The organism is Devosia sp. XK-2 (genome assembly GCF_037113415.1).
Lineage (GTDB): Bacteria > Pseudomonadota > Alphaproteobacteria > Rhizobiales > Devosiaceae > Devosia.
Genome location: NZ_CP146608.1, coordinates 1130881 through 1188393, shown reverse-complemented (window position 1 = coordinate 1188393; position 57513 = coordinate 1130881). Strand labels below are relative to the sequence as shown.

Annotated in this window: 48 protein-coding genes, 2 pseudogenes and 1 riboswitch (2 of these 51 cut by a window edge); of the genes and pseudogenes, 27 read left to right on the top strand and 23 right to left on the bottom strand. The window is 61.0% G+C overall.

Features of this window, described 5'->3' with window-relative positions; translation table 11 throughout:
- The 6 genes in view from V8Z65_RS05685 to V8Z65_RS05660 are tightly spaced (at most 15 nt apart) and all read left to right on the top strand, a layout consistent with a single transcriptional unit that may run on beyond the window.
- Positions 1-1104 carry the 3' portion of an ABC transporter substrate-binding protein gene (locus V8Z65_RS05685; RefSeq protein WP_338723107.1) on the top strand. The gene continues 438 nt to the left of window position 1, outside the view, so 1104 of the gene's 1542 nt are visible here — the last part of the coding sequence; its start codon lies off the left edge, out of view; it ends in the stop codon at positions 1102-1104.
- 12 nt (positions 1105-1116) lie between these two features.
- Positions 1117-2064 (top strand): ABC transporter permease, encoded by a 948-nt coding sequence (locus V8Z65_RS05680; RefSeq protein ID WP_338723105.1) that lies wholly within the window; start codon positions 1117-1119, stop codon positions 2062-2064.
- Between the two features lie 15 nt (positions 2065-2079).
- Positions 2080-2967, top strand: a complete 888-nt coding sequence (locus V8Z65_RS05675; protein WP_338723103.1) for an ABC transporter permease — start codon at positions 2080-2082, stop codon at positions 2965-2967.
- 15 nt (positions 2968-2982) lie between these two features.
- Complete coding sequence (locus V8Z65_RS05670; RefSeq protein ID WP_338723102.1) at positions 2983-4941, top strand: ABC transporter ATP-binding protein; 1959 nt, start codon at positions 2983-2985, stop codon at positions 4939-4941.
- Entirely contained in the window at positions 4931-6196 is a 1266-nt protein-coding gene (locus tag V8Z65_RS05665; RefSeq protein WP_338723100.1) for an MFS transporter, read from the top strand. Before V8Z65_RS05670 ends, V8Z65_RS05665 begins: the two co-directional genes overlap by 11 nt.
- Before the next feature lie 3 nt (positions 6197-6199).
- Entirely contained in the window at positions 6200-8248 is a 2049-nt protein-coding gene (locus V8Z65_RS05660; RefSeq protein WP_338723098.1) for an MFS transporter, read from the top strand.
- 407 nt (positions 8249-8655) lie between these two features.
- Here V8Z65_RS05660 and V8Z65_RS05655 read toward each other — a convergent pair whose 3' ends face one another.
- The 3 genes from V8Z65_RS05655 to V8Z65_RS05645 form a co-directional block, all read right to left on the bottom strand.
- Positions 8656-9186, bottom strand: a complete 531-nt coding sequence (locus tag V8Z65_RS05655) for an invasion associated locus B family protein (protein WP_338723097.1) — start codon at positions 9184-9186, stop codon at positions 8656-8658.
- A 97-nt stretch (positions 9187-9283) separates the two neighbouring features.
- Positions 9284-12367 carry an autotransporter domain-containing protein gene (locus V8Z65_RS05650; RefSeq protein WP_338723096.1) on the bottom strand — a complete coding sequence of 1028 codons (3084 nt, stop codon included), beginning with the start codon at positions 12365-12367 and terminating at the stop codon, positions 9284-9286.
- Positions 12368-12536: 169 nt separating this feature from the next.
- A complete protein-coding gene (locus tag V8Z65_RS05645; RefSeq protein WP_338723957.1) occupies positions 12537-13517 on the bottom strand; it encodes an AraC family transcriptional regulator in 981 nt (326 codons plus the stop codon).
- A 120-nt stretch (positions 13518-13637) separates the two neighbouring features.
- Between V8Z65_RS05645 and V8Z65_RS05640 the strand changes: the two genes are divergently transcribed.
- Positions 13638-13793: a hypothetical protein gene (locus V8Z65_RS05640; protein ID WP_338723094.1), complete on the top strand. Its 156-nt coding sequence runs from the start codon at positions 13638-13640 to the stop codon at positions 13791-13793.
- Between the two features lie 84 nt (positions 13794-13877).
- Here the strand turns inward: V8Z65_RS05640 and V8Z65_RS05635 are convergent.
- The 3 genes and pseudogenes from V8Z65_RS05635 to V8Z65_RS05625 form a co-directional block, all read right to left on the bottom strand.
- Positions 13878-14317, bottom strand: a pseudogene (locus tag V8Z65_RS05635) (tyrosine-type recombinase/integrase); the annotation flags it as partial.
- A gap of 237 nt (positions 14318-14554) precedes the next feature.
- Positions 14555-14782 carry a hypothetical protein gene (locus tag V8Z65_RS05630; protein ID WP_338723092.1) on the bottom strand — a complete coding sequence of 76 codons (228 nt, stop codon included), beginning with the start codon at positions 14780-14782 and terminating at the stop codon, positions 14555-14557.
- Between the two features lie 40 nt (positions 14783-14822).
- On the bottom strand, positions 14823-15140 hold the full coding sequence (locus V8Z65_RS05625; RefSeq protein WP_338723091.1) for a hypothetical protein: 318 nt from the start codon (positions 15138-15140) through the stop codon (positions 14823-14825).
- 809 nt (positions 15141-15949) lie between these two features.
- Here V8Z65_RS05625 and V8Z65_RS05620 point away from each other — a divergent pair.
- Positions 15950-16786 carry a transglutaminase family protein gene (locus V8Z65_RS05620; protein ID WP_338723090.1) on the top strand — a complete coding sequence of 279 codons (837 nt, stop codon included), beginning with the start codon at positions 15950-15952 and terminating at the stop codon, positions 16784-16786.
- 70 nt (positions 16787-16856) lie between these two features.
- Here V8Z65_RS05620 and V8Z65_RS05615 read toward each other — a convergent pair whose 3' ends face one another.
- On the bottom strand, positions 16857-17072 hold the full coding sequence (locus V8Z65_RS05615) for a cold-shock protein (protein ID WP_338723089.1): 216 nt from the start codon (positions 17070-17072) through the stop codon (positions 16857-16859).
- A gap of 760 nt (positions 17073-17832) precedes the next feature.
- On the opposite strand from V8Z65_RS05615, the gene V8Z65_RS05610 reads away from it, so the two are divergent.
- A complete protein-coding gene (locus V8Z65_RS05610) occupies positions 17833-18312 on the top strand; it encodes a hypothetical protein (RefSeq protein ID WP_338723088.1) in 480 nt (159 codons plus the stop codon).
- A gap of 170 nt (positions 18313-18482) precedes the next feature.
- Here V8Z65_RS05610 and V8Z65_RS05605 read toward each other — a convergent pair.
- The 7 genes and pseudogenes from V8Z65_RS05605 to nrdH form a co-directional block, all read right to left on the bottom strand.
- Positions 18483-18908, bottom strand: a pseudogene (locus V8Z65_RS05605) (efflux RND transporter permease subunit); the annotation flags it as partial.
- 234 nt (positions 18909-19142) lie between these two features.
- Positions 19143-21410 (bottom strand): 5-methyltetrahydropteroyltriglutamate--homocysteine S-methyltransferase, encoded by a 2268-nt coding sequence (gene metE / locus V8Z65_RS05600; RefSeq protein ID WP_338723086.1) that lies wholly within the window; start codon positions 21408-21410, stop codon positions 19143-19145.
- Positions 21411-21627: 217 nt separating this feature from the next.
- A riboswitch (cobalamin riboswitch) is annotated at positions 21628-21827 on the bottom strand.
- A 292-nt stretch (positions 21828-22119) separates the two neighbouring features.
- Positions 22120-22710 carry a DUF4145 domain-containing protein gene (locus tag V8Z65_RS05595; RefSeq protein WP_338723085.1) on the bottom strand — a complete coding sequence of 197 codons (591 nt, stop codon included), beginning with the start codon at positions 22708-22710 and terminating at the stop codon, positions 22120-22122.
- 24 nt (positions 22711-22734) lie between these two features.
- Complete coding sequence (gene nrdF, locus V8Z65_RS05590) at positions 22735-23709, bottom strand: class 1b ribonucleoside-diphosphate reductase subunit beta (RefSeq protein WP_338723084.1); 975 nt, start codon at positions 23707-23709, stop codon at positions 22735-22737.
- 19 nt (positions 23710-23728) lie between these two features.
- Entirely contained in the window at positions 23729-25993 is a 2265-nt protein-coding gene (nrdE, locus tag V8Z65_RS05585; protein ID WP_338723083.1) for a class 1b ribonucleoside-diphosphate reductase subunit alpha, read from the bottom strand.
- On the bottom strand, positions 25891-26295 hold the full coding sequence (nrdI, locus tag V8Z65_RS05580; RefSeq protein WP_338723082.1) for a class Ib ribonucleoside-diphosphate reductase assembly flavoprotein NrdI: 405 nt from the start codon (positions 26293-26295) through the stop codon (positions 25891-25893). Before nrdI ends, nrdE begins: the two co-directional genes overlap by 103 nt.
- Positions 26296-26314: 19 nt before the next feature.
- Positions 26315-26536, bottom strand: a complete 222-nt coding sequence (gene nrdH / locus V8Z65_RS05575) for a glutaredoxin-like protein NrdH (protein WP_338723081.1) — start codon at positions 26534-26536, stop codon at positions 26315-26317.
- A 923-nt stretch (positions 26537-27459) separates the two neighbouring features.
- Here nrdH and V8Z65_RS05570 point away from each other — a divergent pair.
- From V8Z65_RS05570 to V8Z65_RS05550, 5 genes are all read left to right on the top strand, one after another.
- Complete coding sequence (locus tag V8Z65_RS05570) at positions 27460-27642, top strand: hypothetical protein (RefSeq protein WP_338723080.1); 183 nt, start codon at positions 27460-27462, stop codon at positions 27640-27642.
- 130 nt (positions 27643-27772) lie between these two features.
- A complete protein-coding gene (locus V8Z65_RS05565; RefSeq protein ID WP_338723079.1) occupies positions 27773-28441 on the top strand; it encodes a response regulator transcription factor in 669 nt (222 codons plus the stop codon).
- A 6-nt stretch (positions 28442-28447) separates the two neighbouring features.
- Positions 28448-30910 carry an extracellular solute-binding protein gene (locus tag V8Z65_RS05560; protein WP_338723078.1) on the top strand — a complete coding sequence of 821 codons (2463 nt, stop codon included), beginning with the start codon at positions 28448-28450 and terminating at the stop codon, positions 30908-30910.
- A 172-nt stretch (positions 30911-31082) separates the two neighbouring features.
- The gene (locus tag V8Z65_RS05555; protein WP_338723077.1) at positions 31083-31256 is read left to right on the top strand and encodes a hypothetical protein; all 174 of its coding nucleotides are present in this window, start codon (positions 31083-31085) and stop codon (positions 31254-31256) included.
- Between the two features lie 253 nt (positions 31257-31509).
- Complete coding sequence (locus V8Z65_RS05550; RefSeq protein ID WP_338723075.1) at positions 31510-31854, top strand: hypothetical protein; 345 nt, start codon at positions 31510-31512, stop codon at positions 31852-31854.
- A gap of 65 nt (positions 31855-31919) precedes the next feature.
- Here the strand turns inward: V8Z65_RS05550 and V8Z65_RS05545 are convergent, their stop codons facing one another.
- From V8Z65_RS05545 to V8Z65_RS05535, 3 genes are read right to left on the bottom strand one after another with little or no spacing between them, the layout of a single operon-like run.
- A complete protein-coding gene (locus tag V8Z65_RS05545) occupies positions 31920-33467 on the bottom strand; it encodes a tripartite tricarboxylate transporter permease (RefSeq protein ID WP_338723073.1) in 1548 nt (515 codons plus the stop codon).
- The gene (locus V8Z65_RS05540; RefSeq protein WP_338723072.1) at positions 33467-33964 is read right to left on the bottom strand and encodes a tripartite tricarboxylate transporter TctB family protein; all 498 of its coding nucleotides are present in this window, start codon (positions 33962-33964) and stop codon (positions 33467-33469) included. Before V8Z65_RS05540 ends, V8Z65_RS05545 begins: the two co-directional genes overlap by 1 nt.
- Positions 33961-34905, bottom strand: a complete 945-nt coding sequence (locus V8Z65_RS05535) for a tripartite tricarboxylate transporter substrate binding protein (protein ID WP_338723071.1) — start codon at positions 34903-34905, stop codon at positions 33961-33963. Before V8Z65_RS05535 ends, V8Z65_RS05540 begins: the two co-directional genes overlap by 4 nt.
- Positions 34906-35210: 305 nt before the next feature.
- On the opposite strand from V8Z65_RS05535, the gene V8Z65_RS05530 reads away from it, so the two are divergent.
- Positions 35211-36374, top strand: a complete 1164-nt coding sequence (locus tag V8Z65_RS05530) for an HPP family protein (RefSeq protein WP_338723070.1) — start codon at positions 35211-35213, stop codon at positions 36372-36374.
- Between the two features lie 34 nt (positions 36375-36408).
- Here the strand turns inward: V8Z65_RS05530 and V8Z65_RS05525 are convergent, their stop codons facing one another.
- Together V8Z65_RS05525 and V8Z65_RS05520 are read right to left on the bottom strand one after the other, a co-directional pair.
- Complete coding sequence (locus tag V8Z65_RS05525) at positions 36409-37401, bottom strand: oxidoreductase (protein WP_338723069.1); 993 nt, start codon at positions 37399-37401, stop codon at positions 36409-36411.
- A 481-nt stretch (positions 37402-37882) separates the two neighbouring features.
- The gene (locus tag V8Z65_RS05520) at positions 37883-40150 is read right to left on the bottom strand and encodes an NADP-dependent malic enzyme (protein WP_338723068.1); all 2268 of its coding nucleotides are present in this window, start codon (positions 40148-40150) and stop codon (positions 37883-37885) included.
- 226 nt (positions 40151-40376) lie between these two features.
- Between V8Z65_RS05520 and V8Z65_RS05515 the strand changes: the two genes are divergently transcribed.
- The 8 genes from V8Z65_RS05515 (at position 40377) to V8Z65_RS05480 (ending at position 50368) form a co-directional block, all read left to right on the top strand.
- A complete protein-coding gene (locus V8Z65_RS05515) occupies positions 40377-41306 on the top strand; it encodes a helix-turn-helix domain-containing protein (RefSeq protein ID WP_338723067.1) in 930 nt (309 codons plus the stop codon).
- A gap of 171 nt (positions 41307-41477) precedes the next feature.
- Positions 41478-42989 carry an alpha-N-arabinofuranosidase gene (locus tag V8Z65_RS05510; protein ID WP_338723066.1) on the top strand — a complete coding sequence of 504 codons (1512 nt, stop codon included), beginning with the start codon at positions 41478-41480 and terminating at the stop codon, positions 42987-42989.
- 226 nt (positions 42990-43215) lie between these two features.
- Complete coding sequence (locus tag V8Z65_RS05505; protein WP_338723065.1) at positions 43216-45147, top strand: ABC transporter substrate-binding protein; 1932 nt, start codon at positions 43216-43218, stop codon at positions 45145-45147.
- A 318-nt stretch (positions 45148-45465) separates the two neighbouring features.
- On the top strand, positions 45466-46470 hold the full coding sequence (locus tag V8Z65_RS05500) for an ABC transporter permease (protein ID WP_338723064.1): 1005 nt from the start codon (positions 45466-45468) through the stop codon (positions 46468-46470).
- A gap of 5 nt (positions 46471-46475) precedes the next feature.
- Positions 46476-47333: an ABC transporter permease gene (locus V8Z65_RS05495; protein ID WP_338723063.1), complete on the top strand. Its 858-nt coding sequence runs from the start codon at positions 46476-46478 to the stop codon at positions 47331-47333.
- Between the two features lie 145 nt (positions 47334-47478).
- Positions 47479-48519 carry an ABC transporter ATP-binding protein gene (locus V8Z65_RS05490; RefSeq protein WP_338723062.1) on the top strand — a complete coding sequence of 347 codons (1041 nt, stop codon included), beginning with the start codon at positions 47479-47481 and terminating at the stop codon, positions 48517-48519.
- Positions 48516-49430: an ABC transporter ATP-binding protein gene (locus tag V8Z65_RS05485; protein ID WP_338723060.1), complete on the top strand. Its 915-nt coding sequence runs from the start codon at positions 48516-48518 to the stop codon at positions 49428-49430. The genes V8Z65_RS05490 and V8Z65_RS05485 overlap by 4 nt, the downstream gene beginning before the upstream one ends.
- Entirely contained in the window at positions 49427-50368 is a 942-nt protein-coding gene (locus tag V8Z65_RS05480) for a family 43 glycosylhydrolase (RefSeq protein WP_338723059.1), read from the top strand. Before V8Z65_RS05485 ends, V8Z65_RS05480 begins: the two co-directional genes overlap by 4 nt.
- A 1-nt stretch (position 50369) precedes the next feature.
- On the opposite strand, the gene V8Z65_RS05475 is transcribed toward V8Z65_RS05480, so the two are convergent.
- The 3 genes from V8Z65_RS05475 to V8Z65_RS05465 all read right to left on the bottom strand — a co-directional run bounded on the left by V8Z65_RS05475 (position 50370) and on the right by V8Z65_RS05465 (position 53246).
- Positions 50370-51971, bottom strand: a complete 1602-nt coding sequence (locus tag V8Z65_RS05475; protein WP_338723058.1) for a GGDEF domain-containing protein — start codon at positions 51969-51971, stop codon at positions 50370-50372.
- A 104-nt stretch (positions 51972-52075) separates the two neighbouring features.
- A complete protein-coding gene (locus V8Z65_RS05470; protein WP_338723057.1) occupies positions 52076-52585 on the bottom strand; it encodes a group III truncated hemoglobin in 510 nt (169 codons plus the stop codon).
- A complete protein-coding gene (locus V8Z65_RS05465) occupies positions 52572-53246 on the bottom strand; it encodes a metalloregulator ArsR/SmtB family transcription factor (protein ID WP_338723056.1) in 675 nt (224 codons plus the stop codon). Before V8Z65_RS05465 ends, V8Z65_RS05470 begins: the two co-directional genes overlap by 14 nt.
- Before the next feature lie 86 nt (positions 53247-53332).
- Between V8Z65_RS05465 and V8Z65_RS05460 the strand changes: the two genes are divergently transcribed.
- The 3 genes from V8Z65_RS05460 (at position 53333) to V8Z65_RS05450 (ending at position 54951) form a co-directional block, all read left to right on the top strand.
- On the top strand, positions 53333-53935 hold the full coding sequence (locus V8Z65_RS05460; protein WP_338723055.1) for a superoxide dismutase: 603 nt from the start codon (positions 53333-53335) through the stop codon (positions 53933-53935).
- Between the two features lie 120 nt (positions 53936-54055).
- Entirely contained in the window at positions 54056-54607 is a 552-nt protein-coding gene (locus V8Z65_RS05455; RefSeq protein ID WP_338723054.1) for a flavin reductase family protein, read from the top strand.
- A gap of 65 nt (positions 54608-54672) precedes the next feature.
- Complete coding sequence (locus tag V8Z65_RS05450; RefSeq protein ID WP_338723053.1) at positions 54673-54951, top strand: hypothetical protein; 279 nt, start codon at positions 54673-54675, stop codon at positions 54949-54951.
- Between the two features lie 95 nt (positions 54952-55046).
- Here the strand turns inward: V8Z65_RS05450 and V8Z65_RS05445 are convergent, their stop codons facing one another.
- On the bottom strand, positions 55047-56069 hold the full coding sequence (locus tag V8Z65_RS05445) for a sulfate ABC transporter substrate-binding protein (protein ID WP_338723052.1): 1023 nt from the start codon (positions 56067-56069) through the stop codon (positions 55047-55049).
- 585 nt (positions 56070-56654) lie between these two features.
- Between V8Z65_RS05445 and V8Z65_RS05440 the strand changes: the two genes are divergently transcribed.
- A protein-coding gene (locus tag V8Z65_RS05440; protein WP_338723051.1) for an NAD-glutamate dehydrogenase crosses the window boundary here: on the top strand, positions 56655-57513 show its start. Its footprint extends 3815 nt past the window's final position; the window shows 859 of its 4674 coding nt (coding positions 1-859); its start codon is at positions 56655-56657; the stop codon falls past the right edge of the window.

The window sequence follows — 57513 nt, the reverse complement described above, 5'->3', positions numbered from 1 at the left end:
CCCTACACATTGATCATCGAGCTGGACGCGCCTAACGGGAATTTCCTGCATACGGTCGCCAATTACCATCAGGGTCAGATCGTCAGCCAGAAGGCAATCGAGGATGCCGGCGACCAGGTGCGGTGGCAGCCAATTGGCACCGGCCCCTATTACCTGGACTCGATCGACGTAAGTTCGCAGATCGTGCTCAAGCGCCATGAAGGCTACTACAAGGGCCCCGCACCCATCGAGACGATCGTCTTCAACATCATCAAGGACGAAGCGACTGCAACCATCGCCCTGCGCAATGGTGAGGTCGACCTGGTGATGCGCTCCAACAAGGAAGAAAACCTCGAAGTGCTGGAGGCCGAAGGCTTCACCATGAACTCGGTGAAGGACTATGCGGTGGTCATCGGCGTGCTCAACCCAGAGTTCGAACCCTTTGCCAATTCGCTTGTCCGCAAGGCCATGGCCCATGCCGTCGACTACGCGTCGATTACCCAGGCCATTTCGCCCAGCCTGACCCAGCCGCACAATTCCATGCTGCTGCCCTGGATGGACGTCTATACCGACGACATTCCCACCTATGAGTATGACCCCGAAAAGGCCAAGGCGCTGCTGGTAGAGGCTGGGTATCCCGATGGCTTCACCTTCAAGAACCTGGGCACCTCGGCGCAGGGGGTAACCGAGCTGCAGCAGTTCCAGATCGATTTCCTCAGCCAGGTCGGCATCAATATGGAAATGGAGCTGGTCGATACGCCTACCTTTAACCAGCGGCGCAATGCGGGCGAATTCGATATGGCGTCGCGCCTCCTGCCGGCGGTCAATCCCGACATGATCCTGTTCAGCTTCCTGCACCCTGACAACATGGTGCCCAACGGCCTGAACGGTGCCCGCTACGACAACCCTGAAGTCACGACCCTGCTCGAGACGGCGCGAGCCGAACCCGACAAGGAAGAGGCCTTCGAAATGTACAAGAAGGTGCAGCAGATCGTCGCCGAAGAAGCCGCCTACCTGCCGACCTATTCAAACAACGTCTTCTGGCCCGGCAAGTCTGAGGTCACCGGGGTGCACATCAACTACCTGGCCCAGGTCAACTTCTACGACGTCGACATCGCCGAATAGGAGCGCCCCGCCATGGCTGAATATACCGCAAAGAAACTGGTCCAGATGCTTATCACCGTGCTTGGTGTGATCACGCTGGTCTTCTTCACCCTCCGGCTCATACCCGGCGATGCGGCTTCGGCCATGGCGGGCGACACACTGTCCGGCGAGGCGCTCCAGGCCCTGCGTGACCAGATGGGTCTGGATGAACCCCTGCTCAATCAGTATCTGGGATTCCTGCGTGACCTCGTGACGGTGGATCTGGGCGAAACCATCACCACCCGCATTTCCATCGCCGAATTGCTGCTGCGGGCACTGCCGATCACGCTCAGCATTGCGCTGGCAACAATCTTCCTGTCCATCGCCATCTCCATCCCGCTTGGAACCCTTGCGGCCTTCATGGCCCACAAAGGCCGCAACTGGCTCGATAACGGCCTGACCGGCGCTGCCATGATCATAGACCTCATGCCCTCGTTCTGGATGGCGCTGGTTCTGCTGCTGATCTTTTCCCTTGGCCTGGGCTGGTTCCCGGCTTCTGGCCAGCTCAACTGGAGCGACCCCTGGGCGCTGACCCTGCGCCTGGCGCTGCCGGTTATCGTCTTGTCTCTGTCGCAGGTGGCGACGCTGGCCCGGATCACCCGCACTGCCGTGCTGGAAGTGCTCAATGAGGACTATGTGCGCACAGCCCGCTCCTTGGGGTGGTCCGAGCTTCGGGTGCTGTTCCGCCACGCGCTCAAGAACGCTGCCCTCCCCATCGCCACCGTGGTCGGCCTCAGTTTCGGCAACCTGCTGGGCGGCACGGTAATCGTCGAGTTCATCTTCACCATTCCCGGCGTCGGCAACCTGCTCATCGCCGGCATCAACAGCCGCGACTACCAGCTCGTACAGACGCTGATCGTCTTCTACGCCCTGCTCTTCGTGGTCATCAACTTCGCGACCGACCTCATCTACAAGACCCTCGATCCTCGCGTGCAGTTCTAGGCAAGGATACCTCCCATGACCGACATCATGCTCACGGCGACATCGGCACCCAAGACCGGTCCCCTCGCCATTCTTCTGGCCGTCGCGCGCCACCCCCTGCTGTCGCACGCCAAGGTGAGGCTCGCGCTGCTCATTCTGATCCCGATCCTGGTCCTGACCGTTCTCGCGCCCGTCCTGCCGATCCAGAAGCCGCTCGAAACCAATCTGCGTGCCATGATGCAGTTTCCCTCGATCGAGCATGTGTTCGGCACCGACAAAATGGGAAGGGACATCTTCAGCCGCACCCTGGCCGGGGTGCAGATCTCCCTGCTGGTCGGGTTCAGCGTTGCCTCGATCGCCCTGGCCTTCGGCATGGTGCTGGGCACGCTGGCCGGCTTCTATGGCGGCTGGCTCGACCGGGCGGTCATGACAGTCGTGGATATCTTTCTGGCGTTTCCCTCCTTGCTACTGGCCATTGGACTGGTCTCGGTGATGGGGACCGGCATCGTTCCGGTCATCCTTGCCATATCCCTGGCAGACGTGCCGCGGTTCATCCGCCTGCAGCGTTCCCAGGTACTCAGCCTGCGGTCCCGCGCCTTCATCGATGCGGCCCGAACTGTGGATGCCTCTCAGTATTGGCTGATGACCCGTCACATCGTGCCCAACACGATTGCACCCATGTTGGTAGCGGCCAGCATTGCGGCGGCTAACGCCATCCTGGTCGAAGCCAGCCTGAGCTTTTTGGGCCTGGGCATCATGCCGCCCCAGCCATCCCTGGGAAATATCGTGCGGGACGGCCAGACCTATCTCGAACAGGCCTGGTGGATCTCGACCCTGCCGGGCGTGGTCATCTTGCTGATCGCAATTGGCCTGCACTTCCTCTCGGACGGTGTCCGCGAGTTGCTCGACCCACGCTCGCACTAACCGGAGGCGACCGAGATGAACTACCAGGCTCCCGTCAAGACCACGTTGCTCGAAGTGCGCAACTTGCGCACCGAGTTCCAGACAGCGTCAGGCATTGTCAAGGCGGTGGACGGCGTGTGCCTCACCATTGAGCGCGGCGAACGCGTCGCCGTGGTGGGTGAAAGCGGCTCAGGCAAGAGCGCCATGGCCATGTCCATCCTCCGACTGCTGACCCACCCGGGAAAGGTCGTTGGCGGCGAAGTGCTGCTGGATGGACGTGATATTTCTCGCCTGAGCGAAGGTCAGCTCAACGCCATACGGGGGCGGCTGGTCGGAACGGTGTTCCAGGACCCCATGTCCTCGCTCGACCCAGTCATGCGCATCTCCAAGCAAATGATCGAGCCGATCATGCGCAATTTGCGTCTCAGTCGGGAAGAAGCGCGCGCCGAGGCCATCAAATGGCTAGGCAAGGTGGGAATTCCCGAGCCCGAGCGGCGGATCGAAGCCTATCCCTTTGAAATGAGTGGAGGCATGCGCCAGCGGGTGATGATCGCCATGGCCTTGTCAAGCCGGCCGCAACTGGTCATTGCCGACGAGCCGACAACGGCGCTCGACGTGACGATCCAGGCGCAGATCGTCGAAGTGCTCAAGACGCTCACCGCCGAAGCGGGCGCTGCCATGATGTTCATCACCCACGACCTGGGGCTGGTGGCGCGCTTCGCCCACAAGGTGGCGGTGATGTATGCGGGCCGCATCGTCGAGTTCGGCCGGGTGGAAGACATCTTTGCTAATCCGTCACACCCCTACACACAGAGCCTGCTCGGCACCATACCGAGCACAACCATGCTCAAGAGCGAACGGCTTCCCCAGATCTCGGGCTTGCCGCCGGACATGCGTCAAGAAATCACGGGCTGCGCCTTCAAGGATCGATGCGCGGCCACCCATGACCGATGCTTTGACGAAGCGCCGCGCCTGACAGATCGCGGACATGAACACACGGCGGCCTGCTGGGCGCCGCATGGTCTGGACCATGCTTTGGCGACGGGGCAGCAGCACGTGCCGCGGCTCAACAAGCCATTCGAGCCCGATGGCAGTGTCGTGGTCGAGCTCAACGCTCTCAGGAAGCAGTTCGCCACATCGCGCAAAATGGTTGTTCGCGCGGTCAACGGCGTCAACTTGCGGGTCCACAAGGGTGAGACGCTCGGCATCGTGGGCGAAAGCGGCTGCGGCAAGAGCACTGTCGCTCGCATGCTACTTGGCCTCGAAAAACCCACATCTGGCGATATCTTCATTGCCGGCCTGGCCCAGATGGTGTTCCAGGATCCAGCGGCTTCGTTCAATCCCAAGATGACCATCGGCGACATTGTCGCCGAGCCGCTGGTGGTCAAGTCGCGGGGCAGCAAGGCCGAGAGACTCGACGCGGTCAGGCGCCTGATCAGCCAGGTTGGGCTCGACCCTGCCTTTGCCGAGCGCTACCCTCACCAGCTGAGCGGCGGCCAGCGCCAACGAGTGGCGGTGGCAAGGGCGCTCGCGCTCAACCCATCGGTCGTGGTGGCCGACGAACCGACTTCGGCGCTCGATGTGTCGGTGCGCGCCCAGATCATCAATCTGCTGGTCGACCTCAAGCAGGAATTGGGGATCAGCTTTGTCTTCATTTCCCACGACCTGCTGACCGTCCGTTACATCTCGGACCGCATCGCGGTGATGTATCTGGGCGAGGTGGTGGAATATGGGGCGGCCGAAGAAGTCTTCGCCGATCCGCGCCATCCCTATACGCGCGCGCTGATCGACGCGGTCCCGGTCCCCGACCCGGCGGTAGAGAGCCGCCGCGCGTCAACGCCTCTCGAGGGCGAATTGCCCAGCCCGCTCAACCTTCCCAAGGGCTGCGCCTTTGCCTCGCGTTGCCCGATGGCGACTGATCGCTGCCGCGCCGAAAAGCCGGCCTTGCCCGACCATGACCTTTCAAGACAGGTAGCCTGCCACTATGCCCACTAACCTTGCGTCTGATGATGCCGGAGCGCGCTTCGCCCGGTTCGGCGTTGTCGGCGGCGGTGTTTTCTTCACCATCCAGGGTCTCGCCAACCCCTTCTTTGCGCTCTACGCGACCGAACTGGGGGCATCCACCTTTGCGGTGGGGCTGATGGTGACGCTCAAGGCTCTGCTGCCCATCGTGATTGCCATGCCGGCGGGTCAACTCATCGACTCCATCGGACCGATGAAGATGCTGAAATACGGCTCCTGGTTCCTGCTGACCTCGCTGGTCTGCACCGTGTTTGCCACCGGCATTCCGCTGCTCGCCCTCTCCCAGGTTCTGATCGGCGCCTCCGTCATCATCATGGCATCCTCGTTCCAGGTTCTGGTGGCCCATGGCGACCGGGATCGGCGCAACGATGCGATCAAGAAATACTCCATGTGGATGTCTGGCGGGGGCATGCTCGGCCCCGTCATTGGCGGTCTCATCGCCTCGGCCTTTGCCGTCCCCAATGATGGCTATCGCGCCGCCTTCATTGCGTCGCTGATTGCCTGTGTGCTCTTCATGATCGCCCTGTTCTGGCTCAGCACCAAGTATCCACATCCTGACGCCAGCAATGTGCGGGTGCGAGACGCCTTCAGTCCTTCGGGAATCCTTTCCAGCTACAAGCGCGGCATTGGCCTTGCCGGATCGCGCCCCGTGCAGTTCGGCCTGACCGGCACCTTCCTCGTCATGTATATCCAGGCGCTCTATATGAGCTTCCTGCCGCTCTATCTCGCTCAGAACGGCTTCGCCACTTTCCTCATCGCGGTCACGGTTTCGCTCAAGGGCCTGGCCGGCATGCTGTCGCGCTTCGCCCTCAACGGCCTGATGAAGCGCTATTCCCTCGAGTGGATACTGCTGGCGGCCGGCACGATCGCCGCCTTTGGCGTCGTGCTGACACCTCTGGCGGTGGTAAACCCTGTGACCATGCTGCTGCTTGCAGCCGTCATCGGTGGGGCGGTCGGCGTAAACCTGCCCGTCAGCATCATGATCATGGTGGACGCGGTGGGCGAAAGCGAGCGCGGCAAGCTGATGGGTCTGCGCCTTTTGGCAAACCGCTTCTCGCAGGTGCTGAGCCCGGCCATGTTCGGGGTCCTGGGCCAGCTCTTCGGGCTGACGGCGGCCTTCTACAGCGGTGGCGCTGTATTGGTGGCGACCGTGCTTGGATTCTCTGCTGTAACGGTCAGCCGCGGGCCGCTGAAGGCGCCGGCCAAGCCGGTCGAGCCGGCGGAGTAAGGCATGAACGCGCTCTTCGGCGACTTGCCGGTTTCCCCAGCCACATGGCGAGAGACACTCAAGGCCATGCCCTACCTGCCCGTTGCGTTGGTGGCTGTAGCCGGGCACATGATGCTGTTCGGCATGCTGACGCCGGTCATGGCCATCTATGCGCAGAGCTTTGCCGTGCCCGATTGGCAGATCGGGCTGATGATCACGGTCTTTGCCGCAGGCCGGCTGGTGGCGGACCTGCCCGCCGGGCACTTCGCCTCGCGTGTTGGCATCCGGCCCTTGCTCGGCATCGGCCTGCTGCTGTGCTCGATGGGGGCCGTCATGGGCGCGGTTGCGCCGGGCTACACAGTCCTTCTGGTCGGACGCATCATGCAGGGCGTGGGATCGGGCCTCTTCATGACGTCCGCAATGATCTACCTGGCGCAGAACAGCAGTCGGCGCACGCGCGGCAAGGTCATGTCGATGTTCCAGGGAGCCACCCTGACGGGTGGCGCCTTCGGGCCCAGCGTGGGCGGACTGGCCGCCAACCTGTTCGGTCTTTCCGGGCCATTCTGGGTCGCCGCGATAATCGGCCTGCTCTCGGGCGTGTTGCCCCTCATGCTGTTCAGGGACTCCAAGGTGCATCTGGACGAACCCCACCATGCGGGCTCGCACAGCATGCTGGGCCTACTGCTGATCCTGCCCTTCCTCTGCGTCCTTCTAGCCAATTTCGGCTTCTTCCTGACCCGCACGGCAGGACAGTGGCAGTTGGTCCCGCTGCTGGCTGACCAACGCTACGCCATTGGACCTGATCAATTGGGTCTTGCCATGTCGCTCTCGGCCGTCGCCAACCTGATGTCCTTGCCGTTGGCCGCCTATATCGTCGACCGGATGCCACGCGCCGCCATCATCTGCTTCTCGCTGGTCGCCACCGCGGCAGCCCTGACCGGCATCGCCTTGGCCCAGAGCCCTGCCATGCTATTCGCCGGCATGATTGCCATCGGCCTGGCGACCGGCATCGGCGGGCCGGCTATTGGCGCTCTTGCTGTGGATGTCGTGCCGGCCCGCCAGCAAGGCGCCGCCATGGGCCTGCTCCGGTTCGGCGGAGACTTCGGCTACCTCATCGGCCCACTGGCCATCGGCGCGGTCGTTGACTTCGCCAGCATCGGCTACGACGGCGGCCTATTCATCAACGCCCTGCTTCTCGCCGCTTTCGGTGCCGTCTTCCTTCTCGGCGGGCGGCACCTACTGACGACCAGACCACACGAGCATTCATCTTCACACCAACTTGGGAGACCTATGACCATGACGGAACGCATCTGGGACAAGTATCTGAGCGAGGAAGACAAGGCGGTCTTCGCCTCGTCCGGTTTCGGGTCACTGGCAGACTGGGGCAAACGCCCGGCGCTGCTCATCATCGACGTCAACTATGCCTTCTGTGATGAGAAACCCACGCCCATCCTCGAGAGCATCAAGAAGTGGCGCACTTCCTGCGGCGAATATGCGTGGGAAGCCATGCCGGTGCTGCAAAAGCTCATCGAGACCTGCCGGGGCAAGGGCGTCCCGATCATCTACACCACCGGAACCCAGCGCCCCGACAAGTGGGATGCTGGCTCTTGGGCCTGGAAAAGCTCGCGCCGCAAGGAAGAGGCTTTTACGGCCGCGCCGCTGCTCACCAGCGACGGGCAGGACGGCAATGAAATCATCGCTGATATTGCACCCGGCCCGCGCGATATCGTGATCCGCAAGCAAAAGCCCTCCGGCTTTGCCGGAACGCCGCTGGTCTCCTACCTGCAGCTCCTCGGCTGCGACAGCGTGATCGTCACCGGCACCACCACCTCCGGCTGCGTCCGGGCCACCGTGCTGGACGCCTTCTCGCTGAACTATCGCGTGACGGTGGTCGAAGATGGCTGCTTTGACCGTGCTCAGGCCAACCACGCCATCAATTTGTGCGACATGCACGCCAAATACGCCAATGTGATGCCGTCCGGCGAGGTGATCGAACACCTCAACAGCCTCAGCCAGGGCATGTATGACCTACCGTCCGGCGCCGGCATGGAGCGTGTCGCGGCGGCGGAGTAACCTCTTCCCCTCCGTGCCGCCTTGGCACGGAGGTCTCGTCTCTTCCGTCAGTTGAAGAGTTTTCTGCGAGCTTTGGCCAGCCCCCAGTGGCGGCCCTTGATGCCGTGTGATGTGGTCCCGGGATATATTGGTCGCCTGAACCCTGGACTAGTCTACCTTGGGTCAAGCCAAGCAGGCGCTTGTGTTCGAGACTACTGTTGCGTGGTGCTTTCACACGACCTACCGGTCCGCAGGTTCCCTTGGCCGAGCACAAAAGTGACCGTCATTGAAGGGCAGCTTTCAAGAATTCGCAAGGGCTGGTCGAACGACTGGAATGGGGCGCGGTGCTGCCGAGGTAGAGCGACCACCCAAGCTCCGATGCCGCAAGCACTTCATTGACGCGGTGCAACGCCTCGCTCATTGGCCTGCTATCGGAGGAGTTCACTCACACGATCATGAGCGCTAGAAAAACCCGAAAGCGAGATCGTGAAGATCATCTCTTGGCCGCGATCGGTGGTGGCTATGACGTCGAGCCGACTACCGGCCCTGATCGAGGCGACCGTGTTGGCTTCGAACGCGACATCGACGACGCAGCCCACTGGCAGGCAGGTGCGGAAAGGCTGGGCAGCGCCAGTGCTTGCTTCGTCGAGCCGCAAGGCAACACCGCTAGCAAGATCGAGGCCGAAGGGCAGCACCAGCGCGCCATTGACCGCAATGGTATCGCCGCCATTGGCGAGTTCAATGCTGACAACCCGCTGGCGGGACTCACCGTTCACCTGTGTCTGTGACATCGCGCAATGAACTACACCTTCAGGTACCGCACAGGTGACCTGCCAGTCGCCATGGCTCTCGCGAAGACTAGAGGCATTGCCGGGCAGGCCCGCCTCCTGAGCCGAGGCAATTGATGTGGAAATAGCCAAGGCCGCAACCGAAGCAAGGCAAAGTCTTGTGCTGGGCATGCGTATGACCTTCACGTCTTGACGGAGGGACGCCCGCCGCCTCAACAACTGGAGCGGCGGGCGTAGGTTTTGCGTGCGTGCGGAACGCTGCCAATACTCAAAACCGTACGCTGAGGCTGGCCTTGGCCGAATGGTCCTGGACGCGAGAACCGAACTGACCGCCATAGGTAAAGACCAGTGTGGAATTCTCCCTCAGGTTCAGGTCGAGCCCGGCTTCTAGTACGAGTGTGTCCTGCGCCAGGGGTACGCCCGCGATAGCGAAGTCGTCGCCGCCCGAGGCGAAGCTCATCTGCGAGGTGGGCACATCGCCAAAAGCGTGCCGCCAGCCGACCATGCCGCGCAGTGTGACTTCCTCGTCGCCAAGCGCCAAATCGGTCTCGGCGCGCAGGCCGAGCATGGTGAAGGTCGCATCGAGGGTGTTGGACGCCGCGCTGAGTGCCGCCGCACCACCGCTTTCGGTGAAGCCATCGGTCGACAGGTTCACATAAGCGAGATTGGCAAAGGGCTCGAACCTGGCAGCACCTGCCTCGAAGCTGTAGGCCGCTTCGCCCCAGGCTTGCAGGGTGCGAGCGCTGTAGGAGGCAGAAAGACTATCCGAAAAACCGGAGAAGGCAACTGATCGCGAGGTGTCGAGACTGTGCCAGCTATGGGCCGCTCCGCCCGTCATGGTGAAGGCGTCCCATTCTCCGCCGCCATAGACGCCCAACGTATACGTATCGGCCGTGCCCGAGGATGCGCGATCGTCGACGCTGAAGCTCGACCGGGAATAGCCGCCCAGTACACCGAAGCGCGCCTTGTCCCAGACCAGCGCGTCGCCGCCCATAAACAGCCCGCCGATATTGCGGCCCGTTGCGGCTGCATTGCCGTCGCTGTTCCACCGGCTCCAGGACCCGAAGCCCTGACCCCACAGCCCAGAACTTTCGGAGACCTGGTCCTCGATCTGGGCGTTGTCGTCAGCTCCCACGCCGCCAAGCGCCACACGCAGCCGGTCCATTGCCGCCTCGCGCGGAAAGCGGCTGTCTTCAAGAAGTGCCGTCTTGGCCGAGGCATGGATTTCGCCGGAAAGCTGATCGAGGGCTATTGGGGCCTCCGTATTGGTGAGAACAGCCACGGCGTCGAAAACGCTATTGCCGACTCCGAGCGAAAAGGTGCCATCCCCCGTCGCGCATTGATTGTCGCTCATGCCGCCAAGGCAGAAGCTTGTTGCCAGCTCCGAATTGAGAAACACAGTGTTTGCGTCATAATCGAGCGTGAAATAAAGGAAAGCGTACCCATCGCTCACTGAATCGAATTCGCCGTTCACGCCACCTGCCGCTGTCATAATGGTATAGGTGGTGCCGGGCGTGTAGGTCGAACCATCATCAGTACCGTTTTCCGGCATGACATGCACGGTGCCGCCATTGATGTCCGCCACGCCGGTGACGTTGAGAACATCATTGTTAACCCCTGCGAGATTACCGCCATCGTCGAGCTCGATCTCGTAGGTCGAGCCGGCATTGAAAGTGGCGGATGCCGCAGTCATGACGCCGATGGAATTGCCTGGCGCCAATGTGCCGTCGGAATTGATGGTGACGGCGCCCGCGGTGCCATCGCCGCCAAATATGCCACCGTTGACCACCACATCGCCGACCAGGCCCATATTGCGCAATGTGCCATTGGAAACCGTGGTGCCACCCGTATAGGTGTTATTGCCGCGCAAGACCGTTGTGCCCGACCCCATATGATTGACCGTGGTCGATCCAGTGATGGTGACATTGGTGCCGGCCACGAGGCCGTCATTCGTAAAGTAATAGTTGGCTTCGTTGTGATTGAAATTAATGATCGCCGTGCCGGAACCACCATCCACCGTAAGGGCGTCAACCTGGCCCGCCGCGTCACCCGCGCCGATATTGAGTGTGCCGATGGTGGGCACAGCATCAGCCAATGTCAACTGGCCAGAGCCAACCATGACTCTTCCGCCATTGGAGAGGGTGAGCATGCCATCGCCCTGCCTCCCCACGACCATGCTGCCGGTGGTGGTCCAATTGGAACCGATGCCATGAACCGTGACCTCGCCGACACCACCCGGCGCAGTAGCGACAGAGCCCGTCGCAGTGTTGACCGAGCCAGCACCGGAAATAGCGAGTGTGCCGCGACCACGAAGGCCCACGCGCAAATCGATGGCACCGTTCCAGTTGCCACCACTCACAGTTACGATGCCCACTCCGTCGCTTTCGGCGCCTATCGTGCCGACGCTGCCGACGCCACCATTAACGGTGCCGCCATTGATGATATTTACCTCTCCGATGCCGGACTCGCCGACAACCAGATCGGCATTGTTCCAGACCGTTCCCAGGTCTTCTACAGTGACAATGCCGTGGCTCGTAGCAGCGCTGCCGACAATCGCATTGCCATTGGTGACCGTGCCCGAATTGGAAATGTCGAGCCTGCCGATGCCATCATTGCCGACATCGAGAGTGTTGGCGATGGTCCAGGTCGCCAAGTCCACCCTCACGTGACCAAAGCCGTCGGTTGAAGCGCCGATAACGCCTGAATTGCTGTTAACCACGCCCCGATTGGAGATGCTCAGCAATCCTTCCCCCTGGTCGCCGACATGGAGACCGGCCGTACTCACCCAGGTTGATCCAAGACCATCGACATTTACATGCCCGAGACTACCCTCGCGATCGCCGATCCGAGCCGTGCTGTTGCTAACGTCGCCGCTGTTTGTAATGTTCAGTGTGGCTTCGCCACTGTTTCCGACAATCAGTCCGCCGGCATTGATCCAGGCGGCATTGCCCCCATTCACATTCACAACGCCCTCGCTGCCGGCTTCGTCGCCGATGATGCCCGAGCCATTCTGAACTTCGGCGCCATCGGTAATGTTCAGATTGCCAGCACCGGCAATCCCGACATAAAGGGAGTTGCCCTGAAGATCCCAGGTCGAACCCAGATCGTCGACTGTTACCGTACCCGTACTGTCATACCCGATACGCCCCGTATCGCTAACAACGCCGCCGCCATTGGTAATGGTCAATGTGCCCGTACCATTGTCGCCTATCGTCAGATCATCGCCAACATTCCAAGGGTCCGGTTGCGTCCCGCCGCCGCCGCCAATAACGGTTTCGCTCGCGCCACCCTCGATAACTTGCTGCGCATGCGCTGGATAACTGACAAACAGACCGAGGGCCGTCGACGTCAACAGCGCCCCCAATGCGGTTCTCAGGCGCCTTCCACCCGCGACGAGGAAGGATGTTCCGCTGGTCATCGATATGTGTCCCCAATGCATTACGTTGCTGCATGAGGGATAATGCGTCGCGAAGATTCAGACTTGGGGGATGCGGCAGGGGTGAGAGCCGCTATGGGAGATTTCAGGCGGAAGGGTCTGCAAGTCCTGAAGCGCGTAAATCCGACGGGGTCATCGCATAGCGACGGCGAAATGCATGATTGAACCATGACAGATCGCCAAAACCGCATTCATAGGCGATTGCCGTAATGCTGCGATGGCGCAGAGCAGGGCTGGACAGCAACCCATGGGCTCGCTCCAGTCTTTTGGTGAGCACATGATCTGTAAAGTTCGCGCCCGCTGCGTAAAACAGGTCGCGGATCGCTCGCGGTGAAATGCCGTGCCTGCCGGAAAGCCAGTCCAGGCTCAATTCCGGATGCGCAAGATTGGCCTCGATGTCCGCCTTGATCCAGGCAAGCTTTGCCGCCCGCGCGCTGTTCTTTGTCGCCTCCGCGGCATCTCGGGTCGGGCCGAGCGCCAGAATGAAGAGATCGGTCAGCGTCTTCTTGACCTGGGGAAGCATGTTGCTGTCGAGTGGCCCGATATCGCTGGAAAGTGTCCTTGCATAGCTGCAAAGGAGGTGGAGCGCAGCAGACTGCGGCACGCCGCCATAGAGGAGATGATTGAGGTCGCTGACACCCTCTGCCACCTGTGCGCGAGGGACGCATATGACTTGGCTGTCACTCCCTAGCGCCCATGCGCGAAACCTTTCCTCATTGCCCCTGAGGAGCACTGGGCCTCCTGCGCGAACGACAACGTCATCCTGTCCGTGAGGGCGGTCAGGCAAGTGCATGCGGATCGGTTGTCGCCCACGCGGCACAAGCAGGCTCAGATCGTCATTCCCGTCCCGGGCAACATGTGCTTTCTGACGTACGGCAGCGACACCCGACAGCCGTTCTGAACTGACATAAGCGCCCGGCATGACACGCAGCGAATAATCCAACGACATCCGCTCATCCTCGTGCCGGTCCATGAAAAGACCGATATGCGGTTCAACGATCTCAAGAAACTTTCCTGCTTCATGCGGACCAGCTTCTTCAAATGCCAGTCGATAAAAGTGCCCCACCGTCAAATGCGATCACTCCATTTTTTGTACTGCCAAGTTATTCTTCCAGAACTGTCGCGAATACGAACCGACCTTAATAGGTCGGCGGAAATTGACTGCTGTCAACATTAAGGCGGCGACATGCTGGCTTTGGTCATCGCACAGCAAGCGCAAGCAAATAAAACGATCTACCGCCATGGCTGGCTCTCGCGAACCAGCAATCAGAAGATTGCGCACGGCACCATCTTCGGCATTGCACCCGCGCCCGGAGCCGTCTTGCCCGTTTTTTCATGCTAATCTGCACGACATCGGCAGATGCTGCAATGATCGAACCGTACCGCTCGGCATTGGCGATACGGGACCCCGTTGCGGTCGAGTTCTGGCGTGCAGATTACCAGTTGCCTTGTAGATGAGCGAGACCTTGGTGCGCCGGAGCGAATGGTGCCATCCTACCCTCCTTCTTACGGAGATCGATGGCAGTCACTCACTCATCCGCCAACCGGGCATATTGCCTGGTGCTCAGGTGGGCGTTCGGATCGGCTCGACTTGGAAAGGCGGGATCCTCTACCGAGCCCCCTCGCCTTTCGAGCCACGCCAGCAAGCTTGTTCTCGCATCGCTCGTGATCTCGAACTGCACCGGTCCGGCCGGTCTTCTGCTGGATCACCATCGCTCGGGCACGAATGTCGTGACCGGCGGCCAGCGTACCGATCTAAAGTTTGACAAGATCGCAACCACGCAACTTGCTGTCGATAGCCAGATCAAACAGCGCTCGGTCGCGCATCCGGCTCTCCCGATCCAGAAAGAACCGGATTGCCCAGATCTACCGGACCTTGAGCGCCCGCTTGGCTCCGAATTGCCGACCGGCGTTCCACGCCGGCCGACCTCTGGCGGCGGGGTCATATTGTGAGATACCCATTTTTGTTCTCCTTTGGCCAACATCGGCCAATGGGCGAACGATTGTGGCGTGGCAGTCGGAGACAGGTCCCAGAAAACTCATGATTATTTCCCTGAGACGGCGACCGAAAGGTCGGTGATGCGGCCCGCACAACAATAGCGGCTATGGTGATGATATGATCACGTAGCCATTCAGGGTAAGTTCTCCCTCAAGAGTTTGGACGGAGCGTCCGAGCAGTTTGTTTCCTGAGTCGGTGGTACAAAGAAACGTCCAATGTCCATCTCGGAAGCCTTTGGGTATTTCGGCGTTGGTGGCCGCCGGAAGGACAAGAACCTCTGGCGGGCCACCTATATTGCCATCCACTTCTGCGACGAAAATATTGACTTTCATCTGCATATGCTGGGTCGGTTCTGGGGTCCGACCATCTTGGCTAGGTCGCGGATTTATCGATAAAAGTGCCCAAGGCTCCCCCCTCGTTTTCCCATCGCGAAACGGGGCGACGGGCCAGAAACCCGGTACCGATGTCCGGCCGCATGTTTTGCCGCTGCATCCATCTGCGAACCTCAACGGTTGCTTCGGCCAGCGTCCGCCCGGTTTTCGCTGACACCACAGCAACCAATTCATTCTCGGTTTTCACGGGAGCGAGTTCCGACGGTCCAATCGATGGCCATTCGGTACGGGCGGCTGCTCGCAAGAGTGTCTTGTGGAGCGACGCCCCCCGGGACTCACCATTCTTGGAACTGAACATCTTGATCTCCTTGATGACGCATCGTGCCACCTTCGACGCTCATCCATACACGTCGTAACCTCAAGGCGCGTTATCAAGGCAGCAATACTGCCCGATTTCGGAACTCATTTCCCACCAGAGAATTCTAAAACAGAATAAATAAATACTATTAGCATGCACGAAGGAAAATGCCGTGATATAAGGCCGTCATCAATCGAACAATCATCAAAATTATATTGTTCCCGTTAAATTATTTTATTCGATAATGTCGCAATAACTTTCTCGCTGCCCACCGTGCGAGCGTTGAAAATTTGGAAAATAAACCGTGCCACCACAACAGGATGAGAGAAGAGATTAGAATGACATTCCCCACCAAGGTCATACCATTTCGTCGCCCCGGCCAATCCGAAAATCGGGTTCGCGCACCCAAACACGATGACTATCCTCGCTTCAGCCGGGAACGAGACAGGCCGGGTCTTCCTTTGCATATTCTGGCAAAGGAGAATCCCGATGGGCGAACACTCTAGCCGGTTGGTGACGTTTCAACACAACTTCGTGCTGCCTGGCATGGCTCAGCCCCACGCGAAGGGCACTTTCGAAGTTCTCGTTTACGAAGAACAGCTCGATGTGATGTGGGCCGCCTCACGCTCGACTTTGAGCATTGTTCTGCCTTACCCAGGATACGTCGAGGCCATGCCCGTCACTGCCCATGACCTGAGTGAGGCAATGCGGAAAGACCAGCAATCGTGCATCCGGTCTGGATACTCCTGACACTGAATAGCGGGGGCGCAGCTCAATCCCAGACGATCGTTACTCCAAGGAGTTCGCCGATGCGTATACTCGTCGGCTGCCAGCTCACTTTTGAGCTTGCCCAGGCAACGCCAATTATTTCCATTCTCAACGTCCACTCATCGCGCGTCGCTGACCTCGAGACGCCAGACCATTTGGTGACGGACCCGCCGCTGGAAGTGGAAGGCTATCGGGACAGTTTTGGCAACTGGTGCAATCGTCTTGTGGGACCAGCAGGTCTGCTAACGCTGAGAACACAGACGGTTGTCCGCGATAGCGGCCAATGGGACGAAGCCACCCCCAATGTCGAACAGCTACCGATTCAGCGACTGCCGGCCGAGTGTCTACAGTTCCTCCTTGGCAGCCGCTTCTGCGAAACCTCGCTGCTTTCCGATTTTGCCTGGAAGGTGTTCGGCCCAACGCCGCTGGGCCGTGAGCGGGTGCAAGCCGTTGTGGACTTTGTTCACGGGCACCTGCGTTTCGACTATGATCATTCTAGGCCAACACGCACGGCATATGAGGCCTATAATGAGGGTGTCGGGGTCTGCAGGGATTTTGCGCATCTGGCCATTACGCTCATGCGCTGCCTCAATATTCCTGCGCGCTATTGCACAGGCTATGTCAGCGATATCGGCCTGCCGCCACCCTATGCGCCGCAAGACTTCGCAGCCTGGCTCGAAGTTTTTCTCGGCGGGACCTGGCACACATTTGATCCACGAAACAACGATCCCAGGATTGGACGCATTTTAGTGGCGCGCGGACGTGACGCGGAGGACGTGCCTTTGACGCTGACATTTGGACCCAACACACTGGTAAACTTCAAAGTGATCACGGAAGAAGCTCCAGAATTGACACCCGAAGGCAAGCCGAACGATTAAGCGACATTTTTACGTAGCCGCACAAAAAAGGCCGCCCAGAGGCGGCCTTCTGAAACTGCGGTGCTGAAGCTTACTTCTGCAAGACCAGGTTGATCGCCGATTCACGACCATCGCGCCCAGATTCAATTTCATAGGAAAGCTTGTCGTTTTCGTAGAGGCCGTCCACGCCCGAGTTCTGAACTGCGGAGATATGGACGAAGTGGTCCTTGCCGCCATTGTCGGGGGTGATGAAGCCAAAACCCTTGGTGGTGTTGAAGAATTTGACGGTGCCGGTGAAGCCAGCCATATGGATATTCCTTGAAGCTCGGAGCCAAAGCAAAACGAGCGTTTCCCTTCGCGACATGCAAAAGGGCCTATAAACGTTCGCAAAGTGGATCAGTGAGCCAAGGACCGGAAAGAACCGGCTAGAGGCAGCCGACTTGGGCTGAAAACGTATGATGCCTTTATTGCATCAATATGTACTGCCGACAAGGCAACCTATTTATTCGGCTTCTTCGGCGCCACCAATGCGCGTAACTGTCTCGAGAGAACGCCGCCCGTGACAGTGGATATGTCATATCCTTCCGCCCTTAGGGCAGACTTAATTTCGCCGACCGTGCGAAATTTGCCGCTACCAGCGAGCTGGAAGGCGCGTTCAATTGGTGAAGCTCCGATTGTCATTTCAGAAGCCTATATGGAAAGCGTGCGGCCCGAAAGCACCTGCTAAGCTGCCGCCGAAGCTTCATCTATCGGCCGCAGTCGATATTCTTTCGGGCAATGTTCGCTACTTCGCAGGGCGGGGAGCGCACAACTTATGGTTACGCGTCTTCGTTGGCAGGGCGCATACTCAGGGGGGCCACCCTGTCCGCTGTGAATTGAAGACGCCTGCAAGAACGCGGTGATGGACCGGCTCTTGGGCCCAATCCCGACTATCATCCGTTCTCACGGACACGCAGGACCAAGAGCCTTTTAGGCCCCGGCCCGCGTCATTAGGATTACCACTGACGATATGTTATAGTCCAAATAGGCGGCGATCATGCCGTCCACTCCGAACTGATCGGACCATCATGAACACCCCTGAATGGATTAAGCCCGCGGCCTATGGCGCGGTGGCCGGAGGCATTGCCGTGGCCATCGTCGGCTTTATGTGGGGAGGCTGGGTCACGGGCGGTTCTGCGGACGCCCGTGCACAAGCCGCGGCAGATACCAGTCGCACGGATCTCGCGGCCGCAATATGCGTCCAGAACTTCCTGGCCGACGAGGCCGCAAGAGAAAACCTGACAGAAATCAAACAGATCGAGAGTTCTTCACAGCAACGTACCTTCATCGAGAGCGGTGGTTGGGCTGTCATGCCGGACAGGGAGGCAGTCGCCAGACCCACCGCCACGTTGTGCGCGCGCATGCTTTCTGGGCTTGATCCGATCGAGCTGCCCGTCGTGGAAGATGGGGAGGTGATCGAAGAAGGTGAAGTCACTGAACGGGACGCAGCGATGGAAGCGCCCTTGCAATCGGCGGCGGAAGTCGCTGGCGAGCCGCCCGCTCAATAGCGATTAAGAAGAGGCCAGCGGTGCTCGCCCTCCGTCACACCCGATCGATATTGGGCGGCAGAGGGCGCATCTTGTGCCCGGACCGGCGGTTCATAATGGGGCGTGCGAGCGGTCGATCTGGTGGGTGCGACGCCCCATTGGCCCAGCACGACCTCCTCTTCACCATCTAGTCAACAAACCGACCCGACCGAAACGCGCGGTTGAGTGAGCGTCTGTCTCCAGAATGAGGCGCCGCTTTTCCATTCGCCTTGCAAAGCGGAGATTGTCTGTCGGTCAGGCGCAGCCGTCTCAAACGGATCGACATTAACGTTGAGCTGACGCGGTGTGCCACCGACGACGGTGGCGCTACCAACGCCGGGAATATTGGCGATACGCTTTGCAATAACGTTTTTGGCCAGCGCGGTGAGATCGCGATCGGTCATCGTGTCGGACCTGACAGCAAGCGACATGATGGGGCTGGAATCGAGGCTGAAGCGCAGAACCTGAGGATCGCCAACTGCGGCCGGGAAACCCGACCGCACAGGATCGAGCTTGTCGCGAACTTCCTGGGCCTTGTTCAGCGAGCTTTCGCCCAGCACGAAGGTCAGGGTTACCGTTGCCCGACCCGATTGTTATCATGACCTTGTTAAGGCATTTCTCTTTTATTTTCCGATGATTAGGCAGAGCCTGAATTTTGCTCCGAATCCAGGTTCCCCAGCCAGTCCCTTTCCGAAAACCTGCCGTGGCCCCCTTCCGCAACGCCGTTCCACACATTCGTTGCGATGGCCCTAAGACATCGCTCCAGAATCGCTCGCCGCCGCTCCTTTTGGGAACGACGGCGAAAGGGATTGTCAGACGGTCGCGGCCCTGTTCCGCAGCGCTTTTGCAGCTGCAACGAGATTTTTCAGTGACGCCTTCACCTCGGGCCAGGCGCGGGTCTTGAGGCCGCAATCGGGGTTGACCCAGAGCTGGTCGGGCGGAATGGCCCGAGCGGCCTTGCGCAGCAGGGCTTCCATGTCCTCCCGGCCGGGGACGCGGGGTGCATGGATATCCCAGACGCCGGGGCCGATGTCGTTGGGATAGTTGAACGTGCCGAAGGCTTCGAGCAGTTCCATGTCCGAGCGCGAGGTTTCAATCGAGATCACGTCGGCATCCATCTCGGCGATGGCAGGCATGATGTCGTTGAACTCGGCATAGCACATATGGGTGTGGATCTGCGTGTCGTCGGCCACGCCCGAAGCCGAAAGGCGGAAGCAATCCACGGCCCAGCGGAGATAAGCGTTCCAATCGGCCCGGCGCAGCGGCAGGCCTTCGCGCAGCGCCGGTTCGTCGATCTGGATGATGCCGATGCCCGCCTTTTCGAGGTCCAGCACCTCGTCTCGGATGGCGAGGCCAATCTGGCGACAGGTTTCCGATCGGGGCTGATCGACGCGCACAAAGCTCCATTGCAGGATGGTGACCGGTCCGGTCAGCATGCCTTTCATATGCCTATCGGTCAGTGAAGCAGCAAAGGCCGACCAGCGGACTGTCATCGGTGCGGGGCGCGAAACATCACCGTAGATGAGTGGCGGCTTGACGCAGCGCGACCCATAGGATTGCACCCAACCGTTTTTGGTGAAGGCGAAGCCATCGAGCTGTTCGCCGAAATATTCCACCATGTCATTGCGCTCGAATTCGCCATGCACCAGCACATCGAGTCCCAGAGCCTCCTGAATGCGAACGGCTCTTTCGGTTTCCTGTTCCAGGAAGCTGTCATAGCCGGCTTGGTCGAGCTGCCCTTTCTTGAAGGCGGCACGCGCCTGGCGCACCTCGCCCGTTTGCGGGAAGGAACCGATGGTGGTGGTCGGATAGGCCGGCAGATCGAACCGGGCCTTTTGCCGGTCGCGGCGGACGGCGAAGGGCGAAGCGCGCTCGAGCGGGATCGCCTCGGCGGCGCGCGCCTTGAGGGCGGGCTTATGAATGCGCGGCGAGGCCCTGTGCGCCGCAACGGCCACGGCGCTGGCTTCGAAGGTGGCTTTGGCCGCGCCCCTGCCCCGCTTCTGGGCCAGGGTGAGCGCGGAGACCTCTTCGAGTTTCTGCCGGGCAAAGGCCAGCCAGCTTTTCAATTCCGCGTCCAGCGCCGTTTCCGCCTCAAGATCGACCGGGCTATGTAGCAAAGAACAGGAGGGCGCGACTTCGAGCCGGTCCGGACCGACATGGTCCCAGGCCTTGCTGACCAAGGCAAAGGCCGCGTCGAGATCGGTGCGCCAGATGTTGCGACCATCGACCACGCCGATGGAGAGTGTCCTGTCCGCAGGCAAGGTTTCCAACACGCCATCGAGCTGGCCCGGCGCACGTACCAGATCGATATGGAGCCCCGCCACCGGCAGATTGGCCGCCAGTTCGGTATTGTCGCGCAGATCGCCGAAATAGGTGGTCAGCAGGATTTTGGGACCGGCTTTGCCGAGCCGGGCATAGGCTGTTTCGAAGGCGGCCTTCTGCCTGTCGCTGAGGTCGAGCACCAGCGCCGGTTCATCCACCTGCACCCAGTCTGCCCCTTCTGCCGCGAGTTGGGCCAATAGCGCCTCATAGACCGGCAGCAGTGGCTCGAGCCGGTCGAGCGGATCGAACCCGCCATCCTTGGCTTTGGCGAGGCTGAGGAATGTCACCGGCCCGAGGATCACCGGCCGTGTCTTTATCCCCAAGGCCTTCGCCTCGCGGAACTGGTCGAGCGGCTTGCTGGCGTCGAGTGCAAAGCGCTGATCGCGATAAAGTTCGGGGACGATGAAGTGATAATTGGTGTCGAACCATTTGGTCATCTCCATGGCCGGCGCCGCATCGGTGCCGCGGGCCATGGCGAAATAGCGGGTGTCGGCATCGGCAATTGTGGCGAAGCGCGGCGGGATAGCGCCGACCAGCACCGCTGTATCAAGCACATGGTCGTAGAGCGAAAAGTCGTTGGAGGGGATCACCTCGATCCCGGCCTCGTGCTGCAGGCCCCAGTGGCGGGCGCGGAGCTGGGCCGCGGTCGCGTGGAGCGCGGCAGCACCGCTCTCTCCCTTCCAGAAGGCTTCGAGGGCCTTTTTGAGTTCGCGATGAAGGCCGATGCGGGGAAAGCCGAGATTGGCTGAGCGGGTCATGGAAAATTCCGTTTGCGAATAGGCGCTCGGGATCGCCCGTCGACAAGACGGTGCGGCCGGACGCGTGGCGAAAAAAGACAGGCCCGGCGCTGGCGTCAGCGCGGGCGGATCAGGGCTGGGTTGGGGTCAAAAAAGACCGCTTAGCAGCGTCGCATTCGGAAGTGGTGACGGATCGTCATGGTCGTGTCCTCCGGCCGATCCACCCGATCGGCTGACAATGGATATTCACGCCCATGGTAGGTCTCCTGGCTCGCGGATCGAGCCGGGCATTCCCCTTCCCGGCCGGGATGGGCCAGTGGGACAATGAACACCCGTCTCCGCCAACAGTTGCGGGGGCAGCTCCGGACTTGGGGTTTTGCGCCCCGCACCGGCATTCCCTGTTATCCCCTCGCGGGGACCATGGACCTGTGCAGGATGGCGGAGGGGGGATGGCGTGTCAACAGGGATATAAAGATTTCTTTATATCCTGGTTCGATGTTTATCGTCACGTTCCCTCGTCAGCCCTCGCCCCTTGAGGGAAAGGGACAGGATTTCTGCGTTCAGCAGAAATCCAGGGTGAGGGGTTCTCTCCGAGCTATCGATGCCGGCCACTATGTCGTGGGCCCCTCATCCGCCTTTCGGGCACCTTCTCCCCTTGAGGGAGAAGGAAATTCGGGAGCCCGGGAGCCAACAAAAAAGGGCGCCTCGCGGCGCCCTTTGCGGAATCTTCTCAGGCTGATGCCTCCGCCGCCGCTACTGCAGGGGGAACCCGGGCAGGAAACTCGTAGATAAACTTGAGGAGCATCTCGGCGAATGTGATTAGTTCTTCCGCGTCACCCTTGCCCATGGGCGAAATCTCGTGGGTGGCCTCGTTTCCTTTCTTGCGAATGTGATCGACCCAGGCCCTGCCATTCGGCGGCACATAGTGGTTGTCCGCAAGGTACTGCACATATGACACAAATGGCTGACCTTCTTTGGCGCCGTTGGTCACTGCGATGTTCATTAACAGCTTCCTGCAGGCTAGGACCGCCGCAGTATATGCAGACACGCTGCTACATCGCCGCGCTTCGTCGTAAAGATCGTGCAGAAGCGGCGGCACATTTTGCACCGGTCTACCCGGAGATAAACCCGGCGTCGGAACATTACCATGAAGAAACGTCGGCTTGAAGCAATGAGGGCAAACAAGAATCTTCGCTATGTTTCCTTCGATCTTTTGCCCACTTTGATAGCCCCGATCAGTAGCAACTGTGTTGTTACAATAGCCACACACGTATGCAATTGAGCTAAGTATGCCGATGTTACTCCATGCCGTCTGGCTCATCTGGCGCTCCTAGACGCGATTGCCTCAAAAATCCCAGTCTTCGTCCTCTGTGGCAATCGCCTTGCCGATGACGTAGCTCGAGCCTGAGCCGGAGAAGAAGTCGTGGTTCTCGTCGGCATTGGGCGAGAGGGCGGAGAGGATGGCCGCGTTGACCTTGCAGGCCTCGGGCGGGAACAGGGCTTCGTAGCCCAGATTCATCAGCGCCTTGTTGGCATTGTAGTGGAGGAACTTCTTGACGTCCTCGGAAAGGCCGACGCCGTCATAAAGCTCTTCGGTATAGCGCGCTTCGTTTTCGTAAAGCTCGAACAGGAAGTCGAAGGCGAAGTCCTTGATTTCCTGCTTGCGGGCGTCGCTTAAGCGCTCCAGCTCACGCTGGAACTTATAGCCGATATAATAGCCATGCACGGCCTCGTCGCGGATGATGAGGCGGATGAGGTCGGCGGTATTGGTCAGCTTGGCGCGGCTCGACCAATACATGGGCAGGTAGAAGCCAGAATAGAACAGGAAGCTTTCAAGGAAGGTCGAGGCGATCTTCTTTTTCAGCGAATCCCCGCTCTCATATTGGGCGAGAATGAGCTGCGCCTTGCGCTGCAGGAACTCGTTTTCCTCACTCCAACGATAGGCATCGTCCACGTCCGGCGTCAGGCACAGGGTCGAGAAGATAGAGGAATAGGAGCGGGCATGCACCGCTTCCATGAAGGAGATGTTGGAGAGCACCGCTTCTTCATGCGGGGTCTGCGCATCGGCCATCAGCCGCACCGCGCCGACACCATTCTGGATGGTGTCGAGTAGGGTCAGCCCGGTGAAGACGCGGATGGTCAGTTGCTGCTCTTCCGGCTTCAGCGTCGCCCAGGACGGGATGTCGTTGCTGAGCGGCACCTTTTCGGGCAGCCAGAAATTAGAGGTCAGTCGGTTCCAGACCTCGAGGTCCTTGTCGTCCTGGATGCGGTTCCAGTTGATGGCGCGGACGCGACTGACCGTTTTGGCGTGCATATTCATCGGTTTGGGTGCCTTTTTCTCAGAGCGCGCAGGAGACACAGCCCTGAACCTCGGTTCCTTCAAGGGCAAGCTGGCGGAGGCGGATGTAGTAGATGGTCTTGATGCCCTTCTTCCAGGCGTAGATCTGCGCCTTGTTGATATCGCGGGTGGTCGCGGTATCGCGGAAGAACAGGGTCAGCGACAGGCCCTGGTCGACGTGCTGGGTCGCCGCCGCATAGGTGTCGATGATCTTTTCGGGACCAATCTCATAGGCATCCTGGTAATATTCCAGATTGTCATTGGTCATGAAGGCCGCCGGGTAATAGACGCGGCCAATCTTGCCTTCCTTGCGGATCTCGATCTTGGAGACGATCGGGTGGATCGAGGAGGTCGAGTGGTTGATATAGGAGATCGAACCGGTCGGCGGCACGGCCTGCAGGTTCTGGTTGTAAAGGCCGGTCATCATGACCTTGGCCTTCAGATCCTTCCAGTCTTCCTGGTTCGGAATGTGAATGCCGGCCTTTTCGAACAGCTCGGCTACGCGAGCGGTCGCCGGGGTCCATTCCTTATCGGTATATTTGTCGAAATAGCTGCCATCGGCATATTTCGACTTGCCGAAATTCTTGAAGGTCTCGCCGCGCTCGGTGGCGATCAGGTTCGAGGCGCGCAGGGCGTGATAGGTCACCGTGTAGAAATACATATTGGTGAAGTCGACGCCTTCTTCCGAGCCGTAGAAGATGCGTTCGCGGGCCAGATAACCGTGCAGGTTCATCTGCCCCAGGCCAATGGCGTGGCTTTCGGCATTGCCCTTGGCGATGGAGGGCACGGACGAGATATTGCTCATGTCCGAAACAGCGGTCAGCGCTCGGATTGAGGTTTCGATGGTCTTGCCGAAATCGGCGCTGTCCATCGCATTGGCAATGTTGAGCGAGCCCAGATTACAGGAAATATCCTTGCCCATATGCTCGTAGCTCAGGTCCTCGTTGTAGATCGAGGCGTCGCTGACCTGCAGAATTTCCGAGCAGAGATTGGACATGGTGATGCGGCCGTCAATCGGATTGGCCCGGTTCACCGTGTCCTCGAACATGATGTAGGGATAGCCGCTCTCGAACTGGATCTCGGCGATGATCTGGAAGAATTCGCGCGCCTTGATCTTTTTCTTCTTGATGCGCTTGTCCTCGACCATTTCGCGGTACTTTTCGGTGACCGAAATCTCGGTCATCGGCACGCCATAGACGCGCTCCACGTCATAGGGCGAGAACAGGTACATGTCCTCGTTTTCGCGGGCGAGTTCAAAGGTGATGTCGGGGATCACCACGCCGAGCGAAAGCGTCTTAATGCGGATTTTCTCGTCGGCATTTTCGCGCTTGGTGTCGAGGAAGCGCATAATGTCGGGGTGGTGGGCGTGCAGATAGACCGCGCCGGCACCCTGGCGCGCGCCAAGCTGGTTGGCATAGGAGAAGCTGTCTTCAAGCAGCTTCATCACCGGCAAAACACCCGAGGACTGGTTCTCGATCTGCTTGATGGGAGCGCCCATCTCGCGAATATTGGTCAGGCTCAGCGCCACGCCGCCGCCGCGCTTGGAAAGCTGCAGCGCCGAATTGATGGCCCGGCCGATGGATTCCATATTGTCTTCGACGCGCAGCAGGAAGCACGAGACGAGTTCGCCGCGCTGCTTCTTGCCGGCATTGAGGAATGTCGGGGTGGCGGGCTGGAAGCGGCCGGAAATGATTTCGTCGACCAGACCTTTGGCCAGGACTTCGTCACCGCGCGCCAGGGACAGGGCGACCATGCAGACGCGGTCTTCATAGCGCTCGAGATAGCGTTTCCCGTCAAAGGTTTTGAGGGTGTAGCTGGTGTAATATTTGAACGCACCCAGGAAGGTGGGGAAGCGGAACTTCTTGTCATAGGCGTAATCATAAAGATCGCGCACGAAGTTGAAGCTATATTGATCGAGCACGTCCTGCTCGTAATAGCCTTCTTCGACGAGATAGGTCAGCTTCTCGCGCAGATTGTGAAAGAACACCGTGTTCTGGTTCACATGCTGCAGGAAATATTGGTGCGCCGCCTGCCGGTCCTTGTCGAACTGGATTTTGCCCTGCTCATCATAGAGATTGAGCATGGCATTGAGCGCGTGGTAATCCAGCGCCGGCTCGTGCTTATCCTGCGAAGACTTACCGGCCGGCCGTTCTTCGGTGCGGTCTAGTGTGAGCGTGTCCAAAACCGTTCCAGTCCCTGTCTGACATTGGCGACATCCTCTTCCGTTCCGAGCAGCTCGAAGCGGTAGAGAAGCGGCACGGCGCATTTCTGGCTGACAATGTCGCCGGCAATGCAATAGCCCGTGCCAAAATTGGTGTTTCCCGCGGCGATGACGCCGCGGATGAGTGCGCGATTATGCGCGACATTGAGAAAGCGGATGACCGGCTTGGGCACGGCCCCCTTGTCTTCCCCGCCGCCATAGGTGGGCAAGACCAGAACAAAGGGCTCGTTCACGACCGGCGGCTCGCTCGCAGCGTCCACCGGCAGGCGGACCCCGCCCACACCCAGCTTCTCAACGAAGCGGTGGGTGTTTTCCGAGGTGCTGGAGTAATAGACGAGGCCGCTCATGTCCGGGCCCTTCCCAAAATCAGGCGAGGTTGCCGATCATGTCGGGGCGGAAGCCGGCCCAGTGCATATCACCGGCCACGACCACGGGAACCTGACGATAGCCCATCTCTTCAACGCGCGCATAGGCGTCGGCGTCGGCGGAGATGTCGACAACGGTATAGTCGAGACCCTTGCGGTCGAGCGCACGGGTGGTGGCGGTGCACTGGACGCAGGCGGGCTTGCTGTAGACGGTGATGCTCATCGTAATCCTCACAGGACTGATATTGCACGGAGGGCTTGCGCCATCCGCTGGTGGACGTTTGGGTGCAAGGCAGGCCTACTGGCGTGGACACGACCCGGCCCCGCAAAGGGCCGCTCTGGCATCGCTTCAAAGATAAACGCGCGAACCATCGCTTCAGTCATCCCCAAGTCACGAGCGCGCACGCGCCCGCCTGCCGTAATCCGGCTTCGTCCGGTCTGTCGTTGACGCTGTTACCAACCCCGGGCCCGCGGGAGGGCGGACCCAAGAACTTGCCCCGTGCCCCGGCCCTGCATCGGTCATGTCGCCGGTGCTTGTTCCGAGGGCTTGTCCGAAGCTTGAAACCAAGCGCCGAACCGAGGATCAGGTTCCCTCGATTCATCGGTTGCGTCAACGCTAGAAAATCACAACACCTAGTGCCCCACCCCTTCATTCAAACAAGGGATGGTATGGGTAATATGTGGATTATGGGGACAAATATCAAGCAAAACAGCGCTGTTGGGACGCCGATTTGATCGCTGCTTCACGCGCCTAAACCAGGCTCTGAATTGCGCTAGATTCCGCCGCTAAAGCCACGGAAAATCTCACTGTTCGGCGGCCGAAAACCGCGCTTAACGGCGCATTCACCATAGGGGAAATTCCCGATTCTTTCCCGGCGCCAAAACTGTCAAGCGCAGAATTTTTGTCACCTTTGCGACAGTGCGAAAGAAATCCACCGCTATCCACATGCTGTGTTCAGGACCCCATGCCACGACACCATACCTGGTGTGCATGGATTGCGGGCCGGAACACTGGGTTAGCCCTGCCGGTCCGGCGCGGCTCGCCCGCCATTGTCCTCCCCCTCCGCCGTAAACCATTTGGACACTTGCCGCGGGACATCCCCGCCCGCCTTCGTTAAGGTTTTGTCAACCATAGGAGGCTGGGGCATGCGTGTTCCCAATGCAGGACAGGATCTGACCGAGCGCCGCATCGTGCGCGAAGCCAAACAGTTGGCCGAACGCCTCCTGGCCGATTTTCCCGAGCCCAAGGGGCTGACGTTCTGGCAGGTCTATCGCGATCATGGATTGGCCCTTGTCTCCGCGCTGCGCGGCATGACCGTCCGTTCCTGATCATCGCGCTATGCCGAAAGCCCCCTAACAAGAGCCTGTATGCGCGCCGTTCCGGCATTGTTCATTCTGCTCATTTCCAAGTCCCACTTTAGCCGCCGATGCATTACTGTCCCCTCTTGAGGGAGGACGCATGCGCATATTGCTGGTAGAGGACAATGACGATCTGGGCGAGGCCATCGAGAAGCGGCTGCGCTCGGCGGGACATTCGGTCGAGTGGGTCCGGGATGGCGACGACGTGCTGCCGGCCGCTGAAGCCGAGCCGTTCGACGCTGTCGCGCTCGATCTGATGTTGCCCAATCGCGATGGCATCAGCCTGATCGCCGCGCTGCGCAGACAAAAGTTCAATGCGCCGATCCTGGTCATGACCGCGCGTTCGGAAATCGACGACAAGGTCAGCCTGCTCGATCTGGGCGCCGACGACTATCTGGTCAAACCCTTCGACTTGCGTGAACTGGAGGCCCGGCTGCGCGCGCTTTTGCGCCGCACGGGCGGGCAGGCATCGAGCACTGTTTCGGTGGGCAATCTCGAACTGGATCTGGCTGGGCTCAATGCCTCGGTCGCCGGCAAGACGCTGGAGCTGGGTCGCCGCGAATTTCGGCTGCTCGAAATCCTGGTCGCCCATGCCGGCAAGGTCGTCGCCAAGGAGAGGCTGATGAACCAGCTCTTCAATTTCGACGAGAATGTCTCGGTCAATGCACTGGAACTGCACATCTCGCGCCTGCGCAAGAAGCTCGAACACGCCAATATCGAGATCGGCACGGTGCGGGGCGTGGGCTATGTCGCGCGGGTCCAAGAGTAGATATCGGTGATCAGGACCGGCACAAAACCCTTCTCCATCCGCCGGCGCATTTTCGCGCTGGCCGTGGCCCTCTTGCTCGCCGCCTCTGTGGTGCTGATCATTTTCATCCGCGACTATGCCGAACGTGCTTCGGACCGGGCCTTTGACCGCCTGCTGGCCGCCTCTGCCCTGACGATTGCCGGAGCCGTGCAGGTGGAAAACGAGGCGGTGGTGGTGGAAATTCCCTTCGCCGCCTTCGCCATGTTCTCCGGGCAGGACCGGGTCTTCTACGCGGTCGAAGATCCCGATGCGCGCACCGTGACCGGCTATGAGGACCTGGCCGCGCAGATGGGCGAGACGGTCTCGGCGGAACCGGCCTTTGCAGATATGCGCTATCGCGGCGAGACAATTCGTGTCGCCAGTGTCGGGCGCCTGATTTCGACGCCGAGCGATACCGGCTGGGTCACCATCCATGTCGCCGAAACGCAGAATCAGCGCGAGGCGCTGGCCAATGAGATCCTGTCCAATGCCGTGCTTCCGGTCCTGGCGTTGACGCTATTGGCCATTGGCCTGGTCTGGTTCGGCATTTCGCGCATGTTTGCGCCCCTGACCCAGCTCGAACATGAATTGCGCGCCCGCCCGCCCGACGATCTGTCGGCCATTACAGTGCCGGTGCCCAACGAGGTTGCGCATCTGGTTTCCGCGCTCAATGGCTTCATGGCACGTCTGCAAAAGGCCATGGAGCGGGTCAGCGGGTTGGTGGCCGAGGCCGCGCATGAAGTGCGCACGCCACTGGCTTCGCTGCGCGCGCAAGCCGAGGTTGCCATGGACGAGCAGGACCCCGAGGCCTTGAGGCGGCGCATTGACCGCATCCATACCGGCGCTGTGCAGGCGAGCCAGTTGGTCAGCCAATTGCTGATGGAGGCGACCATTTCCCATCGCATGGAGAATAGCGAGATCGAGACCACGACTCTGGCCTCGGTGATCGAAGATGTACGCCAGCGCCTGGACCCCGATCAGGCGCAAAGATTGCAGATTGACCTCGCCCCCGCCGCCGCCGAGGCGCCCTTGCGCGGCGACCGCGTGGCGCTGCGCGAAATGATGCGCAATGTGGTCGACAATGCCCTGATCTATTCGCAAGGCCGCGTCGACATTCTGGGCCAGATCGAGGGTGATCGATTGCTCATCAGGATCAGCGATCGCGGCCCCGGCATTGCCGATGCCGAAAAACCGAGCGTTCTGGAGCGGTTCAAGCGGGGCCAGAGCAGCAATGGCATAGTGGGCTCAGGGCTCGGCCTGTCCATCGTCGCCCGGGTCGCCCAGGCCCATAAGGGCCGTCTGACCCTGCTCGACCGCGAGGGAGGCGGCCTGACAGTTGCCATTACTCTGCCCCTTTCGCGCCGTGGCGCCATTGCGCCGCCGGGCATGATCGCCGCTATTGCGCTTGGTGGAGCATTGCTGCTGGCCCCGGCCCCGGTCGATGCGGCCACGACCATCTATCCGGCCCGCGATGGCTCCTCCGATATCGTGCTCAATATTCTGGGCGTCACCGACACGCCGCTTTTCGCGCATTTCGTGGAAAGCTTTCAGGCTCAGCACGCCGACGTCACCGTCGCCTATGAGGAGACGGACTCGCTGCCCCTGTTCGAGAACTTCCTGGCCGGCACGCTCGAAACGCCGCCGGACCTGCTCATCAGTTCGGCCTCCGATCTGCAATTGAAGCTGGCCAATGACGGTCATGCCCTGGCCTATGACAGCCCCTATCTGGCTGACCTGCCCGATTGGGCGCATTGGCGAAACGAGGTCTTCGGCTTCACCTTCGAGCCGGCCGTCATCATCTATAATCGCGCCCTGATCGACGATGCGGAGGTGCCGCGCACCCATCTCACGCTGGCCGAGCTGCTCGAGACCCAGACCGAGCGGTTTCGCGGCAAGATCGCAACTTACGACATTGCCCTATCGGGCGTGGGTTACCTGCTGGCGGCGCAGGACCAGACCATTTCATCCACCTTCTGGCGCCTGGCCAATGCCTTCGGGCGGGTCAATGCGCGCTTTTCTGGGTCGAGCCCCGCCATTCTCAATGGCGTGGCCGATGGCACGCTGGCGCTGGGCTACAATGTACTGGGCTCCTATGCCTTTGCCCGTCAGTCCGAGGGCGCACCCATCGAAATCGTCGTGCCGGACGATTATGTGCTGGTGCTCACCCGCTCCATGCTGATCCCCAGGGATGCGCCCCATGCAGAGTTGGCCAAGGCTTTTGTCGATTTTGCCCTGTCGCCCGCCGGACAAGCGGTGGCTTCCGGTCCCACCGCTCTGGGCTCGGTCGTGCCCAATGGCTCGGGCGACTGGACCAGCGAGGCCATTGCCGGGCGCGGGCGGGGCGTCATCCAGCCGATCCCGCTCGGCCCTGGCCTTCTGGTGGCGCTCGACACATTGCGACGGCAACGCTTTCTCGACACCTGGCAGGAAATCGTCTCGCCCAAGCCGTGACCGTTTTGGCTGGCCATCGGTTTTCGGCACGGCCTTTTGACAGCGCGAGAAGACTTTCCGTCAGTGCATAGCTGGGGTGACCAATCAACCCCTACCGGTTGGGTCGGGTAAGGTCCATCTAGGGGACATGGAACGGTCGGGATGATCCAGACCGGACAGGAAGGATTGGACAATGAGCACCCCGCGCAAGAACAAGTTCTTTGCGACCCTCGACACTTTTGCCACCGTGTTCGGCAGCGCTGCTGCTGTGTCGGCGGCGGTCGAAGCTGGACGGGCGCCCAAGGCCAAGCACCTGAACAATCTGGGCATCGACCCGGTCGCGTTCCGCAACATCGGCAAGATTTAAGCTCCGCTTCCAAGCGTAGTAGCTGTTGACGCGGGGCTTCGCCTCCTCCCTCGGCACGCCCCAGCGTCTGTCTCGCCGGTATGACAAGCCCGGCTGCCAGTTTCCCTCCCTGGCAGCCGGGCTTTTTTTGCGCCTTCGACACGGCATGAACTCAAACTGAATCTCGGACTCAGTTCCAGTTCAAACCGGGACGGTCATGTAGCCCTCATTCAAACCAGCCGGGCGCCCCAGCCCGCCCAATGAGGAGATCGACATGACCCCCAACACCCTTCGCGCCATCAGCACGACAGCAGCAACCCTGGCCGCCCTGCTTGCATTCACGCCACTCGCCCCGAGCGTCGCGATGGCTGACGATGACGACCTGATCTGTTTCGAATATCAATTGCCCAATGGCGAGGACGAGCTCGAATGCGACACCCGCGGCAATTACAAGGCCGAATGTGCCCTGACCGATCCGGATAACACGACCGATTTCTGTCAGGACATCAATTCCGAGTTCAAGGGCCGCGAAGAGGCGCCGCAATCGCTCTCCGATAGCGGCGGCGGATCGCCCGACCCAGTGCCGCCCGCCCGGCCTTCGGGCAAACTCAGCCGCTAGGCCCCACCCCGGCCCCGCACGATGCCTTTCGCAGCATTTGGCGGGGCCGGTTTTGCGTTTGCGGCTCAGTCTTCGTCTGTCGCCAATTGCCCCAGCACGCCGCCCTGCCCGCGCAACCGCATGATCAGCGGCACGCCAACGGCAATGATCGCCACTATATAGAGCGTGATCGAGATCGGCGAGGTGAAGAGGATACCGATATCGCCTTGGCTGATGGCCAGCGCCCGGCGCAATTGCTGTTCGGCCATGGGTCCAAGAATCAGCCCCACGACGACGGGCGCAATCGGATAGCCGAAACGGCGGAGCAGATAGCCCAGCACACCAAAGGCCAAGAGCAGCACCAGTTCGAAGCTGATCCGCACCGGCCCGAAGCCCATGGACATGGCCCCATTGGCGCCCAAAGTGCCCAGGGTGGCGAAGGTCAGGATACCGGCATAGAGCCAGTGCTTGGGTATGGTCAGCAGCCGCACCCAGAGGCCGATCAGCGGCAGGTTGAGCACCAGCAGCATGAAATTGGCGACCAGCAGGCTCGCGATCAGCGCCCAGACCAGCGGCGCATTATTGGCGAACAGCAATGGCCCCGGCTGCAGGCCGAATTGCTGGAAACCAGCCAGCATGATGGCCGCCGTGGCGGTGGTGGGCAGGCCCAGCGTCAGCAGGGGCACCAGAGTGCCGGCCGCTGAGGCATTATTGGCCGCTTCGGGTCCGGCCACGCCCTCAATGGCGCCGTTGCCGAACTCTTCAGGCTTTTTGGAGAAGCTCTTTTCCGCGCTATAGGAGAGGAAGCTGGCCACGTCCGCGCCGCCCGCCGGCATGGCGCCGATGGGGAAGCCGATGAAGGTGCCGCGCAGCCAGGAGGCCCAGCTCCGCTTCCAATCTTCAATGGTCATCCAGACCGAGCCTTTGACCGCCGTTACCTCGGTATTGGCCTGGTCGCGGTCCGATGCGGTCTTGAGCGTCTCGCCGATGGCGAACAGGGCCACCGCCAGTGTGGTCACTTCAATACCATCGAGCAAGTCCATGACACCAAAGGCCAAACGGGTTTGGCCGGTCTGGAGATCAATGCCGATAAGCCCCAGGCCCAGACCGATGAACAGCGCCGTCAGGCCGCGCAATGCGGAATCCCCGAAGGCCGCCGAAACCGTCACAAAGGCCAGAACCATCAGGGCGAAATAGTCCCATGGCCCGAAGGACAGGGCGAACTTCACCACGAAGGGCGCGATGAAAGCCAAGCCCAGCGTGGCCAGCAGACCGGCCACAAAGGAGCCGATGGCAGCGGTGGCCAGTGCCGGTCCGCCCCTGCCCTGGCGGGCCATCTTGTTGCCCTCGAGCGCGGTCACGATGGAGGCGCTTTCGCCCGGCGTGTTGAGCAGGATGGAGGTGGTCGAGCCGCCATACATGCCGCCATAGTAGATGCCGGCGAACATGATCAGCGACCCCGCCGGATCGAGCTTATAGGTAACGGGCAGGAGCAGCGCCACGGTCAGCGCCGGGCCGATGCCGGGCAGCACGCCGACGGCCGTGCCCAGGGTCACCCCGATCAGCGCGTAAATGAGGTTGTGCACCTGCAGGGCGGCGAGGAGGCCCTGGGCGAGCAGATCGAAAGTTCCCATCAGAAGCTCCCCGTGGTCAGCAGGCGCTCAAGGGCCCCGGCCGGCAGAGACAATTGCAGTCCCTTGGCGAAGATGAACCAGACCACGAAGGCAAAGACGGCGCCGATGGGAATGGTCTGCCAGAGCGGCCCGCGCCCGAAGGCCCTGGCCGTAAAGGCGAAGAGTACGCCCGTGGCAATGGAAAAGCCTGCAGTCGAGAGCAGCAGGATTTGCGCCAGAAGACCGGCGACGATCCAGAAAATCGGCGCGTAATCGTCCTTGGATCGCTCGGGAAAGCTGCCGCGCATGGCCGAAATCACGGTGCCTATGGCCAGGAGCACAAGGCCGCTGGCGATCACATAGGGAAAGACGGTGGGCCCGACGCGCTGCTGCAGCGGGGGCAGGCGCATCTGGCTGGTCTGCCAGAAAATGACGACGGCAAGGCCGGCGAGAATAGCGGCGATGACAAGCGCCGCCCCATCGGGGCGGCGCTCGCGGCTGGAGGAGCCAGTTGTCATTGGACCAGGCCGATATCTTTCAGGATGGCCTCGGTCGCCGCCTTGTCAGCTTCAAGCTGGGCGGCGAAGGCATCGCCGTCGAGATAGGTGTTCACCCAGCCCTTGGTTTCAAGCGCGGTGGTCCAGGTCTCCGACTCGGCCATGGCCTTGATATCGGCGGTGATGGCTGCTTTCTGCTCATCGGTAATGCCGGGCGCCGCCGCAACCATGCGCCAGTTCTGCACGGCCACGTCGACGCCCTCTTCCATCAGGGTCGGGGCATCAAAGCCGGGCACTCGGGTATCGGTCGAGACGGCCAGCAGACGCAGCTCGCCCGCCTCGATCTGCGAAGCAAATTCACTGACGCCCGAGACGCCGACCGTCACCTGACCGCCCAGAATGGCGGCAAGGGCCTCGCCACCGCCCGAATAGGCGATGTAGTTGACCTGGGTCGGATCGACGCCGATGGCCTTGGCAATGAGCCCGGCGGCAATGTGGTCGACGCCACCGGCCGAACCGCCGGCCCAGGCGACGGCACCGGGATCTTCCTTGAGCTTGGCGACCAGATCGTCAACGCTTTGAATATCCGAGGCCGCCGGCACCACGAGCGCCACCGCCTCACCGGTCAGCCGCGCAATCGGGGTAACATTGTCCAGCGTCACCGGCGACATATTGGTCAGGATGGCGCCAACCATCACATAGCCACCAACGATCAGGGCATTGGGATTGCCGTTTTCCTGCGTGGCGAACTGGGCCAGGCCAATCGTGCCGCCGGCGCCGGGAACGTTGGTCACCTGCACATTGCCCGAAATGCCTTCGCTCTGCAGGGCATCCTGCATGGTGCGGGCGGTCTGGTCCCAACCGCCGCCAGGGCCGGCAGGCGCCATGATGGTATAATCGGCGGCGAAAGCAGGTGCGGAAAGGGCGCCGGTTACCAGCGCCGCGAGAAGCAGCTTGTTCATAGTTCCTCCCTAGAACAATTGCGAACGTCGTTGCGTCCGTAGCAGGAAGCTTAGGCGCGCTCCCTGTCACCGTCCTGTCAGGCAGGTTAGGCCTTTGGGATAGGTCGCGGCAAGACGGTCCGGCCCCGTCCGCCCGGCATCGCCCGCAAAGACGCCCCCTCCCCCGGCCGCGTTCCCATCGCTTCGAGATTGCCCGGGCGGGCGCAGGCAGGCTCCGTTGGGCCCAGCATTTTTTTGCGCGATTGGCGAAAAGAACGCATCGTCACGCTTTGTGCCCTTGCAGGCGCGATGCTAGTGGAGCGGCGATGACGTTTCTCGCCCGCCTCCTACCCAATATGGTCCCGGTCAGCCCGCTCGAGCGGCTCCGCGCCGCTATGGGTGCCTTTGTCGGCATCCTGGCGACCGCCGGGGTGACGGCGCTGGCGCTCGGCCAGGGCCAGGAGCTGCCGCTCTTGATGGCACCGATCGGCGCCTCGGCCGTGCTGCTGTTTGCCGTACCCGCCAGTCCGTTGGCGCAGCCATGGTCCATTCTTGCCGGCAATTGTCTGGCCGCATTGGTGGGGGTCAGTTGCGCCATGGTGCTGGGCGGCACGGCCGTGGCAGCGGCGCTGGCGGTCTCGGTCAGCATCGGCCTGATGCTGACCTTCAAATGCCTGCATCCGCCCAGCGGCGCGGTGGCGCTTACCGCGGTGATCGGCGGTCCGGCCATTACCGAACTGGGCTATGCTTTCGTGGCCTGGCCGGTGGCCATCAATTCGATCATGCTGCTACTCACCGCGGTGGCGTTCAACCGCATGACGGGCAAGCAATATCCGCATCGCGCGGCCGCCACGCCGGTCGCCAGCGCCAAGGTGATCCCTTTTGCCCCCAAGGTGAGCCTCGGGATCTCGGTGGATGATCTCAAGGCCGCGATCCGCGAGCGCGACGAAGTGGTGAGCGTGGACCCGATGGACCTCGAAAACATGCTCGAGCGGGCGGCCTTGCTGGCGTTCCTGCGCCGCTCCGGCGGTCTCACCGTGGGCATGGTCATGGCGCGCAATGTGGTCAGCGTGCAGCCGGGCACTTCGCTGCGCGTGGCCCTGCGCGCCATGCGCAGCCACGAGATCAAGGCCCTGCCGGTGGTGGACATGGCCGGGCATGTGGCCGGCATCCTGACCCAGACCGATATTCTCGAAAAGGCCGAATGGGGGCCGGCTCACGCTTCGTCGGGCCTGGGCTGGCGCTTACGGTCCATATCGAATTCGGACCGGCCGCTGCGCGGCAAAGTCCGGGACGTGATGAGTGCAAACGTGGCGAGCGTCACCGAGGCGACGCCTATTGCCCTGGTGGTCAAGCTGATGCTCGATACCGGCCACCATCACCTGCCCGTGGCCACCGGCAACGGGCAATTGCAGGGCATGGTGACCCAATCGGACCTCATTGCGGCCCTGCTCGGCGCCGATACCAAGGGGCTGGCCCTGATCGCCTGACGCCCGCCGGAGCGTTTGAGCCTAAAGAGGTGGCTCAGGCGCGGGGATCGACGACAACCCGGCCCTTGATCTGCCCGCGCAGGATTTGTTCGGCCTTATCCGGCAATGCTGCCAATCCGACCGCCTCGACATTGTCGGCATAGGCGGCCAGGTCGAACAGGCCCGTCAGCCGGGACCATGCCGCCATGCGCGCGTCGAAGGGCTGCATCACACTGTCAATACCCAGAAGGTTCACGCCGCGCAGCAGGAAGGGCAATACATTGGTCTTGAGGTCTATGCCCGCCGCATTGCCAAGGCTGGCAACCGATCCGCCATAGGCAATCTGGCGCAGAAGCTTGCCCAATATCTCACCCCCCACGCAGTCGATGGCCGCCGCATAGCGTGCCGATTCCAGCGGCTTGTCCGGCTGTGCAAGGAACGCGGCGCGATCGACAACCTCGCCAGCGCCCAGCGCGCGGAGCATATCGGCATGCTGGGGGCGTCCGGACAGCGCGGCAATGCCGTAGCCAAGGCGCCGCAGCAGGGAAACGGCGATGGATCCCACGCCGCCGGCCGCGCCGGTTACCAGGACTTCGCCCGAGGATGGGGTTAGGCCTGCCCATTCCAGTCGGTTGATTGCCAGCATGGCGGTCAGTCCGGCGGTGCCGATGACCATGGCGTCCCGCGTGGTCAGATTGGCCGGCAGCGGCACCAGCCAGTCGCCCTTGACCCGGGCCCGCTCCGCAAAGCCACCCCAATGGGTTTCGCCGACGCGCCATCCGGTCAGCACGACCCGATCGCCGATACGATAGCGGAAATCGTCGCTTTCCCGCACGGTCCCGGCAAAATCGACCCCTGCAATATGGGGATAGGTCCGCACCAGGCCACCCTTGCCCGTCAGGCATAGCCCATCCTTATAGTTGAGCCCGGCCCATTCGATGTCCACCGTGACATCGCCCTCGGGCAGGCGCGAATCCTCAAGCGTCTGGACCTCGGACGAGACGGTCCCGTCCTCGGCCTTTTCTGTCAGCAGGGCACGGAAACTCATGGGCTTTTCTCCTCTTGCGGTCACATAGTCCTGTGATCTGCAGGAACTCTAGCGAAGCACAGGTGCGGCTGACCAGCCCCTGGGCGCTTTGAAAGCCCGGCTGGCCGCTAATAGATATCCCCGCCCCCAAAACCTCCCACATACTGTCCCCGTCCTCACCGACAACACGCGGTACCGACGAAGTGCCGGGTGAGGAGGCAGGCCGCACGGTGTCGATCGGGCGGAGGCGTGTATGCTGACCACCGGTCGCTCAACTGAAGCGAACGGCAACAGGCGGCGATGGATGTTTCGGCATCCGGGCCAAAAGTCTGTGCCGCTCGTGGATGGGATGAGCAACCCGCAAGGGGGCCGCTCGATGCATGCGTCCGAAATCCTGTTCGTGGGAAGCGGCTTTCGCCTCTTCTTTAATTTAACCGAGGCGAAAGCCGCTTTTCACCGTGCAACCGCGAGGCAGCAATGCCAGGGCGGCGCTCCGTCGCGCCTACCCCGCTGCCTCGGTCGCGGCGATCGCTGTCATGTTGACGATACCGCGGCTGGTCACCGTCGGCGCCAGGATATGGGCTGGCTGGGCCGTGCCCATCAGGATGGGACCGATATGCAGGCCATTGTTCATCTCCTTGAGCAGGGTCATGGAGAGGTTGGCCGCCTCCAGATTCGGGAAGATCAGCAGGTTGGCTTCACCCTTGAGCACGGAGTCCGGAATGTAGCGCTCGCGCAGCTCGGCATTGACCGCCAGGTCCCCCTGCATCTCGCCCTCGACCACCAGGTCCGGCGCCTCGAGTTTGAGCCGGTCATAGACGGCGCGCATCTTCTCGCTGCTCTCGCCGTCGCGGGAGCCAAAATTGGAGTAGCTCAAGAGGGCCGCCCGGGCCTCGAGGTTGAAGCGCTTGAGGTGGTCGCGGGCCTGCAGGGCAATCGAGACCAGTTCGTCCTCGCTCGGATCAATATTGGCATAGGTATCGGCCAGGAAGAAAACGCCGCGATTGAGGATCAGCATGGAGAGCGCCGAGAGCTGCCGTGCCCCCGGCGCCACGCCGATCACCGAGTGAATGTCGCGGGCATGCTTGATGAAGCGCCCCTGCAGGCCGCAGATCAGTGCATCGGCCTCGCCCCGCCGCACCGCCAGCGCGCCGATAACAGTGGTATTGGTGCGCACAATGGTGCGGGCGGTATCGGGGGTCACCCCCTTCCGTCCCACCAGCGCGTGGAAGTCGGCGACATAGTCGCGATAACGCGGATCATCCTCAGGATTGATAACCTCGAAATCGGTTCCCGGCCGAATGGTGAGGCCGAAGCGCTCCAGCCGGTTTTCGATCACCGATGGGCGGCCGATCAGGATCGGCTTGCCGATGCCATCTTCGAGGATAACCTGTGCGGCCCGCAATACGCGCTCGTCCTCCCCATCGGCAAAGGCGATCCGCTTGCCCGAGGCCTGGGCCCGCTCGATCATCGGCTTCATCACCATGCCCGAGCGGAAGACGAAGCGGCGCAGCTGGTCCCGATAGGCTTCGAAATCGGCGATGGGACGGGTGGCCACACCGCTTTCCATCGCCGCCTTGGCGACGGCCGGGGCTATACGCAGGATAAGCCGCTGGTCGAAAGGATTGGGGATGAGATAATCGGGCCCGAAGATTGCCGGCACGCCATGGGCCGTGGCTTCAAGCCCGGGTTCATGGGCGAGTTTGGCGATGGCATGGGCGGCTGCCGCCTTCATCTCCTCATTGATGATGGTAGCGCCGCAATCAAGCGCCCCGCGGAAGAGGAAAGGGAAGCAGAGGACATTGTTGACCTGGTTGGGATAGTCCGAGCGTCCCGTGCAAACCAACGCATCGGGACGCGCCTGTTTGGCCAGTTCCGGCATGATTTCGGGGACTGGATTGGAAAGCGCCAGGATCAGCGGATTGGGCGCCATATCCTGCATCATTTCGGGTTTGAGCGCGCCGGCCTTTGACAGGCCCACAAAGATATCCGCCCCCGCCATGACGGCGCTAAGCTCTGTTTCGTCGGTGTCCTGCGCGAAGGCACCGCGCCAGCGATCGACCGAATTGTCGCGCTTTTTAGTCACCAGGCCCTTGCTATCGGCGATCCAGATGTTTTCCCTTTTTGCTCCGACCGCGATCAACATGTTCATGCAGGCAATGGCCGCCGCCCCTGCCCCCGACGTCACGATCTTGGCCTTGGCGATGTCCTTCTTGACCAGGCGCATGGCATTGATCACCGCGGCGGCAACGATAATGGCGGTGCCATGCTGGTCGTCGTGGAAGACGGGGATGTTCATCCGCTCGCGCAGAGCTTCCTCGATCTCGAAGCATTCGGGCGCTTTGATGTCTTCGAGGTTCACCCCACCAAAGCTTGGTTCGAGCGGCGCGACGACTTCGATGAAGCGCTTGGGGTCCTGCTCATTGACCTCGATATCGATGGAATCGATGCCGGCGAACTTCTTGAACAGAACCGCCTTGCCTTCCATCACCGGCTTGGAGGCCAGCGCGCCGATATTGCCCAGGCCCAGCACCGCCGTGCCATTGGAGATCACTGCCACCAGGTTACCCTTGGAGGTGTACTTGTAAGCATCGGCCGGATTGGCGGCGATTTCCTCGCAGGGAATGGCGACGCCGGGCGAATAGGCCAGGGACAGGTCACGCGTATTGGCGAGTGGCTTGGTCGCCACGATCTCCAGTTTCCCGGGCTTGGGAAACGCGTGAAAATGCAGCGCGGCCTCGCGCAAACTTGCGGCCTTGTCGTCAGACATTGATCTCTCCCCTTCTTGGCGCGGATAGTCTCGGACCTGGCCGCGTTCCCCCGCGGCAAAACTGCTCCAGAACAGGTCTGCGTCGCCAGGGGAAGTTATGCCTTAGTCGCATTTCGAAAGGATCGAACATTCGGGATCAAAACCATGGACCGCACCCGTCGGGTTGATTGGTTCATATTTCCTGATAGACAGTCAACTATTCCGCCGAAAACATGGTAGAGGCCGTATGAGCCGCAATTTTCTGGTTATCGACCCCGAAGAAGGCATCGACGTGCTCAAGGGCCTGGCATCGCCCATCCGGGTGAAGATGCTCAAGCTATTGCATGTGGAAGGGGCGATGAACGGCAATGACATTGCCGAAAAGCTGGGCCTGCCGCAGTCGACCGTCTCGACCAATCTGCAAATTCTGGAAGGCGCAGGCCTGATCCGCACGGAAACGCAGAAGGCGCGCAAGGGCAACCAGAAGATCTGCCATTCGACCTTCGATGAAGTGCTGGTGATGTTCAAGGACGACATCAGGCCGCTCAGGGCGAATACGATCGAGGTATCGATGCCGCTCGGCCTTTATACGAGCTGCGAGGTCACGGCGCCCTGCGGACTTTGCTCGAGCGAGGGCATTATCGGCCTGCTCGACGTGCCCGATACCTTTCTCGACCCGGATCGCATGAAGGCGGGACTGATCTGGTTCACGCGCGGCTATCTGGAGTACCAATTCCCCAACAATGCCAAACTGGCGCAAAACACCATAGAATCCATGGAGTTCATGCTCGAACTGAGCTCTGAGGTTCCCGGCACTTCGGCCGATTGGCCAAGCGACATTACCCTTTCGATCAATGGCACCGAGATCGGCACCTGGCTCTCGACCGGCGATTTCGGCGACAAACGCGGGGTCTATACGCCCGATTGGTGGAAGCTCAAGGGCAGCCAATATGGCAAGCTCAAGAGCTGGCGGGTGACGCTGGACGGCACCTATGTCGATGGAATGAAGATCTCGCCCGTGTCGCTGCACGACCTGGATCTGAGCAACCACCATTCGATCCGCCTGCGCATTGCCGTAAAGCCGGATGCCAAGCATCCGGGCGGGATCAATATTTTCGGCCGCGGCTTTGGCAATTACGACCAGGATATCGTGTTGCGCCTTCAAACCAGCGCCTGACTTATCCCCGCATAGGACAGTTTGCGATACGCTATCTTCGCTGCCACAAATGGCGGGGTTTGCCATGACGATCCTCAAAAATCATATTTTTGAGCTTGCGCGCCAGCCATGCCACCGCTAAAACGCCATTGCTGATATAAATCAGAAAAACGGAATTAGTGGGAGGGGCCGGTGAAGGCGTCCGTCATTGCCAACAAGGAATACACGATCTCCAAAATTGATGATCGTGTCTATGGGGCTTTTCTCGAACATCTGGGCCGGGCGGTCTATGAGGGCATTTATGAGCCCGACCACCCCACGGCCGACAAGGATGGCATGCGTGGCGACGTGGCCGAACTGGTCAAGAAGCTCAATGTCCCCGTTGTGCGTTATCCGGGTGGCAATTTCGTTTCCGCCTACAATTGGGAAGACGGTATCGGGCCGCGCGAGGAGCGCCCGGTGCGGCTCGACCTGGCCTGGCACACCTCGGAAAGCAATGCCGTGGGCGTGCATGAATTTGCCGATTGGTGCGCCACGGTCGGCACCGAAATGATGCTCGCGGTCAATCTTGGCTCGCGCGGCGTCGATGAGGCCCGCAATTTCCTCGAATATGTCAACCATCCCGGCGGTTCATACTGGAGCGACCTGCGCATCAAGAACGGGCGCAAGGAACCCTGGAACGTCAAGATGTGGTGCCTGGGCAACGAGATGGACGGCCCTTGGCAGGTCGGCCATAAGGATGCCGACGAATATGGCAAACTGGCCGCTAACACCGCCCGCGCCATGCGCATGTTCGACAAGTCACTTGAACTGATCGTATGCGGATCGTCGCATATGGATATGCCCAGCTTCCCCGATTGGGAACGCATTGTGCTCGAGCATACCTATGACCATGTCGACCACATCAGTCTGCACATGTATTTCGCCAATCGTGACGACAATACACCCAACTATCTGGGCCTGAGCGAGAAGCTGGATCGCTATATCGAGACCGTCGCTTCGACCATCAAGCAGGTGAAGGCGAAGAAGAAGTCCAAGAAAGACATCACCATTTCCTTCGACGAATGGAATGTCTGGTACCATTCCAACAAGAAGGACCGCGAGATCCTTGACGGCAATAGCGGCTGGCCGCATGCGCCGGGCCTGTTGGAGGATATCTACAACTTCGAAGACGTGCTGATGGTGGGGTTGATCCTCAACACCTTCATCCGCCGTTCCGATGTGGTGAAGATTGCCTGTATCGCCCAGCTCGTGAATGTGATCGCCCCGATCATGACCGAAAAAGGCGGGCCCGCCTGGGCGCAGACGATCTACTATCCCTATTATTTTGCTTCGGTTTTTGGCCGCGGCACGGCCTTGCAGCTCAAGACCAGTTCGCCGGGCTATGAGACCACGCATGCCCAGGACACCGCTTTTGTCGACGTCTCGGGCGTGCACAATGAAGAGGAAGGCACCCTGACCTTCTTCCTCGTCAATCGTCATACCAGCGAAAGCATCGAGACCGAGGTCAGCTTGCAAGGCTTTGAAAATGCAAGCGTTATTGACCACCAGGTGATGACGCATCCTGATCTCAAGGCTGTCAACACGGCCAAGAATCAGGACGAGGTTGCGCCGCGCAAGGGTGAAGGTGCCACGGTGAATGGCGACCGGCTCTCGGTCGTACTCCCGCCCTATTCCTACCAGATGGTACGCGTGAAGATCTGACAGGGATGGGTCCTGGACCCGCTTCATGTACGGATTATGAACAGCGATTTTGTGAAGGCGCGCCCCTGAAAAGGCGCGCCTCTTCGTATTGTGTATCATAGTTTTGGATTTGTATCACAAAGTCCATTGACAGCCCCGACCCCCTAGTTAAGTATGACTTATCGCGCGGCTAAAAGGCCTGCGCGCAAAGAGGCACAGCAAGGCGCCTCGCTATGGGAGGACATCAATGGATAGACGCAGTTTTCTGATTGGCACGACCGCTGTCGGCGCACTGATGGTGGCCGGCAAGGGGCTGGCACTGGCGCAGGACGCGGAAGGCTCCGCGCCGGACCTGACGCAGTTCCCGCGCAGCGAAACGGTCATCGTTCACAATCCCGAAGGGATCATCCGCAATCCGGGTTGGTTCAACCTGTGGGCCGTTGGCGCCGGTAATGGCACCAGCAATGGCCTGCACAACCTGACCACCGACACGCTGTGGTTCATCGACCCCGATGCCGGCATCGAGGGCGCAAGCGAGAACGCCGTCTACAACTCGCTGGCCGACGATCTCTGGCAGTATAACGACGACTTCTCGGAAATGACCGTGAAGCTCAAGCAGGGCATCTACTGGAGCGACGGGGTTGAGTTCACCGCCGACGACGTGGTGTTCACGGTCGAAAAGCAGGCTTCGACCCCCGGCACGCCCTATAATGGCGCCTTCTCAGTGCAGGTTGCCGAGGTCACTGCACCGGACAGGTACACGGTGCATTTCAAGCTCAACAAGCCCAATTCCCGCTTCCATACGCTGTTCTCGGTGCGCTGGACCGCGGCATGGATCATGCCCAAGCACGTCTATGAGAAGGTCGACGACATTCTCAGCTATGAGGCCAATCCGCCCGTCTCGATCGGCCCCTACACGCTGCATTCGTTCGATCCGAACGGCACCTGGTATATCTGGCAAAAGCGCGAGGACTGGGAACGCACGGCGATGGGCATGATTGCCGAGCCCAAGCCGAAATACATCATCTACCGGAACAATATTTCCACGGACAACCGCCTGATCGAGATCCGCAATGGCAATCTCGACATGGTGCACGACCTGACGCCGGAAGGTACGTTCTCGGTGGTGCAGCAGGACCAGCAGATCCAGGGCTGGTTCCCGGGCTTCCCCTATGCCCACCCCGATCCGACGCTGGTGATGGCGATCTTCAATCACCAGAACCCCAAGTTCCAGGACAAGCGGGTTCGCTGGGCCCTCGCACTCATGCTCGACGCACGCGCCATGTCCATGGCGTCCTATCGCGGTGCGGCCACGCTCTCGGCCATTTCGGTGCCACCCACCGGCACCCATCCGCGCGACTACCACGCGCCTTTGCAGGACTTCCTGATCAATTACGAGATCGACACGGGCACCTCCAAGGTGAAGCCCTATGATCCCAATGTGGGCCTGCAAATCGCCGATATGGTGCGGCCGCAGTTCGGCGACGCGGTGCCGACCGACGAAGAAGCCGTACGCAATGCCTTCGGCTATGGCTGGTGGAAGCAGAACATTCCGGCTGCCGAAGAGCTGCTAACCTCTGCCGGCTTCACCAAGAACGGCAATCAGTGGATGATGCCGGACGGCCAGCCCTTCGAGTTCTCGGTGATGGTACCGCAGGAAGGCGTGGTCAATCGCCTTGGCGTGATCATTGCCCAGACCTGGGCCCAGAACGGCATTGGCGCTACCGCCGAGGTGGATGCCGATACCTGGGGCAGGCAGCGCGTGGGCAATTACGAGTGCAATATCGCCTGGGCCGTGGAAACCTGGGGCGGCCACCCCGATCTCAGCTTCTTCATGGACAGCTATCACTCGGCCTATGTCGCCGCGCCGGGCGAATCCCAGCCGGATCGCAACTGGATGCGCTGGAAAGACCCGCGCCTGGATGAAATCATCGAAAAGATCCGCGGCATCGACTTCAATGATCCCAAGGGCATCGAATATGGCCATGACTTCGTGAAGCTGCATCTCGAAGAAATGCCCAATATTCCGATCATGGCCTATAATGTGTTCTCCATTCAGTCGAACCGGTTCTGGACCGGCTGGCCGGATGCGAACAACAATTACGCCAACCCTGTGACCAACTGGTCCAATGGCCGCTATATCTTTACCCAGATCTCGCCGGTCGAAGGGGCCAGCTAACAGCTCCCGGGTGGCTCGGCGACGACCGAGCCATTCACAGGGGCGTGCTCCGTGGCGCGCCCCTGTGCCCATAGCGGGTCGCGTGACCCATTCGGACGCCCCTGGACAAGCAGGGACGTCCGTTTCAGTGCCGGCACAAAGTTGCGGCCTCCACCCCGATAAGGACGGCCCTGTGGGCCAAACCGGAACACGTCGGTGGAGCCAATTCTGCGTTTCCGGCCCTGCCCCATCCTCCTCCCCCAAAGGGGTGGTGTTGACTCCCATCTGCGGCGGCGCCGAACCCCGCCGGCAGCGGACCTAAAGGACGATTGGCCCCGAATGCATTCTTATCTCTGGTTTGCGGGAAAGAGATTGCTGCAATTGCTTGCAGTTATCTTTTTCGGCGTCTCTGCAATGTTCTTCGTGACCTATCTTTCTCCAATCGATCCGGTCGAGCAGGTGCTCGGGCGCCTGTCGGCCCGATCCAACCTGTCGCCGGAGGCCATAGCCTCGACGCGCGAAGCACTGACCGCCATGTTCGGCACCGACCAGCCGATGATGACGCAATATTTCAATTTCTGGACACGTGTGCTGCGCGGTGACCTGGGCGCATCGCTGATGGCTTTTCCGACGCCGGCGATGGAGCTGGTCATGCGCGGCATGCCATGGACGCTCGGCCTGTTGCTGACCTCGACCTTCATCACCTTCGTGATTGGCAATGTGATGGGCGGCCTGGCCGGCTATTTCCAGAACAACCGTTTCTTCAAGGCCTTCGGCATTGTGGCCATGGGCATCCAGCCGATCCCCTACTACATCGTCGCCTTCATCATCCTGATCATCTTCGGCTTCCTCTGGCCGGTGCTGCCGATTTCGGGTGGCTTCGGCATGGACGTGCGGCCGGCCCTGACGCTGCCCTTCATCCTTTCGGTGCTGCAGCACTCACTGCTGCCGGCACTCTCGCTGGTGCTGGTGGGCCTGGGCGGCTGGTTCATCGGCATGCGGGCGCTGGTCAGCAATATCGTGACCGAAGATTATGTGACCTATGCCGAACTGGCGGGGGTCAAGCGCAGCACGGTCGTGGGCGGCTATGTGATGCGCAACGCGCTGGTGCCGCAGATCACTGCCCTGGCCATGGTCATCGGCGGTGTGTTTTCGGGCACGATCATTACCGAACAGGTATTCAACTATCCCGGCATGGGCTCGCTATTGGTCGATGCCGTCAATGCCGGTGATTATTCGACCGTACTGGCCGTGTGTACCGTGTCGATCACCGCCGTCGCCACCGCCATTTTCATCGTGGATCTGCTGCACCCGCTGCTCGATCCGCGCGTCAGGGCGGAGTAGTCGCCATGTTTTCCGTTTTCCGCGACCTTGTCCGCTACAATATCGAGTTCACCATCGGGCTGATCCTGGTGGGCATCATGGTGGTGTTTGCCAGCATGTCCTTCTTTGCGCCAATGGATCCGTCGCTGATCTATATGGCCATTCCCGACCAGCCGCCTTCGGCGCAATACTGGTTCGGCACCAATTCGCGCGGGCAGGAACTGTTCTGGCAGCTCTCGGCCGCGTTCAAGAACAGCCTGCTGTTCGGCATCACGGTGGCGGTCCTGAGCCGCATCATCTCCATCACGGTGGGGCTGGCCGCCGGCTATATCGGCGGCTGGGTCGACCGGGTGTTGATGTTCGTGAACGACATTTTCGTGGCCGTGCCGATCTTCCCCATTCTGGTGCTGTTCTATTTCGTGCTGCGCAACAATATGGACAGCTTCACCATGGCGCTGATCCTGGCCTGTTTCGGCTGGCCGTTCGACGCCCGGCTGATCCGATCGGTGGCATTGGGCCTCAAGCATCGCGAGTTCACCCGCCATGCGGTGTTCGCAGGCATGAGCACGCGCAAAGTGCTGCTCGAAGAGCACCTGCCCTATGTCATGCCCATCGTGTTTGCGACCTTCATGAACAATATGCTGTGGTCCATCGGCATGGAGGTGACGCTGGCAGTGCTGGGCTTCACCAATATCAACAATCCGACCATAGGCACGGTCCTCTACTGGGCCAATTCCCACTCGGCCATGGTGGTTGGCGTATGGTGGTGGATCGTCATCCCAGTCATTCTGATCGTCATGACCTTTCTGGGCCTGTTCCTGCTGGCCGTCAGCATGAACGAATATATCGATCCGCGCAGCCGGCTGCGGAGGATGGGCGCATGAGGGTTTTGCTCGAGACCGCTCCCCTCTCCCTTGAGGGGAGGGGCTGGGGGTGGGGGTCGATCAGTGGACCACGCAGCCACCCCCTCCCCGGCCCTCCCCTCAAGGGGGAGGGTGCCAAGGAACCGCACCATAGGGGCGCGAAAGAATGAGCCTGCAAGACAACCCCGAAATCCTCAAGGTCGAAGGCCTCAAGGCCTATTACCAAATGAACTATTTCGGCGTGGCGCGCGAGGTGCGTGCCGTGGACGACATTACTGTCACCATGCGCAAGAACGAGGTCTACGGTATTGCCGGGGAAAGCTCCTCGGGCAAGACGAGCTTCATCAAGGTGCTTGCGGCCGCCATTCGTCCACCGCTGCGGGTGGTCGAGGGCACGGCGAAATACAATTTCTCCAGCGGGCCAATCGACGTGGCCCATGCGACGCCCCAGCAGATCGAGGCCGTCCGCTGGAAGCATCTAAGCTATATCATGCAAGGCTCGATGAGCGTTCTCAATCCGGTCCGGCGCATCGGCAGGACCTTCCAGGATTTCGCGCAGCGCCCGCTTGGTCTCAAAGGTGAAGCCTTCGAGGAGCGCGTGATCAAGCATCTGGCGCGCCTGAAGCTGCCACCGGACGTGCTGCGCGCCTATCCGCATGAATTGTCGGGCGGCATGCGGCAGCGCGTGACCATTGGCCTGGCGACGGTCTGCCACCCCGAATTCATCATCGCCGACGAGCCGACCACGGCGCTGGACGTGGTGGTGCAAAAGGAGGTGCTGAGCCTTATCCGCGATATTCAGAAGGAAATGGGCGCCTCGGTGGTGTTCGTGACCCATGACATGAGCGTGCATGCCAATGTCGCGGATCGCGTGGGCATTATCTATGCCGGGCGGCTGGTCGAGGAAGGCCCGACGCGCGATATGTTCTTTGCGCCCAAGCATCCCTACACGGCCCATTTGGTGGCCAGCCTGCCCCGCATTGGCGATACCCAGCAGCGCCCGGCGCTGGAGGGGCGGCCACCGAACCTGGCCGATCCGCCGCAGGGCTGCCGGTTCCATCCGCGCTGCCCGCTGGCGGTGGACAAATGCCGCAAGGAGGTGCCGCCGATGGAGACCATCGGACCGGACCATCGCACCGCCTGCTGGCGCTGGAAAGATGTGGAGCCACTGGTCAATGTATCCAAGCCTGCAGGGGTGATGGCATGAGTTCGCTTCTCGATGTGCGCGATGTCAGCAAGCATTTCACCATGGGTGGGCTATTCGGCCGCAAGACGATCGATGCGGTGAAGAATGCGAGCTTTTCGCTGAGCGCCGAAAAGCCGGAAATCTTCACGATCATTGGCGAAAGCGGCTCGGGCAAGACGACGCTGGCTCGCATGATCCTGGGGCTGGAAGACCCTTCGAGCGGGGAAATCCTGTTTCGCGGGGAGAAGGTCGACCGCCATGCCGGACGGGCCAAGCGCCTGGATTTCATGAGCCATGTGCAGCCGGTGTTCCAGAATCCGTTCGAGGCTTTCAATCCGCTCAAGCAGATCGAGCGCTATCTCGAAAGCACGGCGCGGCGTTTTCTCAGGACCAGCGACAAGGCCGTGATCGACAAGGCGATGGACGAAGCGCTGCAGAAGGTGGGATTGAGCCTGAAAGAGGTGCGCGGGCGGTTTCCGCATGAAATGAGCGGCGGGCAATTGCAGCGCTGCGCCATTGCGCGGGCGCTGATCCCCAATCCGCCGCTGCTGATCGCGGACGAACCGGTTTCGATGGTGGATGCCTCGCTGCGGATGAGCATCGTCAATCTGCTCAAAAGCCTGCGTGACGACCTCAAGGTCTCGGTGATCTACATTACCCATGACCTGGCGACGGCCTATTACATCTCCGACCGCATCATCATCATGCAGCGGGGGCGGGTTGTGGAAATGGGCGATGCGCGCACGGTGTTGGACAAGCCCGAACATGCCTATTCGCGACTGCTGAAAGCCTCGGTCTTGTCGACAGACGATGCCGGCGACGGCAAGCTCGCGACCGATCCAGCCATGCTGGAAATGGCCAATGACAGCGTGGGGCGAAGCGGCGAACTGGTGCTGCGTCCCGACGGGCGGCATGTCAGGATTTACGCATGAGCGCCCCAATTTTCCGCGATCCGATAGAGGATGGTGCCGCCGATCCGGTTGTGGTCAAGCGCGAAGGCACGAACGAATGGTGGATGTTCTACACCAATCGCCGGGCCAGCGCCGATGAACCGGGATTTGGCTGGATTCACGGGTCGCCGATCGGCATTGCCGTGTCGAGCGATGGCGGCGCGAGCTGGCACTATCGCGGCACGGTGAAAGGGCTGGACGCCCCGGGGGATGATGGGCTCAACACCCATTGGGCGCCGGAAATCCTTTGGGCCGAGGGGCAGTATCACATGTTTCTCAGCTACATCACCGGGGTGCCGACGCATTGGAAAGTGGCGCGGACCATTACTCATTTCACCAGTCCGGACCTGGAGAACTGGACGCGGGTGGGACCGCTGAAACTCTCGAGCCAGAATTGCATCGATGCCTGCGTGTTTCGCAGCCCCGACGGGCTGTGGCGGATGTGGTACAAGGACGAAGGCCAGGGTTCGAGCACCTGGAGCGCAACCAGCACGGATATGATGACCTGGTCGCTCGAAGGGCTGGTGCTGCCGGGTTCGCCTGACGCGCCGCCTCATGAAGGGCCCAATGTGTTCGAGATGGGCGGTTCTTATTGGCTGATCGTGGACGAATGGCGGGGCCAGGCGGTCTATCGGTCGGACGATACGATCGCCTGGGTCCGCCAGGGTCTTGTCGGGGGCGAGCCGGGCGCGGACGCAATGGACAAGCGCTATGTCCGGCACGCCGATGTGGTGGTCAATGGCGATCATGCGGTCATGTATTATTTCACGCATCCCGAATGGGACGAGCGCAGCCAGACCGACGGACCGCCCGATGTCGCGGCGCGGCGCACGGCGATCCATCAGGCCCGCTTGACGGTGGTGGACGGCAAGCTGGTGTTTGAGCGCGATATTCCGAGCGATCTCGGCCTATTGGCGTGAACTAGCTGGCCGCTCCGGCTTGACGCGTGGCGGCCGGGTGGTCTTCGGCAAAGACACGGTCGCGGCCGCCCTGCTTGGCCAGATAGAGACGGGAATCGGCGCGTTGCATCAGCTCGCCCGTTGGGTGGGTGCCATCGCCTGCGGCAACGCCAATGCTGACCGTGACCCGCATGCCGGGCGTAAGCGCCTCCCAATCGGCATTGGCGATCGCAACGCGAATGCCCTCGCAGAAGGCGGCGGCGGTGGCCAGCGGCGCCTCGGGAAAAATCAGCGCAAATTCCTCCCCACCCAGCCGGGCCACATGGCCGTGGGTGGCGATCTGGTCGACCATGACGCGGGCGACCCGCTGCAAGACGGCGTCGCCCGCAATGTGGGTGTGGCGGTCGTTGATCCGCTTGAAATTGTCCAGGTCGACAATGGCGACCGCCACCGGGCTGCCGGCCAGCCGCTCGAGGATCTGGTCGAAGCTGCGCCGATTGGCGATGCCCGTCAGCGGATCGGAAAGGGCCTGATCGGCCAATTCGGCGGCGCGGGCCCGCAACCGGTCAGCTTCGGTGCGGATTTCCTCGACACGGGCGCGGCGGCGGGCGGCTTCGCCGGATTGCTGGACGAAAAGCCTGTGATAGTGGCGATGCATGGAGAGGGCCGCGGGGGTGTCGCCCATGGCCTCCAGAATGCGGCTCAAGATTTCGGCGGCGTTGACCTGGTGGTCGATCTGCCCCTTTGCCTCGGCCAGTGAAAGCGCATCGGTGCAGGCGGCGAGCGCCTGCCGGTGCTGACCGGCGGCATGGCGCACCTGGCCAAGCGTATAGAGGTGATGAATATGCAGGCTGGCGCTGACCTCGCCGGGCAAACCGGCCCAGCGGTCGAGCAAGGCGGTTGCTTCACCATTGCGGCCGTCAGCCGACAAGAATTCGGCGCCGTTGCAGAGGGCGACGCGCAAAGTCCAGAGGTCTCCGGCACTGGCGGCCAGGTCGGCGGCGGCCAGGCTGTGCTCGATGGCAAGGGCGCGGTACTCTGCCGCGCGGGCGGCCCGCCCGACCTTGTGCTCCAACTCACCCAGTTTAGCGTGAGCAAAGCCCTTATTGAGCGTATAGAAGGCAGCAGCCGTCTTGTTGCCGGCCGCACTTGCCAAATCCACCGCCTGCTCAAGCAGGGACAGCGCCAGTTCCGACTCCTGGCACACCGCGAGGACGACGGCGCGAACATTCAGTGCAAAGGCGAGAATGGCCGGCGCGGCCAGACGCTGGGCCAAATCCAGCGCCTCACCGGAGAGATCGAAGGCCTCATCGCCCAGGCCAAGGTCGAGGAAGAGAAAAGCTTCGACCGCCAGGGCGCGAGCCAGCTCCTCGGAATTGCCGAGCCGACGCCAAAGCCATTTGGCGCCAACCGCGCATTCCAACCCTTGCTCCGGATCGCCCATCTTGAAGCAGGTCCAGGCGATTTCGCACAGGCTGGACGCCATGAGATGCATATTGCCGGTGGTTTCGGCGTCGGAATAGACGGCCTTGAACTGCCTGAGCGCCTCATCCAGCTCCCCGGCCCGCAGCAATACGGTGCCGGCGGCAAAATGTTCGCTAAATTCTGTAGCAATGACCTGCACGCCGAAAGCCCGGACGAATCGTTGGTGCAGTTTAGCGCAGAACCGCGTCCCGGCAGCCCAAGAAACGAGCCCTTCGGGCCCAGATACCTAGCGCCGCCGCTGGATCAGTCAGACCCATCAGTCTCCCGATCGGGCTGCCAGACCGGGTCGGGCTCGCGTATGAGCGGGCCCATACGGGAGATATCGTCGCCGCGCCGCATGGCGATATTCATGCGGAACGAATTGCCGATCCGCTCGGAGCGCTCGACGAAGAGCGCGGCAATATCGGGCGGGCAAACTTGCTGCACCGTCTCGCGGAACAGGCGCAGCCAGCGCATGAAGTGAAGGTCAGAAAGCTCGGGAATAGCCATGTGCTTGGGCATGGGGCGGCCGTTGTAGCGCCCCGAACCAAGCAGCATAGAGCTCCAGAAGTCGGCAATCTTGTCGAGATGGGCCGGCCATTCGGGCTCGGGAATGACCCGGTTGAAGACTGGCCCGATAACGTCATCGCGGCGCGCGCGGGCATAGAACTCATCCACCACCCTGCGGATCAATTTTTCGTCCAGCCCTTCGGGTGCCTCCCAGCCGATGCGGTGCAATTGGGTGCCCGGAGGGGGGCGGTCAGGCTGACGCATTCGTGCTGGTCCTTATGGAATAGGTGCACCGGCGGCCGCCGCTGACGATATGGTCCTGCCGTTCCACCTCAACATCGGGCCCGAGCACGGCGCGAAAGACGTCAATTTCGGCGCGGCAAAAACCCTGGCAGGCGGTGGCGGCGGCGCAGATGGGACAATGGTTTTCGACCAGCAGCACCGACCCGTCCGGCTGTTCGGTCCAGGCCGCCATATAGCCTTCCTTGCTGCGCAGGTCGGCCAGAGCGGCCACCCTGGACTTGAGATCGGGCTGGGATCGCACCGCCGCTTCATAGGCATTGCGGGTATCGGCTTCGCGCTCAGCGATGATGACATCGAGGGCTTCCTCCCCCAAATGCTTTCGCACGATGTCGAGGAGTTGGACCGTCAATGCGGCATGGGTATCGGGGAAGCGGGCTTGCGCCGCCGGCGTCAGGCTCCAGAGCTGGGTTGGCCGGCCAACGCCGTTGCCGGCGTTTCTCGCCTCGACCAGCCGCTCCTCGGCCAGGCGCAGCAATTGCTGGCGCGCAGCCTCGCTGGTGGTGCCGAGGGTGCTGCCCAGCGCGGCGGCCGACAGCGCACCATGCATTTTGAGTGTCATCAGGATGCGCTCGGCCGGATTACGCGGCGACCAGGACGCATTTTCCAAGGTTGAGCTTGACATATCAGTTGAAAGGGTTTTCAAAGCCATTACTTGGAAATTAGCCGGACTTGTCCGGACATGCAAGCCGATTGCGAAAGGAAGCTTTTATGACCTTCTCATTGCCCGCCCTGCCCTTTTCCGCCAATGCGCTGGCCGATGCCGGGATGAGCCAGGAAACGCTGGAACTGCATCACGGCAAGCACCACCAGGCCTATGTGACCGCGCTCAACGGCTTCGTTGAAAAAATGCCGGAACTGGCCGGCAAGTCGCTTGAGGACATCGTGGCCTTCGCCAAGGAGAAGGCCGATCTGGCGCCCGTGTTCAACAATGCCGGCCAGCACTGGAACCACATCCATTTCTGGCAGGCGCTGAGCCCGAATGGCGGCAAGGTGCCGGGCAAGCTGGAAAGCAAGATTGTTGAAGATTTCGGCTCCGTGGACGCCTTCAAGGACAGCTTCAAGACGGCCGCGACCACCCAGTTCGGCTCGGGCTGGGCCTGGCTGGTGCTGGGCACCGACGGCAAGCTCAAGACCACCAAGACGCCGAACGGTTCCAATCCGCTGGCCACGGGTGAAGGCAAGGTCCTGCTGGGCCTGGATGTCTGGGAACATTCCTATTACGTCGATTTCCGCAATCGCAGGCCGGACTATGTGACCAACTTCCTCGACAAGCTGGCCAATTATGAATTTGCCGAAGCCAATCTGGGCTGATCTTTTCGTGGCGAGCCCCGCCTGAACGTGCGGGCTCACCACCCTTCCACGGCCCCTCGCCGGGGAAAGAGCATGCTGGCATTTTCGCCGGCGACATTGCACCGATAGCGTCTTTCCACCATGACTATCCTTATGCCCGATTTCGACCTGCCCGATACCATGGCGCTGAGGCCACTGCGCAGGCCGGCCGTCAATGACGCCGAGTTTCGCTCGGCCATGTCGGGCCTAGCCTCGAGCGTGCATGTGGTGACGGCGCGGCGTGGCGATGAACGCATTGGACGAACGGCGACCTCGGTGCTTTCGCTGTCCGCGCAGCCGCCGGCCATTCTGGTTTCCATCGATATTGTGAGCCGCCTGGCCGACCTGATCGCCAAGACAGGCAGTTTCTCGCTGGCCATGCTCGCCGCTGGGCAGGAGGCCATTGCCGATGCCTTTGCCGGTCAGGTGGAACCGGCTGAACGGTTCAACGTTGGGCAATGGGGAAGCTGGCCATCGGGGCAGCCGTTTCTGCATGGAGCGGTCACGGCCTTGGACTGCGAGGTTATCGGAGCCATGGAGACGGGCACTCATGTGCTGTTTGCGGGCGCGATCGTCGAGGCCGAGACCAGTGCCGTTGCCAGCCCGTTGCTGTGGCACCGCCACGGCTATCGTGCCCTGCGCGGCGCGGACTGACCGGGGCGGGGCTGGCAGCGCCAGGCCCGCTGCCCTATATTTAACCCGGATAACGGGAAAAGATCGTGCCGCGATACTATTTTCACTATCGTACCGAAGACGCGCTGATCCGTGACGACACCGGCAGCGAGCATCCCAATCTGGAAGCGGCCGAGCAGACCGCGGCGGAAATGGGCCGCGCAATTATCGAGAAGGTTGCCGGCGAAGGGGGCAAAATGGACGCCCCGCGCTCCATCGAGATCACCGATGCGGCCGGCCAGGACCTGCTCTATGTGGTGTTCTGGGCCGGCCCGAAGGTGGGCGACGGACCGGCAACACCTATCGAGCCGGCCACGGTGCATTAGAACTGTTCGGTCACCCTGCCGATCCTCGGGTTGAGGCCCGAGGAGCAAGACCGTGGCTACTTTTGTCCGAGACGTTCAAGCATCGCTCCGCCCGTTCAGAAATTGCCCTCGAACACCTGGTCGAATATTCCGCCATCGGCGAAGAAGGTCTTTTGGACCTCGCGCCAGCCCCCGAAATCGTCGACACGGGCAAGATCAATTTCGGCAAACCCAGACAATAGTGCGGGATCTATGCCCGATGTATCGGCCGGGCGGAAATAGTGTTTGGCCGCCAGCGCCTGGCCCTCAGGCGAATAGAGATAATCAAGATAGGCCTGAGCCAGATCGCGCGTGCCGCGCGCATCGACATTGCCATCCACAATGGCCACAGGGGGCTCGGCAAGGATGGAGACGGAGGGCGTGACGATCTCGAATTGGTCTGCGCCCAGTTGGGCCAGCGTCAACAGGGCCTCGTTTTCCCAGGCAATCAATACGTCGCCCAGACCGCGCTGGGCAAAGGTGATGGTCGCGGCGCGCGCACCGGTATCGAGGACCGGAACATTACGGAAAAGCTGCGCGAGATAGTCACGCGCGGTCGCCTCGGACCCGCCTGGCTGCTTCAGCGCCCAGGCCCAGGCCGCCAGAACGTTCCACCGCGCGCCGCCGGAGGTTTTGGGATTGGGCGTGATGACATCTACGCCTTCGGCAATCAGATCGTCCCAATCGGCTATGGCCTTGGGATTGCCCTTGCGCACCAGGAAGACAATGGTCGACGTATAGGGCGCATTGGCATTGGGCAGGGTTCCGCGCCAATCGGGCCGTATCCGACCGGTCGTGTCGGAGATCATATCGATATCGCTTGCCAGCGCCAGGGTGACCACGTCGGCGGGCAGCCCTTCTATAACGGAGCGGGCTTGCGCGCCCGAGCCCCCATGCGTGGTCTGCACGGCAATGGTTTCGCCCGATTGGGCCAGCCAATGTGCGATGAAGGCCGCGTTGAACTCTTCATAGAATTCGCGGGTGGGGTCGTAACTGACATTGGTGAGCGTACGCGACTGAGCCAAAGCGGTGGCGACAGGCGCCAAGCTTATGGCGGCGGCCAAGGCCAGGCGAGCGAGAATGAGAGCGGCGGTTTTCATCACAAACCTCCTCGTTGATGACCTCAATACGCTACCAATTCGGTATAGTATAACAAGGTCGCCAACCACCATCCGGAACGCCGCGGATGACAATAAACACTCCGCCCGCCTGCTATTCTGAAATTATATTTCGACGGGATGCGTCTCTTTTCCTGATGTCGGAAAATCGATCTGCGCATGATCACAAACAATAATGGCAGCCAACTTGGCTGCCATTTGCAAAAACTCTGTCTAGTCTAGCCCTATACCGGACCTAGAACATCAGACCGGCATAGAGAGTGACCACAAAACCAAAGACCAGGGCGGCGACGAGGCCGGCATAGGACACATATTGGGGCAGCTTGGGCATCTGGGTGACCTGCTATTGCGACTGATCAAAGACTACCAGATTGCTAGAGTTTAACAAGTGGTAAACCTGTTGTCGGGCGGGGACTGGCGGAAACAGTTTGCCGAATTCTGACGTTCCAGTGAAACGGCTTGCCCTGGAGCGCCGGACTGAGCGTCCGGGCACTCATTAAAAAGGCGGTGGAGACACTGTCATTTTGGACGCTTAAGGTGAGGCGGCGAGTCACAGGGGAGCATGGCATGACCACGACAGTCGAGGCGCGGTTGCTGGAACTGGCAAAAGCGCGGGCCGGGACCGACGAGAGCCTGCAGCGCCTGCTCATAGCGGCCATATCGGCCGCAGATGCCGATGACCTGGAAAAGCAGGATCCGCACGCACTGATCGAGGCGCTGAGCGCCAGTCATGAACGGCTGAAGGGCGTGGCGCCCGGGGCGACCGAAATCGCGATCACCCTTCCCGGGGAAGCGGGCGAGCCGATGCTGCTCGACATCATCTGTCCCGACATGCCGTTCATCGTCGACAGTGCGCTGGCGGCGCTGCGATCAATGGGTGGGACAATCCGGATGTTCGCCCATCCGGTTCTGCATATGGAGAACGGCAAAGTTGTCGCCCAAGGCGGCAATAGCGTGAGCATGCTGCATATTCAGAGCGATCCGGTTGCCGATATCGGAGCGCTGAGGGCGGAAATCGAGGCGACGCTGCTCGACGTTTCGCGCGCCGTCGCCGACTGGCAGGCCATGATGGACAGGGTGCGGCGGGCATCTGATGGGCTCAGCCAGCTCAAGCCCGCTCAGCGCGACGAGGCGGAACGGTTCATCGAATGGCTTATCGAGCATAATTTCACCTTTCTCGGTATCCGCGAATATCGGCTGGAGGACGGCGCGCTAAAGCCGGTGGCGGATTCAGGGCTGGGCATATTGCGTGACGAAACGCTCAAAGTGCTCCGCAGCGGTCCTGACTATGTGGAGAGCACACCGCAACTGGTCGATTTCGTCGAAGGGCCGGAGCCCCTGCTGGTCACCAAGGCCAATGTACGGGCCCGCGTGCATCGGCGCACCCATATGGACTATGTCGGGATCAAACTGTTCGACGCGGCGG

What these genes read in the sequence shown, in the direction of transcription:
- V8Z65_RS05680 (WP_338723105.1), top strand. Translation starts at nt 1,117, where the DNA reads ATGGCTGAATATACCGCAAAGAAACTGGTCCAGATGCTTATCACCGTG.
- V8Z65_RS05675 (WP_338723103.1), top strand. Translation starts at nt 2,080, where the DNA reads ATGACCGACATCATGCTCACGGCGACATCGGCACCCAAGACCGGTCCC.
- V8Z65_RS05670 (WP_338723102.1), top strand. Translation starts at nt 2,983, where the DNA reads ATGAACTACCAGGCTCCCGTCAAGACCACGTTGCTCGAAGTGCGCAAC.
- V8Z65_RS05665 (WP_338723100.1), top strand. Translation starts at nt 4,931, where the DNA reads ATGCCCACTAACCTTGCGTCTGATGATGCCGGAGCGCGCTTCGCCCGG.
- V8Z65_RS05660 (WP_338723098.1), top strand. Translation starts at nt 6,200, where the DNA reads ATGAACGCGCTCTTCGGCGACTTGCCGGTTTCCCCAGCCACATGGCGA.
- V8Z65_RS05655 (WP_338723097.1), bottom strand. Translation starts at nt 9,186, where the DNA reads ATGCCCAGCACAAGACTTTGCCTTGCTTCGGTTGCGGCCTTGGCTATT.
- V8Z65_RS05640 (WP_338723094.1), top strand. Translation starts at nt 13,638, where the DNA reads ATGCTGGCTTTGGTCATCGCACAGCAAGCGCAAGCAAATAAAACGATC.
- V8Z65_RS05630 (WP_338723092.1), bottom strand. Translation starts at nt 14,782, where the DNA reads ATGAAAGTCAATATTTTCGTCGCAGAAGTGGATGGCAATATAGGTGGC.
- V8Z65_RS05625 (WP_338723091.1), bottom strand. Translation starts at nt 15,140, where the DNA reads ATGTTCAGTTCCAAGAATGGTGAGTCCCGGGGGGCGTCGCTCCACAAG.
- V8Z65_RS05620 (WP_338723090.1), top strand. Translation starts at nt 15,950, where the DNA reads ATGCGTATACTCGTCGGCTGCCAGCTCACTTTTGAGCTTGCCCAGGCA.
- V8Z65_RS05615 (WP_338723089.1), bottom strand. Translation starts at nt 17,072, where the DNA reads ATGGCTGGCTTCACCGGCACCGTCAAATTCTTCAACACCACCAAGGGT.
- V8Z65_RS05610 (WP_338723088.1), top strand. Translation starts at nt 17,833, where the DNA reads ATGAACACCCCTGAATGGATTAAGCCCGCGGCCTATGGCGCGGTGGCC.
- metE (WP_338723086.1), bottom strand. Translation starts at nt 21,410, where the DNA reads ATGACCCGCTCAGCCAATCTCGGCTTTCCCCGCATCGGCCTTCATCGC.
- V8Z65_RS05595 (WP_338723085.1), bottom strand. Translation starts at nt 22,710, where the DNA reads ATGAGCCAGACGGCATGGAGTAACATCGGCATACTTAGCTCAATTGCA.
- nrdF (WP_338723084.1), bottom strand. Translation starts at nt 23,709, where the DNA reads ATGAATATGCACGCCAAAACGGTCAGTCGCGTCCGCGCCATCAACTGG.
- nrdE (WP_338723083.1), bottom strand. Translation starts at nt 25,993, where the DNA reads ATGCGCCGTGCCGCTTCTCTACCGCTTCGAGCTGCTCGGAACGGAAGA.
- nrdI (WP_338723082.1), bottom strand. Translation starts at nt 26,295, where the DNA reads ATGAGCGGCCTCGTCTATTACTCCAGCACCTCGGAAAACACCCACCGC.
- nrdH (WP_338723081.1), bottom strand. Translation starts at nt 26,536, where the DNA reads ATGAGCATCACCGTCTACAGCAAGCCCGCCTGCGTCCAGTGCACCGCC.
- V8Z65_RS05570 (WP_338723080.1), top strand. Translation starts at nt 27,460, where the DNA reads ATGCGTGTTCCCAATGCAGGACAGGATCTGACCGAGCGCCGCATCGTG.
- V8Z65_RS05565 (WP_338723079.1), top strand. Translation starts at nt 27,773, where the DNA reads ATGCGCATATTGCTGGTAGAGGACAATGACGATCTGGGCGAGGCCATC.
- V8Z65_RS05555 (WP_338723077.1), top strand. Translation starts at nt 31,083, where the DNA reads ATGAGCACCCCGCGCAAGAACAAGTTCTTTGCGACCCTCGACACTTTT.
- V8Z65_RS05550 (WP_338723075.1), top strand. Translation starts at nt 31,510, where the DNA reads ATGACCCCCAACACCCTTCGCGCCATCAGCACGACAGCAGCAACCCTG.
- V8Z65_RS05545 (WP_338723073.1), bottom strand. Translation starts at nt 33,467, where the DNA reads ATGGGAACTTTCGATCTGCTCGCCCAGGGCCTCCTCGCCGCCCTGCAG.
- V8Z65_RS05540 (WP_338723072.1), bottom strand. Translation starts at nt 33,964, where the DNA reads ATGACAACTGGCTCCTCCAGCCGCGAGCGCCGCCCCGATGGGGCGGCG.
- V8Z65_RS05535 (WP_338723071.1), bottom strand. Translation starts at nt 34,905, where the DNA reads ATGAACAAGCTGCTTCTCGCGGCGCTGGTAACCGGCGCCCTTTCCGCA.
- V8Z65_RS05530 (WP_338723070.1), top strand. Translation starts at nt 35,211, where the DNA reads ATGACGTTTCTCGCCCGCCTCCTACCCAATATGGTCCCGGTCAGCCCG.
- V8Z65_RS05525 (WP_338723069.1), bottom strand. Translation starts at nt 37,401, where the DNA reads ATGAGTTTCCGTGCCCTGCTGACAGAAAAGGCCGAGGACGGGACCGTC.
- V8Z65_RS05520 (WP_338723068.1), bottom strand. Translation starts at nt 40,150, where the DNA reads ATGTCTGACGACAAGGCCGCAAGTTTGCGCGAGGCCGCGCTGCATTTT.
- V8Z65_RS05515 (WP_338723067.1), top strand. Translation starts at nt 40,377, where the DNA reads ATGAGCCGCAATTTTCTGGTTATCGACCCCGAAGAAGGCATCGACGTG.
- V8Z65_RS05505 (WP_338723065.1), top strand. Translation starts at nt 43,216, where the DNA reads ATGGATAGACGCAGTTTTCTGATTGGCACGACCGCTGTCGGCGCACTG.
- V8Z65_RS05500 (WP_338723064.1), top strand. Translation starts at nt 45,466, where the DNA reads ATGCATTCTTATCTCTGGTTTGCGGGAAAGAGATTGCTGCAATTGCTT.
- V8Z65_RS05495 (WP_338723063.1), top strand. Translation starts at nt 46,476, where the DNA reads ATGTTTTCCGTTTTCCGCGACCTTGTCCGCTACAATATCGAGTTCACC.
- V8Z65_RS05490 (WP_338723062.1), top strand. Translation starts at nt 47,479, where the DNA reads ATGAGCCTGCAAGACAACCCCGAAATCCTCAAGGTCGAAGGCCTCAAG.
- V8Z65_RS05485 (WP_338723060.1), top strand. Translation starts at nt 48,516, where the DNA reads ATGAGTTCGCTTCTCGATGTGCGCGATGTCAGCAAGCATTTCACCATG.
- V8Z65_RS05480 (WP_338723059.1), top strand. Translation starts at nt 49,427, where the DNA reads ATGAGCGCCCCAATTTTCCGCGATCCGATAGAGGATGGTGCCGCCGAT.
- V8Z65_RS05470 (WP_338723057.1), bottom strand. Translation starts at nt 52,585, where the DNA reads ATGCGTCAGCCTGACCGCCCCCCTCCGGGCACCCAATTGCACCGCATC.
- V8Z65_RS05465 (WP_338723056.1), bottom strand. Translation starts at nt 53,246, where the DNA reads ATGTCAAGCTCAACCTTGGAAAATGCGTCCTGGTCGCCGCGTAATCCG.
- V8Z65_RS05460 (WP_338723055.1), top strand. Translation starts at nt 53,333, where the DNA reads ATGACCTTCTCATTGCCCGCCCTGCCCTTTTCCGCCAATGCGCTGGCC.
- V8Z65_RS05455 (WP_338723054.1), top strand. Translation starts at nt 54,056, where the DNA reads ATGACTATCCTTATGCCCGATTTCGACCTGCCCGATACCATGGCGCTG.
- V8Z65_RS05445 (WP_338723052.1), bottom strand. Translation starts at nt 56,069, where the DNA reads ATGAAAACCGCCGCTCTCATTCTCGCTCGCCTGGCCTTGGCCGCCGCC.